Raw genomic sequence first — 57,671 nt, 5'->3', positions numbered from 1 at the left:
TTTTTAGTTCGTGGCTGATGCAGGATAAAAATTCGTCTTTGAGTCGGTTGAGGTGGATTAAATCTGCGTTTTTCGCTGCTAGTTCTTTGGCGACTAAATGTTCTTCGGTGACATCTTGTCCCATTACTAAAATTAGCTGCTCTGAGAGCGGTTGTTTGACAAATTGCCAGATCCGTTCTTGGCCTTGTTGTACGGGGCAGTCGCAAATATAGGTATCTGGTTTGCCGGCGGTGGGGCACCAAGCTGGAGCGGTTAAGGTTGAGGGAGAGGCGGCGGCGTACAAGGGCAGCGGGCAACTGGTGGCTGCTGTTGAATCACGCGCGGCGAAGCTATCCCGCAGGGAATCGCCCGAACTACGTGCTCCTACTAGGCTCCTGCATTCTTTGGTGATGGCCTCTAACTGCACGCTCTTGTATTCGCTTGTTAAATGGCTAGGTTTGCGGGGCGAGTGTTTGCCCAAATTTGCTGCTGGTTCTGGAACTGGTTCTGGGCCTGCTCCCAGCAAAATCCGCCACGCTGCGTTTTGGCTGACTATTTGTGCGGTAGGGGTTTGCAATCTCAGGGGCAGGGGCAGTTTTTCCAACAGTTGGACTAGGGAGTTGAGGTTTTCCGAAGGTTTCAATCCTGCTTCTAGAAAGCGCACTTGAGCGTCTAGGGCCGTGGCGATGGCTTCGGAAACCGACCTTAATTCTATTTCTTTGACGGCTGTTGCCTGGTCTGTGAGGCTGCCGGTCGAGCTGCTGTTGAGTGCGGCGAATTGCAGCAGGCTCAGGCTGTCTAGCATTCCTAAAAATTGACCGCTGGCATCTGTGAGGGCGATCGGGCTGTTTGATGAAATCCCGGCGGTTTCGTTGTTTGGCCGGGCTGGGGTGTTCAGTCCCTCTGTTTGCAGGTACTGCCAGAATTCGCTGACGCTCAGCGCCGCGGGTACTGCCCTGATTGCTTCGATCGCGATCGGGCTTTCTGACAAAGGTTCCTGCCCGTCGTTTGTTCGATCGGCCGCGCGGGCCCAAAGGCTGCGGAGGTAAACTAATCCCAGGGGCTGTAGCTGTTCGTTGACTATTGCGACTCGATCGCAGTTGCAGGAGCTGAAAATTGACCGCAGTGATTCTAGCGCCGCCGTCAGTCGGCAAAGCGGCACTAGCTCGATAAAATTTTTGAGACTGGGGCTGGTGGTTGACATAACAAACCTGAGAGTCTGCTATCTATAGCAGTAATATTTTTGATACCCAATGTAGCTGCGAATTTTTATATCTTATTTGTTTTATATCAGTTGGCTCAAGGGCCCGGGATCGGCAGCGAAACTTACCAGTTCGATGCCTGCACCTGATTTGAGGCGACTAGCAAGTATTCTAAGGCTTAAGCTTAATTGCAGAAATCACGCTCAGGGTGCTTGACACAAAAACCAAGAAGTACACTTTGATTATTACTGTGCTACAAGCTTATAGCCTATTTTGCGGTTAAGATTGGTTAAAATAAATGTTGAGATGATTGTGAAAATGTTAAGTTTTTTGTAAAGGAGATATCAACTCTGAGCGATCCAGCACTTTCGGGCAACTTAGGTGGTTCACCTACAGCTTTGCTTCCGCAACTTTCTATTGGTATTTTTGTCCGCTCTGATGATATCGCAGGGTCTGCGATCGAGCTTTTGAAGGGCGAACGCTATGCTTTAACGCACATTAAGTCGGCGGTGGAGTTTTTGGGATTCCTGAAGCAAAATTACCACCTTGATTGTTTGGTTTTTGAGGACAATGGGGATCTGCGATCGCTTCTGAGCAAGCTGCAAGAACGATCGCTCTTTTTGCCTGCGGTGATTTTTTCGCCCCAGGCGGGGGAGGATGGAAGGCCGATTGCACCAGGTTCAGATGGTTTTGAGGCAGCAGCCAGTACCGCCGAGAACAGAAGAGAGCAAAGCTGTGCTTTTTTTTACCACCCTGCTGAGGTGCAACTAGCAATCGCTCGATCGAGCGAAATAGCTGCGGCTATCGATCGGGCGATCGCACAATTTTTGAAACTTTCAACTCCGGTTCCTGTCGATAACCCATCGGCAATGGTCGATGCCACGACCCAATTGACTGCTCAAAGTTTGCTAAGCCGACAACAGCGCCGACTTGCGGAAAAATTACGGGAGCGATTAGGATACTTAGGTGTGTATTATAAAAGAAATTCCCAGATTTTTTTGCGAAATCTGTCAGGGCCAGAGAAGCAAAAGTTTTTGGAGCAACTGAAGTCCAGCTATCGCGAAATCGTTTTGAATTATTTTTCTCAAGATCCTGCGGTCAACAATCAAATAGATGAATTTGTGAATTTGGCTTTTTTTGCTGATGTGCCTGTGACTCAAATTGTGGAAATTCACATGGAATTGATGGACGAGTTCGCCAAACAGCTAAAATTAGAAGGGCGCAGCGAGGAAATATTGCTCGACTACCGCTTGACCCTAATTGACGCGATCGCTCATATGTGCGAGATGTACAGGCGATCGATTCCGAAAGAGGCATCTCAAGGTAAAAGGTAGAAGCGATTCTGCAGAATTTAAGAAAAAAGAAGGTAGAAGATAAAATTTAACAAAGAAGAAAGGAGAAGACATTCGGCAGCGGCATCGCGAGGCTGAAATTATTATAAAATAACAAAGAACAGCGGATTTAAGACAAATAACAACTACAACTAACATCTGACAACTAATACTCAATCTTTAAACAAGTTCATGAGTGCTCTGAAGAAAACCTACGTTCTGAAGCTGTATGTTGCGGGAAATACTCCCAACTCAGTGCGAGCTTTGAAAACCCTAAAGGACATCCTAGAACAAGAATTTCAAGGAGTCTACGCACTGAAAGTCATAGACGTTCTCAAAAATCCTCAGCTAGCAGAAGAGGACAAAATATTGGCAACCCCGACGCTGGCCAAAATCCTGCCGCCGCCGGTGCGAAAAATTATTGGCGATTTGTCCGATCGCGAGAAAGTTCTGATAGGATTAGACTTGCTCTATGAAGAACTTCGCGAAGAAGACCTAAATTCATAAGATAATCAGATGACAGTCATTAGTCAGCAGTCAGCAGTCATGAGTTATTGAGCAAGAGTCCAAACTAAAAGCTGGGTACAAAGACTCATGAGCTGCGGTTAATGAGTGACAACTAAAGAATACTGAGGGTTGACAAAAATCGACATGAATGAAATTAGTCAAACGGTGCAACCAGAAAAATTGGTAACGGCAGGAGTTCAAAAAATTCGCACGATGATTGAGGGTTTCGACGACATCAGTCACGGCGGAATGCCAATCGGCAGAACCACGCTCGTCAGCGGCACCTCAGGAACCGGAAAAACTTTATTTGCAGTACAATTTATCTATAACGGAATCACCCATTTTGACGAACCTGGAGTGCTCGTAACTTTTGAAGAATCTCCAACAGATATTATTAAAAATGCTTGCAGTTTCGGTTGGGATTTGGCACAGTTGATCGAGGAAGGCAAGCTATTTATTTTGGACGCTTCCCCCGATCCCGAAGGTCAGGACATCGTGGGAAATTTTGATTTATCTGCCTTAATCGAGCGGATTCAGTACGCAATTCGCAAGTACAAAGCCAAGCGCGTTTCTATAGATTCCGTGACGGCCGTATTTCAGCAGTACGACGCTGCATCGGTAGTACGCCGAGAAATTTTTCGCTTAGTTGCGCGCCTCAAACAAGTAGGAGCAACTACAGTTATGACTACCGAACGGCTTGAAGAATACGGCCCGGTGGCGCGGTTTGGGGTGGAAGAGTTTGTGTCGGATAATGTAGTGATTGTTCGGAACGTTTTGGAAGGGGAACGCCGCCGCCGCACCATGGAAATTTTGAAGTTGCGGGGTACAACTCACATGAAGGGCGAATATCCTTTTACTATGACTAATGAGGGAATTAATATTTTCCCCTTGGGGGCGATGCGATTAACTCAAAAGTCTTCTAACGTGCGGGTTTCTTCCGGCGATAAAACTCTCGACGAGATGTGCGGTGGCGGTTTCTTTAAAGACTCGATTATTTTGGCTACGGGTGCGACGGGAACCGGCAAAACGCTGTTGGTGAGCAAGTTCTTGCAGAATGCTTGTATGAACGGCAATCGGGCGCTGCTGTTTGCCTATGAAGAGTCGCGAGCTCAGTTGTTCCGCAATGCTTATTCTTGGGGCATTGATTTTGAGGAAATGGAACAGAAAGGAATGCTGAAGCTGCTGTGTACTTACCCGGAATCTGCGGGTTTGGAAGACCACTTGCAGACGATTAAATCAGAAATTGCTGAGTTCAAACCTTCTCGAATTGCAATAGACTCGCTGTCGGCTTTAGCTAGGGGTGTCAGCAATAATGCTTTCAGGCAATTTGTGATCGGAGTAACGGGTTTTGCGAAGCAGGAAGAAATAACCGGCTTTTTCACGAATACAAGCGACCAGTTTATGGGTTCTCATTCGATTACGGACTCGCATATTTCTACGATTACTGACACGATTATCATGCTTCAATATGTCGAGATTCGAGGCGAAATGTCGCGGGCAATTAATGTGTTTAAGATGCGCGGTTCGTGGCACGACAAAGGAATTCGGGAATACACGATTACTGAAAGAGGGCCGCAAATTAAAGATTCGTTCCGCGGTTACGAACGGATTATCAGCGGTTCTCCCACTCGGATTACGGTTAATGAGAAGAGTGAGCTATCGCGGATTCTCCAGGGGGTGCAAGGTGAAGAGGATGAAGATATTTGAGTTAGCAGTGATTCTTGATTAAAAGTAGGTTGGGTGACGCTACTCAACCCAAATTTTTGATTTTTTTGCACAAAATAACACGGAATTTTTCCCAGTTAGTGATTTTGTGACTGTTATAGCAGTTATTAAGGAAGTGAGCTGCAATCCGAGCGATGCCCAATGCCCAAGCGTATCTCATTAAACACAAAAGCTGACATCTGCCACCCCAGTACCGACAGCGACACGCAAGGGATTTTGCTGAAGCCGTTGCAGGAAATGCAAGATGCTGAGCACGAGCGGATGGCAGAGGCTTTTATTCAGCTTGAGCGGTTAAAGGAAGCTTGAAAAACTATGGGAAAACAGGAAAAGCTCAAAAGTTTGATTCCGACGAAAACCCCAGGAATGTTGAAAGCGCGGCGCAAAAAGTCCGGGGCAAACTTGGCAGACATGGAGCTGGTTTTGGAGATACTTGGAACAGATGGGAGCGAAATTTGAGCGGAAAATAGGACGCTAGGTAATAGAATTAACCTGAAACCCTTGTCGCGCAAAACAAATATAAAATGAGCACGGAGGGATTTGAACCCCCGACCCTCAGGACCGGAACCTGATGCTCTATCCACTGAGCTACGTGCCCTCAACTTTTCAGAGTATAACACGTCTTGCGGAAAATGGCGAGTGCCGATCGCAAATTTCCTGGCCTGCCTCCAAATCGCTTGGCCTACCGGGGTTGAACTCGCCCGCGCGATCGCGTTTATTAGGTAGTTCTCGAAGCCCGGGACTAAAAATTCTACCTAAATTATCAAAATAATACGACAATGGGGTAAAATAACAGCCTTTAATATAGCAAAAATTAGGTTCACATTCGATCGGGGTTGAGCATCTACCACGGCTAATACAGCCCCCCTGAATTCCCTCTAGCTAGTCGGCAGCAAATGGCGCTACTGTTAGGACTGGCTCTGCAAGGACGATTCTAGGCTGAGTTCACCAAACCTCTGAATCTTATGGTTTCTAAAATGTCAGACAAATTACCGCTGCGAACTGTTCTCATAGTTCCATTTGTACTGCAAATCGTGGGAGCCGTGGGACTCGTAGGATATCTGTCTTTTAGAAACGGACAAACAGCAGTTAATAACCTTGCCAGTCAGTTAATGAGCGAGGTGAGTTTGCGTGTCGAGCAAAACCTGCAAGTTTACCTGACCACTCCCCATCAAATCAATCAAACCAAGCTGGATGCTGTCAAGCTCGGGTTGTTAAAGATGGACAACTTATCAGCTTGGGAGAAATATCTTTGGCGGCAAGTACAATTATATCCCTATATCAATTATACCTCCGTTAGCAACGAGAAGGGAGATTATCGATCCGGTGAACAAATGTCTAACGGCTCCCGAACGATGAATGTGATAGAGAAATCTACTGGGTTAAATTTTTATTCTTACAATACAAACGAGCGAGGCGATCGTACTACAGTTGCCACCATTGTCAAAAACTTTAATAACCGACAGCATCCTGCGTACAAAAGTGCAGTAAAAGCAGGCAAACCCACTTGGAGTTCGGTTTATGTTTCCTTACTAGAACCGACATTAATTATCAGCGCTCTCCAACCCGCATACAGCGAAAAAAATCAGCTAGAAGGAGTATTATCTGCTGCCTTGCGTCTCGACCATCTTGGGAGATTTCTCAACAGTCTCAAAGTTGGTAAATCCGGTCAAACATTTATTATCGATCGCCAGGGTACTTTGTTAGCAACTTCCACCACCGAAAAACCCTTTCGCACCAAAGGTAATGAAAAACAATTGTTTAAAGTGGAAGAAAGCAGCAACCCTTTTACTCAAGCAACAGCTAAATATTTGAATGCACATTTTCACCAATTCAACCAAATTAAAAATTCTGAGTTATTGAAATTTGAAATAGATGGGAAGCGACAATTTTTAAAAGTCTTGCCGTTCCAAGACGGCAAAGGTTTAGACTGGCTGATTGTCGTAGTTGTTCCCGAAGCAGATTTCACCAAAGAAATCGATGCCAATACCCGCACAGCGGTTTTGCTTTGTTTTGCAGCTTTAGGAGTAGCTGTGGCGATCGGCATTCTGACTTCTCGGTGGGTGACAAATCCTATTTTGAGCTTAAATGCAGCAGCCAAAAATATTGCTAAAGGTGAATGGGACAAAATAGTAGAAAGCGAACGCTCGGATGAATTGGGGGAATTAGCCAAGTCATTTAACAGCATGGCTCAACAACTGCAACAATCTTTTGAAACTTTAGAACAGCGAGTGCAAGAGCGGACGGCAGAATTGGCTGTAGCTAAAGACAAAGCGGAAGTAGCGAATCAAACTAAAAGCACCTTTCTTGCTAACATGAGCCACGAATTGCGATCGCCTCTCAATGCAATTCTCGGGTTTTCCCAACTGATGACTCGCAGCCAAACTCTATCCCCAGAACATCAAGAAAATATTAGCATAATTAGCAGCAGCGGAGAACACCTCCTCACCCTGATTAATAACGTACTAGATTTATCTAAAATTGAATCGGGGCGCACCACCCTCAATCCCCATAAAATCGACCTCTATCGCCTGCTAAACGACTTGGAAGATATGTTTCTACTCAAAGCAGATGACAAGCACTTGCAGTTAGTTTTTGACCGCAGTCCAGACGTGCCACAATACGTAGAGATAGACGATTTAAAGTTGCGGCAAATTTTAATTAATCTGCTAAATAACGCTCTTAAATTTACCAGTGAGGGCGGTGTTTCGGTCAGAGTTAGTAAGCACTCAGCAGGCAGAAATCAGCAGGTAGAAGGGGACAGAGTTTATTTGTCTGAAAAATTAACAAATACAGAAGTTACTGCAAGTAATAATCGGAAAGTATCCCTATTAAGTCAATCTAAAAACGCGATTTTTGCCACCCCTAATGACGAGGCAGCTTCGGCCTATTCCTTCTTCGTGCATTTTGAAGTAGAAGATACTGGCCCCGGTATTGCTACCAATGAATTAGACTATCTTTTTGAAGCTTTCGTGCAAACCAAGACAGGCAAAGATTCGCAAGAAGGTACAGGCTTGGGATTGCCAATCAGTCGCAAATTTGTGGAATTAATGGGTGGCGAAATGAGTGTCTGTTCTACTGTTGGTAAGGGAACTAATTTTAAGTTTGACATTCAAGTTGTTGCGGTCGATGCGGCTGATATTGAAAGCCCAAAACCGAGCCGGAATGTTATTGCCCTGGTTCCCAAGCAACACACCTATCGCATTTTGATAGTAGACGATAAACCGCTCAACCGCCAACTGTTAATTAAAATCCTCCATCCTCTGGGTTTTGAACTGAAAGAAGCTACTAACGGTCAAGAAGCTATTGAGATTTGGGACAGTTGGGAACCGCATTTAATTTGGATGGACATGAGAATGCCCGTGATGGACGGGTACGAAGCGACGCAATACATTAAAAGCACTATTAAAGGTCAAGCTACTGCGATTATTGCGCTGACTGCGAGCGTTTTGGAGGAAGAACGGGCAGTTATTTTATCGGCGGGCTGCGATGCTTTTATGCGGAAACCTTTCCGGGAAGCCGATATTTTTGATGCTATGCACAAACATATCGGAGTGCGCTATATTTATGAAGATCCGGGTCAAGCTAATTTATCGGCAATCAAAGAGGGCGATCGGGCAATGACTGCGGCTGATTTCGTGAAATTGCCTGAGTCGCTGATAGCTGATTTAAGGCTGGCGATACTGAATGCAGATATGGATGTAATTGATAGATCGATCGAGCAAATTCTATTAAAGGATGCAGTAACGGCAGGTGCGATCGCGAATTGTATAGAAAATTTCGAGTACGACAAAGTTTTAAAGTTAATATCTCAAACAATATCAAATGAATAATGACCTTCTCAGCACCGATCGCGGTAATATTTTAGTAGTTGACGACACCCCAGCTAATTTGCGGCTGCTAGCCGGAATTTTGAATGGCAAGGGCTATAAAGTCCGCCCCGTACCTAGCGGGGAGTTAGCACTTTCGGCGGCAAAAGGTATGCCTCCCGATTTGATTTTGCTGGATATTATGATGCCCGAAATGAACGGGTACGAAGTTTGCGAAAAAATCAAAGCTGATGAACGCACTCGCAACATTCCGGTAATTTTTATTAGCGCGATCAATGACGTACTAGATAAGGTCAAAGCTTTTGCTGTGGGCGGGGTAGATTATATTACCAAGCCCTTTCAGGTGGAAGAGGTTCTAGTTAGGGTAGAAACTCATTTAGCAATGTGCCAGTTGCAAAAAAAGCTCCAACAAAAAAACGATGAACTGACCCTCACTTTAGAGCAACTGCAAGCTACTCAGAATCAATTAGTTCAATCGGAAAAAATGGCCGCTTTAGGGCAACTGATTGCGGGCATTGCTCACGAAATTAATACGCCGCTGGGGGCGATTCGATCGTCTATTGGAAATATTACCAGCTTTTTGGATAATAATCTCGAAAGTTTGCCAGTTTTTTTTAAAGAACTGTCAGCAGAACGCCAGCAAGATTTCTTGCGTTTGATGTACAGTTCTAGTCAACAAAATTACTCTTTATCTACCCGAGAAAAACGGGAATTTAAAAAAGGCGTCAAGCAGCAACTAGAGTCGCAAGGGATTGACAATGCTGAGAGCCTTGCTAGCATTTTAGTAAATATCGGATTGCAAGGAAATCTGCAAGAATTCTTGCCGTTGCTCAATGACCCAGACAGCCAAAATATTATAAAAACAGCCTACCAATTTGCTAGCATTCACAGAAGCGCGCGAACTATCGCTACCGCTACTGAACGCGCTGCAAAGGTCGTCTTTGCCCTGAAAAATTATGCGCGTTACGATGTAAAAGGGGAAAAAATACAGGTAAATATTACCGAGGGAATTGAAACTGTATTAACTCTTTATCAGAACCAGATCAAGCAGGGTGTGGAAGTAGTCAGAAACTATCAATCTCAATTGCCTGCGGTACTGTGTTATCCCGACGAACTAAATCAAGTTTGGACAAATTTAATTCACAATGCCTTACAAGCGATGGACAATCAAGGAACTTTAACAATTGACGCGGTACAGCAAGATACCACCATTATGGTAAAATTTACTGACAGCGGTAAGGGAATTCCACCGGAGATTTTTATGAAAATTTTTGAGCCGTTTTTTACTACGAAACCTGCGGGAGAAGGCAGCGGATTGGGATTGGATATTGTCAAAAAAATAATTGAAAAACATCAGGGTAAAGTTGATGTGGAGTCTGTGCCCGGTAAAACTGCATTTACAGTGTCTTTGCCGATTAATTTAACTGAGTAGGTAAAGCGCCGGAGACTGAAGTCTGAGTCTAAAAATTTGCAGTCTAACCGCGCAGAATGTAGAATTTGGAAAACGGTGTGCTTACCCATAGAGGTTGACCCTGCCACACTAAAGAAGGAAACTAGCGATGTCTAAACCAGCAATTTTGTGTGTTGACGATGAAGTAGCGGTGTTGGAAAGTCTGGAAATTGAACTGCAACAGGCATTTAACGGTACATATCTTTGGGAATTTGCTGAAAGTGCTGCCGAAGCCCTAGAGATTATTGAAGAGCTATGTGACGCAGAGGTTAATATTTTAGTGATTGTCTCTGATTGGTTGATGCCCGGGATGAAAGGAGATGAACTGCTGATTAAAATTCATCAAAAATATCCGCAAATTGTGACAGTGATGCTGACTGGGCAAGCAGACAAACAAGCAATCGAAAAAACAAAAATTCAAGCAAATCTTCATGCTTTAATACCAAAACCTTGGCACAATCAAGAATTAATTGAAGCCATCAAGTCTGGTCTAGCAAATTTATGAAAAAACCAGTCATTATTTGTGTCGATGATGAGCAGACTATACTCGATAGTCTGGAAATAGACCTGCTAAAAGCATTTGAAGAAAAATATTTAATTGAAACTGCCCAAAGTGGCGAAGAAGCTTTAGAGTTGCTGTTAGAACTTTTAGCTGAAGATTATGAAGTTCCTTTGGTTATTTCCGATCATATCATGCCTAATATGAAAGGAGACGAGCTATTAAGGAGCGTTCACGGTATCTCACCTAACTCTCTCAAGATTATGCTGACCGGGCAGGCAGATTTGGAGGCGGTAGCCAATGCTATTAACTATGCTAAATTGTACCGATACATACCTAAACCTTGGCAATGTGATGACTTAAAATTAACTGTTACTGAAGCAATATACAGATACTTTCAAGATAAACAATTAGCTGAAAAACAAATAGAACTTCAGCAGATGAATCAGGAGTTGGTAAAATTAAACCGCAAGCAGGCAATGCTGATTGCCCAACTCCACGAAAACGAAAGTCGGTTGACGCAATACCTGGAAGCTATGCCGTTAGGGGTGTGCGTGCTTGATGCAAACGGTCAATCTTTTTACGCAAATCAGAAGGCGCGGGAGGTATTTGGCAAAGGCACTGTGCCGCATATTAATTCTGAGCAAAAAGCAGCAATTTATCAATTTTATAAAGCGGGAACTAATCAGAGATGTCCGGTGGAAGAATTGCCAATTATGCGGGCGCTTCGGGGCGAAAATGTGCGGACTGAGGATGTAGAAATTCGTACAGCTAATAAGATTATTCCTGTAGAGAGTTGGGCTACTCCAATTTATGATTCTACAGGCGACATTTCCTATGCGATTATTGCTTTTACTGACATAACTGAACGCAAACAAGCTGAAGTGGCGCTAATTCAAGCTGAAGAGAAGTATCGCGGGATATTTGAAAATGCTCTAGAAGGTATTTTTCAGACGACGCCGGACGGACATTTTATCAGTGCGAATCCTGCTCTGGCAGAAATTTACGGCTACGATTCCGCGTCAGAATTGATAGAAAGTATTAATGATATTCAGCAGCAATTGTACGTGGAACCGAACCGCCGTCAAGAGTTTCTGGCGCTGATGAAACAGCACGGTACTCTGTGTGAGTTTGAGTCTCAGGTTTACTGTCGAGATGGCAGCATTATCTGGATTTCTGAGTATGCGCGCACAGTTTATGATGCTAACGGTGAAGTCCTTTACTATCAGGGTTTTGCTAAGGATATTAGTTTGCAAAGACAGGTGGAAGTGGAACGAATCAGGTTTACTAATGATTTAGAAAAAGCTTTGGCAGCAGAAGAAAAGTTAAATGAGGCCCTGTCAGAAAACGAAAGCCGATTAACTCAATTCCTGGAAGCAATGCCGGTAGGAATAGTTGTTGTAGATGGTCAGGGTAAGCTTTTTTACATGAATTCTTGGGGCGAAAGGATACTAGCCCAAGATTTAATTTCGGATGTGGGTACTGACAAATTTCCTGAAGCTTATCATTTTTACGACGCTGGAACTAATCAATTGTATCCGAGGGATCGGCAACCGATTGTTCGGGCGTTGGGGGGAGAATTTGTGCGTATGGACGATATAGAAATTCATGGCTCGGATCGGATTGTGCCGATCGAGGTTTGGGCGACTCCAATCTACGACGAACGGAAAAACATCGTTTACGCGATCGCCGCTTTTCAAGACATCACGGAACGTCTAGAGGTAGAAACCGAGCGCCGTCAATTCACAGACGAGTTAGAAAAAGCTTTAGCAGCGGAAGAAAAATTAACAGATGCTTACGGGCGGTTTGTGCCGCACGAATTTCTCCACTTTCTGGGATATGAAAGTATTCTGGAAGTCAAATTAGGCGATCAGGTACAGAAAGAAATGTCGGTGCTGTTTTCAGATATTCGCGATTTCACTTCTCTTTCTGAAACGATGAATCCTGAAGAAAATTTCAAATTTATTAATGGTTATTTGTCGCGGATGGAACCGGCAATTACTGACAATTTTGGTTTTATTGATAAATACATTGGCGATGCGATTATGGCACTGTTTAATGGCAGTGCGGACGATGCTGTGAAAGCGGGAATTGCTATGCTAGAACAGCTTAACGAGTATAATATTAGTCGCAATCGACCCGATCGCCCGCCGCTGCAAATTGGCATAGGAATCAATACGGGTTCTTTGATGTTAGGCACGGTTGGCGGCCAAAGTCGGATGGACAGCACGGTGATTAGCGATGCGGTAAACTTAGCCTCCCGCGTGGAAACTTTGACGAAAGAGTATGAAGTTTCGATGTTAATTACTCACAATACTTTTATACAGTTAAACGATATTTATGATTTGAGGTTGATCGATCGCGTAGCAGTTAAAGGCAAATCGCGAATGGTAACAGTTTATGAAGTATTTGCGGCCGATCCGCCAGAGTTACGACAGAAAAAGTTAGAGACAAAGACAATCTTCGAGCAAGCTTTGGTACTCTACAATAGTGACAACTCTGGCGAAGCTATAAGATTGTTTTCGGCCTGCTTGGAAATAAACCCTAATGATCGGGTAGCTCAAATTTATATGCAGCGGTGTCTCAAAGGAGCGATCGCTTCTGCATAATACCATTTTAGAGTTGAGATTTGAGAAGTGGGAATGACTTATTCCAGAAGGGTTTGGAGTTGGGAGCATTTCAATGAAAGCAGCCAAGCTAGAAATTGGAGTTTTGAGTTTTGAGGCAGGAGGCAGGAGGCAAAAGGAAAGAGGAAGAAGGAAAGACCCAGAAGAAGTTTTTTTACAAACATGAGATGCTCGCTTTGGAATTTGCCTACAGTTGCATTGTTTTTGGTCACTGGTCTAATCATTGTTTAGACAGGCAGGGAAACGCAAACTATGGTTTCTTGCTGCGGCAAACTTACTATTTTAAATTCTCCTCCGTGCAATTCTGCAAGGCGTTGAACGATGGCCAAGCCCAATCCCAAACCTGCTTGTTGGTAAAGTTTGCGATCGAACTGCCTGTAAGCTTCTAGCTGTCCAATCTGATCGGCAGTCATGCCGCGGCCTTGGTCTTTGACAGACAGAATAAAAGTCTGATTTTCCACCAAAGTGCTTAAGAAAACTGGCGTTCCTTCTAAAGAAAATTTGAAGGCATTGTCCAGCAGTTCCTCAACAATTTTTGTGAGTCTGACAGAATCAATAGCCACGGAGGCATCTTGCAAGTTTAAGTGTAAATCGTCTGTTCTATTCGCGTGTTTTGCTTGCTGCCGCGCTTTTTCAGTCAGCAAAGATTTTACGCAGCTAAATTGGCTGTTGCGCATCTCCTCGAGCAGTTGGGGATTTGTGGCTGCTATCTCCAGTTCTGCATACAGCAAAAAGTTCTGAATCAGTCGATACAAGCGATGACCGGAATCTTGAATTTGACCGATCATCTCTAAGATGTCTGATTCCTCGAAAACCTGATATTCTGACAATATTAGCTCAGAAAAACCCAGAATAGAATTCAAAGGAGTCCGCAATTCGTGGGGGAGCGACATACTAATATTAGTGCGCAATTCGTCTAGCGTTTTTTGAGATTGCCTGCTAATTGTTTTTTGTTTTTCAAGTCGAATAGCAATGGCTTTTAGCAATTCTTGCGGCGTACAAGGTTTAGTAATGTAATCGTCTGCTCCCAGTTCCATGCCCGTGCGAACGTCAATTTTGTCGGCTTTGGCTGTGAGGAAAATAAACGGAATTGTGGTAGTTAGGGGTTCTGCTCGTAAAGCTTTGAGGACGCCGTGACCGTCCACTTCCGGCATCATCATGTCGCACAAAATTAAATCTGGGATTTGTTCGATCGCCAATTTGATGCCGACTTTGCCGTTAATCGCTCCCATTCCTTCAAAATTTTCGGCTTCCAGCAAATCTAAAATATTTTCTCTAATCGATTCTTCATCTTCTATTACCAAAATCTTAGCCACGGTGATACCTCCTTGTAGTTAGTAGTTAGTTAGAAAATTTCAAGTTCATACACTTGATAATTTTGTATTTGAGAGGCTTAATTGAGCGTTAACCTGCGGATATATAGTTGATAATTCACTTGTTATTGACGGGGTTCGCAAATTAAAGGCAAGGTAATAGTGAAAGTTGTGCCTCTTCCTTCTTGACTGTCGATCGCTAGTTTGCCGCCGTGAAGCTCCACAGCCCTTTTGACAATTGCTAAACCGAGACCCGTTCCCGAAATAGTGCCGACATTTGTAGCTCGGTAAAAAGTTTCTAAGATCCGCTCTATATCGGCTTGAGGAATACCGATGCCCCGGTCTTGAACTTGGAAAACAGCTTCTTTGTTTTGACATTTGAGGTGCAAGGAAACTGTACTGGCGGCGGGAGAATATTTTAGGGCATTGGAGAGGACGTTTCCCAACATTTGCTGCAGCAGTTTTTCATCCATTTGAGCGTCGCAGTTGCCGCCTTCATGTTGAAAAGCGATCTGGTGTTGGTTGCTGTCGTTTAGCTGCTGCTCTTCTACCAGTTGACGGCAAAATTTTTCTAGGTTTAAGGAAACCGGTTGAAAATGCAAGGTATTTGCTTCGATTTTGCCAATTACGAGGATATCTTCTAGTAACTCTGTCATGCGTTTAACTGCTAATTTAATCCGCACAAAATGAGTAGATTTTTTATCTTGAGGCCACTGAGAACTGTAATCTTGCAGCAATCCAGCCGAAAATTGGATGGTTGTCAAGGGGGTGCGGAACTCGTGAGAAACCATTGTGACAAATTTAGCTCGCAGTTCTGAAAGTTCCTTTTCTCGTGCGAGGGCTTTGAGAATTTCCGCTTCTGCTCGTTTGCGATCGCTAATGTCACGGGCTTCAGCAATCAGCAGCAAAACTTGTCCTGTCTCATTTTTAACAGGTTTTAGTGAGAAATCAACTGTCACAATTTGCCCGCTTTTGCCTAACAAGTCGAGTTCGCTGCGGAAAAACTCGCCCTGACTTGCTTTGCCGATCGCGGATTGCAATTGTTCGGAAACCTCTAGCGACTGGGCCCAAACCGCCATTTCCCAAATCGGGCGGCCCACAATATCCTCCGATCGCAATCCGGCAAAATCGAGGGCTGTCTCGTTCACTTCCAGCACGATTCCTTCGGGAGTCAGCAGTTTTGTTAGCTGAAACGAAGAGTCAAAAATCGCCCGAAAGCGCCGCTCGCTTTCCCTAAGCATTTGAAATGTTTGAGATCGTTCGATCGCGTAGCGGATCGTCCGCACTAATAATTGAGTAGTAATGTGACCTTTAACAATATAGTCTTGAGCTCCCAAGCGAACTGATTCAAACGCGATCGCCTCATCATCCAAGCCTGTCATTACCACCATTGCCGTATCCGGAGCAACTTCTCGCAGGCGAGTTAGGGTTTCCAGACCGCGGCTGTCCGGCAAAGAAAGGTCGAGCAAAACTACATCAAAGGATTGTTTGCACAGTTGTGCGATCGCCTCATGCAGGAACTCAACAGACACCAATTCCCACTGGACTCCCACAGATACTTCTAACAGTTCTGCAAGCAAATCAGCATCAGCCGGATTGTCTTCTACTAACAGAATCTTAATCCACATAACTTTGACATTTTTGGCTGTAAAATTTTCACTCTACCAATCTCAGGTTAAACTTTTTTGCTTTCCATGACCATTTTTAACTTGAAAGTTATTATTGGGGAACTGTCACCACCGCCAGCCACCAATCCTCAATCCATATCACCAACTTAGCGACTTGACTAAAATCCACACGATTAGCAATGTAGCACCGGACTGACAGGGCATAAAACTTGAGCCTCTCTTCATCGGCTGCTGAGGTTGTCATAATTACCACCGGAATCATTTTTAACTTTGGTGCTGAATTAATTTAGATTAATATTTACCCACCGTTTTTTTAGACCAAATCAAGTCAAGCAGAATTAAATCGAGATGGGAACAGGAAAATACCAGCCTGCTTTCTTCTATAAATTCATTGCTGATACCCTATCTTCTACTCTTGGGCAAATTGTTAAATTTTGGCTTTTCGCCAGCTTTTATAAAGTCCATTCAGCCTCGCTGAGCAAATCATCCACCGGCAGAATTTCCATAGGTTAAAATTTTTGAGAGCGCTCATAAGCAAAGTATCTGTTCGTTTAATTTAGAGGAAGTTTGACGACTGCGAGCCAGAATTCTTCAATTAACCTGACTACTTTAGTAAATTGTACTAAGTCAACAGGCTTGGTTATGTAACAGTTGGCGTGGAGCGAGTAGGACTTAAAAATATCTTCGGGAGCTGCTGAAGTGCTGAGAATCACTACAGGAATTAATTTTAACTTCGGGTCAGTTTTAATTTCTTCTAGCACTTCAACACCGCTTTTTTTCGGCAGGTGCAAATCCAGCAAAATCAAATCGGGACGGGGTACGCTGAGATAGGGTTCTTTTCTGCGCAAAAACTTGATTGCTTCAACTCCATCCTCTACAAAATGCAAGTTATTCAATATTTTACCCTGATTGATCACTTCTATTGCTAAATCGGCATCGCTGGGAGAATCCTCAATCAGCAGAATCTCTATGGGTCTAACAGTGCTTCGATCGCTCATAACCGCCGTATCCTTTTGATTATAAAAAAAAATTGAACTTTGAGGCTTCAGGTATTAATTATAGGAATAGTGAAGTAAAAAGTCGCTCCTTTGCCCTCCTGAGATTCCACCCAGATGCGCCCTCCGTGACGTTCAACAATTCGCTTGCACATCGCCAAACCTATGCCAGTACCGGAATATTGGCGGCGGGAGTGCAGGCGCGCAAAAATGATAAAAATGCGATCGGCATACTGCGGATCGATGCCAATGCCGTTATCGCGGACGCTGAACAGCCATTCGCTCTCTTGCCTGCGGGCAGCGATATGAATCAACGGGATATCTTGGCGGCAAAATTTGATGCCGTTGCCGATCAAATTTTGGAATAATTGCACCAGTTGAGATTCATCTGCCATCACGGTTGGCATCGCCTCGCAGGTGATTGCAGCTTTTTTTTCGGCGATCGCAATTTGCAAATTGCACAAACTTTTCTCGACAGCAGCGTTGCAGTCCGCCTCCTCAAACTCGTGGCCCCTCGTTCCCAGACGCGAATACGCCAACAAATCGTTAATTAACTGTTGCATTCTGGTGGCACCATCGACAATATAATTAATATATTTATCTGCGCGATCGTCCAAATTTCCTTGATAGCGCTGGGCCAGCAATTGAGTGTAACTGGTAACGGCTCGGAGCGGTTCTTGCAAATCGTGGGAAGCCACATAAGCAAATTGTTCTAATTCCTCGTTGGAACGCTTCAAATCTTCTGTAAGTTGCAGCATTTGCTGCTCTGCTTGTTTGCGGTCTGTAATGTTGTAAACCAAGGCGCAACAAGACAGCAGATTCCCCTGGGAGTCCATGACTGGACTGGTAGACATATCAGTCCAAATATCTTTGCCGTCCTTGCTTTTGAATTTAAATTCGTGTTGTTCACCAATACCTTGCTTGCGCCGCTCGACAAGAGCGAGAGCTTGTTGTTGTTCCGCTTCGTCCATGAAATCAAAAAGCGACCGCCCGAACATTTCTAATTCGCTATAGCCGAGCATTCGTGCCATTGCGTGGTTCACGTAAGTCGTGAGGGAATTGCTGTCAATTACCCAAATACCTTCTTCTGCTAATTCAACTATTTGTCTGTACTTAAATTCGCTTTCCTGCAAAGCTCTTTCCGTTAATTTGCGCTCGGTGATATCTTTCATAAAACAGTGGTGGCCGTTAAATATTCCTTGTGCGTCCCAAGCTTTTACCATCGTTAATTGCTTGTAAAAAAACGAGCCATTTTTCCGGACGCCTCTAGCTTCAACTTCTACTTTCCCAGAAATTACCATTTCCTGATAAGCTGAGAGCATCATCTCAATATCGCCCGGATGTACGGTGAGCTGCCATTGCAGGCCGAGCATTTCTTCTGGTTCGTAACCGCATCTATGAGCGTAAGCTCGGTTAACATTCACGTAGCGTCCCTCAATATCTAGCCGCGAAATGCCTTCCATCGCATTTTGCATGGCTGCGGTGAGGTCGCGCAGCTCTTTTTCAGCTTGTTTGCGATCGCTAATATCCTGACCGATACCCAAAAAACCAGTGATATTTCCTTCAGGATCGAATAAGGCAGTCATCGACAATTGCACCGGAAACCGCGAACCGTCTTTGCGAATGTAAGTCCATTCATTTTCGTCAGCTATTCCCCGGCGTGGCAAAGCAACAAAAACTTCTATTCCCGGCTCTATTTTTACTCCCAATTCTTGAGAAAGAATTTCAGCTCTTTTACCGACCTCCACAGGATCGTGAATTATTGCTGGCGTGACTTTTCCCACGACTTCTTCGGGGGAATAGCCTAAAAGTTTCTGTGCTGCGCGATTAAATGTTTTAATTGTACCGTCGGGATCTGTAGAAATAATTGTGTAGTGAGCGCTGTTAAGAATTGCATTTTGCAGTTGCGTCAATTCCAACAAAGTTATCGCAATTCTTTGTCGGTAGGCTATTTCTTCTGGCAATGAGTGGTGAGAAATTTCGATTTGAGCAATGCGCTCAGCAACTCGATGTTCCAGAGTTTCATGGAGCAGTCGATTTTCCTCTTCTACCTGCTTGCGTTCTGTAATATCAGTAATAGTACCAACATAACTTTTAACCTCCCCATTTTCTCCGATTATACCGACAGCTTGACTGAAGACCCAACTGATTTTAGCGTGATTGATGCCTTGAAAGCGGTACTCACATTTAAACGGCAATTTCTCCTGCGCGGCGCTATACCATTGAGCAAAAACCCGCTGGCGGTCGTCTGGATGAATGGCTTGCCACCACCCTTTGCCCAAAGCTTTATCGCAGGCTATTCCCGAAATTTGACACCAGCGCTCGTTGACATACAAGCAGTCTCCTAAAGCGTCTGCATAAAATATTCCTACCGGCGAAGCTTCAGTTAAAGTTTGATAGCGAGCTTCTGTTTTTCGGCGTTCAATGATTTCTTTTTGCAGTATTCGAGCGAGCATCCCTAATTGAGTTGGAGTGACGAGAGTTAATGCTTGGGGAACTAAAGGAATTAATGAAAAAGCTGTGTAAGCAGAAATCGCGGCGGTAATAATTTTCAGACTGCCAGAAACCCAATAAACAGGATGCCACAGCGTCCAAACTTCCATTATATGAGTAGTGCCACAGGAGATAATAAAGGCTGCGAACAGCCAAAAGATGTTGCGAAAGGGCAAGTCTTTTCCCTGAGTGATAATATAAATTAGCGATAGCGGTATTGAATAGTAAGCCAGGGCAATTATAGAGTCTGACACTATGTGGAGCGTGACTAGCTCTCGCTGCCAAAGGTAACAGTGGCCTTGAGGAATATAATGCCCGGTGAATAACAGCTTATTTAAAAAGTTCCAAATCATAAATAGAATTGGGAATGGGGAAGGGGTAATGGGAAATTTAACCCAATAACTTAGGAATGAGAATTAAATAACTTACAATGCGTGATGTTCTTGTGGGATGGGCCCATCCCGCCCGTCCAGAAAGGGCGGGCGTCCCGCCCACCCCACTTTCAAGAGTGTAAATTATTTAATTCGCGATCCTTATAACTTATCTCAAATTTCTGAAATATACAGTGCTGGACGCACGGGGGGCTACAAACCTGGTTTCTTCGTAGATGCCTCGTTGGCAAAACCGGGTTTCCTCAGAAAGCGTGCGTCTATGACTAATAACATTTTAGATTTTAAGTTTTAGATTAAATAATTGGAATAACTGATTATGTATGGATTTGGAGCTTGTCTACAGTTGCGTTCTTGTTTAAACTTGTTTAATAGTATAAAAAATGGGGCGAGCCCGAAGCCCGCCCCACCAAAAATTATGCTGCTGCTATTAGCCCAACAGCGCCTGAGCCTTAGCTACCACATTATCAACGGTGTAGCCAAACTTTTCTAAAGCAACTGGGCCTGGTGCAGAAGCGCCGAATCTGTCAATACTGACGCTATCGCCTTCAGCACCCAAATAACGTCCCCAGCCGAAGCTAGAAGCTGCTTCAACTGCCAACCGTTTAGTAACAGCTTTCGGCAGTACCGATTCGCGGTAAGCCGCATCTTGTAAGTCGAACAATTCCCAGCAAGGCATCGAAACTACCCGCACTTTATTACCGGCAGCGCGCAATTTTTCAGCGGCATCAACGCAGAGGTATGTTTCGCCGCCGGTGCCGATTAAAATGATGTCGGGAGTGCCGCCGTCGTCGGACAAAATGTAAGCGCCTTTAGCCGTTCCTTCGATCGAACTTCCAGCCAAATTGGGCAGGTTTTGGCGAGACAAAGCCATTAAAGTTGGGCGGGTGCGGCTTTCAACTGCCACCTTGTAAGCGCCGGATGTTTCATTACCATCCGCAGGGCGCATTACCAACAAATCGGGAATTGCGCGCAGAGAAGCGAGAGTTTCAACTGGTTGGTGAGTCGGGCCATCTTCGCCCAAGGCTACGGAGTCGTGAGTCATTACGTAAATAACTCCAGCTTCCGAGAGTGCAGAGAGGCGAATTGCGCCCCGCATATAGTCAGCAAATACCAAGAAAGTGGCGCAGTAAGGAATTAAACCGCCGTGCAACAGCATACCGTTGGCGATCGCGCCCATGCCGTGTTCCCGCACGCCAAACCGCAGGTTACGACCTTCGTACTGACCTTTTTGGAAGTCTTTTTCACCCTTGAGCAAAGTCATGTTAGAAGATGCCAAGTCAGCGGAACCGCCGATCAGTTCAGGTAACACACTTGCCAAAGCATTCAAACATTTTCCAGAATGATTCCGAGTCGAATCGGCCTTATCTTCTGCCTTGTATGTCGGCAAAACTTTATCCCAACCTTCAGGAAGTTTGCCGGCAACCCTGCGCTCGTATTCTGCTGCTTCTGCAGGATATGCTGCTTTATAAGCCTCAAAAGCTTTGTGCCATTCTTGCTCAGATTGAGCGCCACGTTCGACTGCTTTGCGGAAGTGTGACAAAGCATCATCAGGAATCTCAAACGGTGCGTGTTCCCACTTCAAGAAATCGCGAGTTGCTTGCACTTCATCGCTACCCAAAGCAGCGCCGTGAGCACTGTAAGAATTGCGCTTGTTTGGAGAACCGTAACCAATGATGGTACGGACTTTAATCATGGACGGTTTGTCCGTGACTTTTTTGGCTTCTTCAATAGCTTTGTGAACTGCTTCTAGGTTAGTATCTTCGTCTAGAGCGGTATTGTCTACTGTAATAACGTGCCAGTTGTAAGCTTCAAAACGCTTGCCCACATCTTCAGTAAAGGCCAAGCTGGTGTCGCCTTCAATAGAAATGTGATTGTCATCGTACAAGGCAATTAATTTGCCGAGTCCGAGGTGTCCGGCCAAAGAACAAGCTTCGCCAGAAACGCCTTCCATGTGGCAGCCGTCACCCATGATGACATAGGTGTAGTGGTCAACAATTTTGTGGTCGGGCTTGTTAAACTTAGCCGCGAGGTGAGCTTCTGCCATTGCCAAACCGACGGCATTAGCAATTCCTTGTCCGAGGGGGCCGGTGGTAACTTCTACGCCTTCGGTGACGAAGTTTTCGGGGTGTCCGGGGGTTTTGGATTCCCACTGACGAAATTGTTTGATGTCGTCGAGGGTGACGCTATCGTAGCCGGTCAAGTACATGAGGGCGTACTGTAGCATACAGCCGTGGCCGGCTGAGAGGACGAAGCGATCGCGATTAAACCACTTGGGGTTTTTGGGGTTGAACCGCATGAACCGATCCCACAGCACAAAGGCCATAGGGGCAGCGCCCATCGGCAGTCCCGGGTGTCCTGATTTTGCTTTTTCTACCGCATCGATGGCCAAAAAGCGGATAGAGTTGATGCAGAGTTCTTCGAGTGATTGGGTTGCAACAGCCATAATTCTGGTTTTTATACGTTAAGAGAGAGTGTGTGTGGTCGATTCTGACAGAGGTGCGATGAGCCGAGTTCGATCGCTCGCATTTCTGCTGTTCAGTTTCTATGGAACTGCCGTGAGGCTGCACTACATATCATCTCACCTGTTGCGATCGACAGACAACTTATATCATTTTAGATTTTAGATTTTAGATTTTAGATTGGGCATGGTTTACTGGATATGGGTTTGGGGCACGGGCCTACAGTTGCATTTTTTTTGAAACTGGCATGAATTTTTTAATGTTTCGACCGCTTTGTGCAGTCGATCGTAAATTGTTATCGGAGATATTTCTGGGGCGAGTGCGGCTCTGTGCGATCGGGGTACGAGAGGGTGTAACTTATTATTTGGCAAATTGGCTCTCAAAGCCACCCAGTTATGATAGAGTTTGGTGTTTCTGACATCTTGCAGCTTTGTCGCGAACAGGCAAGATGCCTGTTCCACAAAGAGTGAATTTTCTTGTGGGGAGTAGGGTTGAGCTCTTCTAGCCCACCCGATCGCACGATCGCCAGAATAGTGCAAGATGTCAGATATTTGTAATTTTAATCAGGCAATAACTAATGACTCTCAGTGAAGCCGAAGTCCGCAGTCAAAAAGTAGACGAACTGCGATCGCAAGGCATAGAACCGTATCCCAGTCAATCCTACGCGCGATCGCACACAGCCCAACAAGTTCGCGAAATATTTAGTCAGCCGGGAAAAGAACTCGCAAACGGAGAAAGTGACCCCGAAGAAATTTCCCTGCGATTAGCCGGCCGCATCACTTCCAAGCGAGACAGCGGCAAAATTGGTTTCATCGATTTAAAAGACGCCACAGACAAAATTCAACTCAAAATCGAGAAAGCAATCGTCACCGGCGAAGTTGGTTTGAGCTTTGAACAAATTAAAAAATTGCTCGATGTCGGCGATTTTGTCGGCGTCGAAGGTATCGGCTGCCGCACCCCCAGGGGAGAACTTTCTATTTTAGTGAGGGAATTAAAGCTTTTATCAAAAGCTACCATTCAATTTCCCGATTCTTATTATGGAATTAACGACCCTGAAGTTTGCCGCCGTCACCGCGAAATGGATTTGGCAAGCAACCAAGATGCGCTCAACCGTTTTATGCTGCGCAGCCGCATCGTCCAAAGCATCCGTTCCTATCTGTGGCAAGCAAATTTTTACGAAATAGAAACGCCGACACTGCAAGCTATTTACGGCGGTGCTGCTGCTAAGCCCTTCATCACTCACCATAATGCTTTGGAAGTGGATTTGTATTTGCGAGTGGCTCCAGAATTATTCTTAAAAAGAGCAATTTGCGGCGGTTTCGAGCGAGTATTTGAACTAGGGAAAGCATTTAGAAATGAGGGAATTGACAGCACCCACAATCCAGAGTTTACCTCTTTAGAAGTTTACCAAGCTTATGCTGATGTTTTCGACATTTTAGGAGTTGTCGAAGACGTGATATGTTTCGCAGCGGCGGCGGTATTTGGGGATGTCAAGGAAATTGAAAATCAGGGAGAAACTATTAGTTTAGAACGCAAGTTCGACTACAGCGAAAAATATCCCGGTTTCAGCGGCAAACACTGGCAAGTGAAAACGATGGTAGAAGCTGTCAGAGACGAGTTTGGGCTGGATTTTGACAGTTTGGACTTGGAAAGTGCGATCGAATCTGCAAGCAAACTCGAACTGCACCTGTCTAAGTTAGAACAACAGAGTCTAGGCTATGTGCTGTACGCAGTTTTTGACAAATTAGTTGTTCCCAAACTAATTCAACCTACATTTATCATCGACTACCCTGTTGAAGTCAGTCCCTTAGCAAAAGGACATCGCAGCAAGCCGGGATTTGTAGAACGTTTCGAGCTATTTATCAACGGTACCGAATACTCGAACGGATTTTCAGAATTGAACGATCCGAAAGAGCAAAGAAAGCGGTTTGAGGAACAGTTGGCGCAGAAAAATGCCGGCGATGACGAAGCGCATCCAATGGATGAAGACTTTATTCAAGCGCTATCTTTGGGAATGCCTAACTGTGCGGGAATGGGCATCGGCGTAGACAGATTGGTGATGCTTTTAACTAATACTCAAAGCATCCGCGATGCGGTGATGTTCCCGACAATGCGGCCAGTTAAAGATTCGTAAAATCTTGTAGGGGCGGGTTCACCAATAACATTTAATTCCCACAAACCACCTATATAAACCCGCCCCCACCCACAAATAACCTACATCAACCTAGAGTTCGATCGAATACGAAAAATGTTCATTGCGATTTACCGTTGGGCGGGGGCGGGTTTATTTAAATCATCAATTATTGGCTAATATTGTTGTTGAACCCGCCCCTACAATTATGCAAAAAATGTGCATTGCAATTGTTTGTTGGGTGGGGGCGGGTTTATTTAGTTTGTCAATTATTGGCAAATATTGTTGTGAACCCGCCCCTACAAGCCTCACTCAATTTAACGAATTTGATCTCACCGCATAAACGAACCGACAACACCGTTCAAATCTTCAGCCAAAGGATTTCCCAAAGCCTTAAATTTCCACTCGCCGCCTTCTCGATAGACTTCTCCCATCAACATATTTAATTTTCCTTCATAAGAAGGGTCATTTGACAAGCGATAGCGAGCGATTTCTTTCCCGGCGGCATCTACAGCCCTCACAAAAGCATTTTCTACCAAGCCAAAATGCTGTTTTCTCTCTTTCCCATTGTAAATATTAACTCCCAAAATTATTTTGTGATATTGTGCTGACAAAGAGCTCAGTTTCACCAATATTTGTTCGTCATCTCCTTCTCCCTCCCCCGTGAGATTGTCGCCGGAGTGAACAACTGTTTTGTCTTGTGACTCCAAATGAGAGTAATAAATTACATCTTCTTTGTAGTTCTTTAGTTTGCCATTTTCCCCCAGCAGCAAAGCGTAGGAATCTAAGTCAAAATTGGCACCGCTGCTTCTGCCGAAAAGACCTTTTTTAGCTTGTGCAACATCCCAGCCCAAACCCATTGTCAATCTGGACAAGTCGTATTCGCTTTTGCTGAGAACGATCGATTGTCCTTTTGTCAAGTTGATAGCCATAGTTTTGTGACTCCCTAAAGTGTATTAGAACTTAAGTAAATTGGAAGATAGCAGTTGTTCAACCAGTTGTTTTATTTAACTGGATGAACTCTACTCGACTGGCACCCCTACTTAGTCTCGGAATACCAATTAAATCCAAATCCGTAGTAGCGATCGGCTTCTTCATGTCCGCCAAAGTATCTTTCCTCTTTGAGAATTACAATCTGGGAACCTGTATTCTGAATCATTGCCGCCGCACAAAAATTTCTATTGCTATCTGGATTATCGAGTTCGAGATATACTTCTTCACCGTTGCTGATTTTGAAGAACATTCGTCCCCGCACAGTTTTAAAGTCGCGAACCCCTGCGTAGATGAAACCAAAAAACATCACCCGTTTAATCAAATCAGGTCTAAAAATATACATATTTTCTCCCTCAGTCGCGCCAGTGCGGTCATCTTTATCGAGAAATATGTAGGGTGAAGACGTTTTTGATCCGAAGCATTTTCCCAAGGGTTGAATCACTCCCTTTTCGCCGTTAGCCATCTCGTACATACAACCAAGATCCAGATCGGGAGTCCCCTTTACTCCCAGGAATTTTTCCGAAAATATGCCCCGATTTTGCACTTCTTCCCAGTCGAGATTTGCGTGAACTGCAAGCAACTCAGAACTACCTGATTTACTGAGGTTTATTTTGTGCGAGTCGCCTGTTTTTTCAAGTTTTATTGCCATAGCTTGCTTAATTTTACGGCTAGCTTCATGCCTCTCTAATTTAGGCAGTTCTACTTTGTTGACTTTAGGCGGTTCTAGTGTCTTTTCTTCCAGTTTAATCTCTGAATGATACTTGTCAACAAAACTCTGCAACCCTGCTTTATATCCTTGCCCTACTGCCTGAAATCTCCAAGCTGCATCTTTTTTATACAACCGTCCGAACTCGACTGCTGTTTCTTCAGAAAAACCTTCTGTTAAATCATACCGCGCTAGTTCGCTGCCTGTTTGGCGATCGTACAATCGGATAAAAGCATTTCTGATTTGGCTAAAATTTTGATGTTTAGCTTGTGCGTCGTGAATTGTGACCACAAAAACCATTTCCTCAACAGCCGGCGTTACTTTTTCTAAGTCTACATAAATTGTCTCGTCATCCCCTTGAGTTTGACCGGTTTGATTGTCTCCCGAATGGGCGATCGCTCCGTCCGGCGACTGCGAGTTATTGTAAAATACAAAGTATCTTTCATCGGGGATTTTTCCGTCCGAACCTAATGCAAAAACCGAGGCATCGATATCACAGCTTTGCGGGTTTGAGTCGGATAAATTGAGTTGAGTTGCTATTTCCCAACCCAGGGCGATCGCAACTTTTGTTAAACTTGGAGATGTTTTAGAAAGATTAAATCTTTCACCTTTCTTTAATTGAATGCCCATCTGGTTTATCACCTCATGAGTCTGGCTGAAAATCGAGGGAAACATTCCTGCTTCCGAATTTCCCCTCGATTTATTTAGATAGGAGCGATCGACCTTTTATCAGGCATACTTATCTACAAAGCTTTGCAAGCCGGAATTGTAGCCTTGTCCTACAGCTTGGAACCTCCACTCGCCGTCTTTCTTGTAAAGTCTGCCAAACTCTACCGCTGTCTCCCTAGAAAAATCCTCGTCCAAATCGTACTTCGTGACCTCTGTGTTAGTAGTAGTGTCGTAAATCCTAATAAAAGCATTCCGCACTTGACCGAAGTTTTGCCTTCTCGATTCTGCTTCGTGGATAGTTACCACAAACACAATTTCTTGCACCGCCGGATCGACTTTGGTTAAATCGACTGTAACGGTTTCATCATCGCCAAATCCTTCTCCGGTTCTGCTATCTCCCAGATGTATTACAGAACTGTCCGGCGATTGGTTGTTGTTGTAGAAAACAAAGTATTTTTCGCCTGGGATTTTGCCAGTAGCCCCCAACATAAACACGGAAGCATCTAAGTCAAACGCTGCGCCGGTGTCTGTAGCGTTGATATCCCATCCCAAACCAATCCCGGCATTCTTCAGTCCGGGTGCTTCTTTAGAGAGATTGATTCTCCCGCCTTTTTCCAAATTAATAGACATTCGCCCTCCTATTCACAACATCACTGGCGTTACTACTAGCAATTATATCAACTGTTATAGTCAGTTGACAATTTGCTTTTGGTACTCATCTATCGATTTTCGATTTTCGATTTTGGATTTGAGATTGGATAATTGAAGAATTGACACGGAGGATGAATCCGGGGCGTGTACGCTGGATGCTTTTGGTTAAAGTAGCTTGACAAATTGCTGCTGGTACTCATCTATCGATTTTAGATTTTCGATTTTGGATTTGAGATTGGATAATTGAAGAATTGAGCCCGCGAATAAATCCGGGGGCTTTGTACCCTGAATGCTTGCGGCTACAGCAGGTTGACAATTTGCTTTTGGTACTCATCTATCGATTTTCGATTTTGGATTTTGGATTTGAGATTGTAGAATTGTAGAATTGATCCCACGGATAAATCCGGGGGCTTATATGCTGGATGCTTTTGGTTAAAGTAGCTTGACAAATTGCTGCTGATACTCATCCTCGGTCATTAGTTCTTGGGTGCTTTCCACCCTGTCTAAAAACACGATTCCATCTAAATGGTCGTGTTCGTGTTGAAAAATTCGGGCCACAAAGTCTGTCAATTCTTGTCGGTGGAGTTTGCCGTCTCTACTGGTGTATTCTATCTCGATCGCCCTACTTCTCGGCACCAATCCCCGAATCCCGGGAATGCTCAAACAGCCTTCCCAGTCTTTGACTGTCTCTGTTGACGCAGCCACAATCCGGGGATTAATCATCGCTGTGGGTTCCATGTGGGGTGCTTGGGGATACCGCAGGTTGGGGCGGGATGCGACGATGAACAGACGATCGGACTTAGCCGCTTGAGGGGCGGCAATCCCCACTCCGTTTGCCTGCTGTACTGTAAATATTAAGCTGTCAATCAACTGTTGAATGCGATCGTCCTTAATATTCTCGACAACTTGCGACGGGCGGCGCAGCACGGGATTTCCTAATTGTGAGATTTGTAATAGTTCTGCCATAGTTATTGGTTAGTCGTTATTTGTTAGTCGTTATTTGTTAGTCGTTAACTACTGACAAATAACCATTTTCTTCTTGCTTCTTGCTTCTTGCTTCTTGCTTCTTCCTTCTTCTTCCGACGGACATCGGACTGACATCCGTTACATCCGTTACACAATCCGTTGCCGAACCTTCTTCCTTCTTATCCAACTTTTTGAACCGGCAAACTTCCCGTTTTAACAGTCAAATTAACTATTTGCCCGTTGCGGTTGATTTCCATTTGCAACAGACCGCCAACCTTAGCATTTTGCACGAAATCCTGAACAGCTTCCGACTGAATAATCGGCTGATTGTTAATTTTTTGAATCACATCTCCAGCCCGCAAACCTGCCGCTGCAGCGGGAGAATTAGGAACAACGCTAACAATAGCCACACCCCGATCGACTGTAACTCGCAGGCTGCTGTTAGCGTTGCTGTTAATTTGCTCCTTAACATCCGGAGTCAGCGTCGCCATTTCAATTCCCAAATAAGCGTGTTCGACTTTCCCCGTTGAAATCAGTTCCTTCGCCACCTGTTGGGCCGCCTGAATGGGAATCGCAAACCCCAATCCTTGAGCACCTTGAATAATCGCCGTATTCATGCCAATAACTTGGCCCGAAGCATTCAGCAGCGGCCCCCCGGAATTCCCGGGATTAATTGCAGCGTCTGTTTGAATAAAACCGACCCGCTTGTCGGGTACGCCCACATCAGAGCTCGATCGCCCCGTAGCGCTAATAATCCCCGCAGTTACGGAATTGTCCAAACCCAAAGGATTGCCGATCGCGATCGCCCATTCCCCAGACAACAGCTTATCCGAATTGCCGATCGCCACCACAGGCAGAGCGTTCGCCTCAATCTTCACCACAGCCACATCCGTCACCTTATCCGCCCCCAACACCCGTCCCTGAAAGCTGCGGCCGTCCTTGAGAGTTACATTTACCGTATCGGCTCCCTCTACAACGTGAGCGTTAGTGAGAATCACGCCGTCGGCACCGATGACAAAACCCGAACCAGTGCCCCGTTCGATCCCGCCCCGGCCGCCCGAATTCGGTTCTATGCCAAAAAAATCTTCCGGCGACAGCCCTCTATTTCCCGGTTTCACCCGCCGCGAAGCATCGATCCGAACCACTGCCGGGCCAACTTTTGCCACCGCAGCCACAATAAAATTCACATTAGTCCCGTCGCCCGACAAGGAAGCAGGCGGCAACACTTTGCTAACTCGATCCTTTGTATTAGGAGGCAGTTGCAATTTCGGTTCCAGCGCCCTTTGTCCCGAATCCCCAGAATTTGCACGAAATTGAGAAACCGTCAGACGATCGCCCAACATGGCGGCCCCGGCTCCCGTTACCAGCAGCAATATGTAAATTGCCGGTTGCTTCCAAAATTTGCCAGTAGAACTCTTCATGGCCATGTTTTTAGGCTTTCCTGCCAAATCTAAATATTTCCTGAGCAGCTCCCCGATACCTGGTTTGGACTGCTGAGCCGCCAAATTTTTGGGCGATGGCGTCCCGCCCCGCAAGCTACGGCAGACTCCCTTAAACTTTAGCATCTGAGGACTAAACTCTCTAGACTGTAGAATTAATATCTTGAATGCCGATCGGCAGAGGTGAGCAGTGGACATTCCCCTCGAAAGTCTGTGGAATCAGATACTTGAACGTCTCCAGGTACAACTGAGCAGACCTAGCTTTGAGACGTGGATCAAAACTGCCAGGGCCGAACAACTCGAAAATAATTGTTTGATCGTCAGCGCCCCCAACCCCTTTGCTCGCAATTGGTTGCAAAAATATTACAGAGAAATCCTTGCCGATGCAGTCGCAGAAATTCTCGGCTATCCCGTAGACATTTACTTGACAATTGCCGGGGGAAACGAAACAGCCGGCAGCAGCGACTCCGCCATGATTTGGCCCTCCCCCATCGCCGATATCCCGGAAAGCCACTCGCTTCACCCCCCCAAACCCGCCAATTTAAACCCGAAATACGTATTTTCCCGCTTTGTCGTCGGTTCCAACAACCGCATGGCCCACGCAGCTTCCCTCGCGGTAGCCGAGTCTCCGGGCCGAGAATTCAATCCCCTATTTTTGTGCGGTGGCGTCGGTTTGGGCAAAACTCATTTGATGCAGGCGATCGGTCATTATCGCTTGGAAATTGACCCCAACGCCAAGATTTTTTACGTTTCTACTGAGAAATTTACTAACGATTTAATCGCCGCAATTCGCAAAGACAGTATGCAAACTTTCCGCGACCATTATCGCGCCGCAGATGTTTTATTAATAGATGACATTCAATTTATTGAAGGCAAAGAATACACTCAAGAAGAATTTTTTCACACTTTTAATACTCTGCACGAATCCGGAAACCAAGTAGTTTTAGCTTCCGATCGCCCGCCGCAGCAAATCCCCCGCCTGCAAGAGCGTTTGTGTTCCCGATTTTCCATGGGATTAATTGCCGACATTCAATTGCCAGACTTGGAAACTCGGATGGCAATTTTGCAGAAAAAAGCTGAGTATGAAAATATGCGGCTCCCGCGAGATGTGATTGAATACATTGCTTCTAGTTACACTTCCAACGTTCGGGAATTGGAAGGAGCTTTGATTCGGGCGGTAGCATATCTTTCAATTACCGGTTTGCCGATGACCGTGGAGAATATCACCCCGGTTTTGAATCCGCAAACTGAAAGCGTAGAGGCGACGCCAGATGCAGTAATTGCAGTTGTGGCCGAGGCTTTTGATGTTTCTGTTGAAGATTTGAAAGGCATTTCCCGCAGGCGAGAAATTAGTCTCGCCCGTCAAATAGGAATGTATTTAATTCGCCAGCATACTGGTTTGAGTTTGCCGAAAGTTGGCGAAGTGTTCGGCGGCAAAGACCACACGACTGTGCTTTACAGTTGCGACAAAATTGCTCAGTTGCGGAACACTGACCCGAATTTGGCCCAAACTTTGCGTCAGTTGAGCGATCGAATTAATGTTGTCAGCCGCAAAACTTGAGCGCCCGCCCTTCTGTCTTGGAGGCATGGGAAGCTATAAACCCGGTTTCTTCCTGAATTCCTCGCGACCAAATATCAGATTTCTTGCGAGAAACCGGGTTTATGACTTTGGCACTCCCACCCTTGATATTGCCTGTGGAAAAACCTGTGGAAAATTTGCCCTCCGTTTGTGGAAAACTTTACTCGATCGCCCGAAACAGTTTTTGCACAAAAATGGGCGATCGACCGCAACAGCTTTTCCACAAGTTTTCCACAGGTATTTATTACCTACAAGTGATTCCCAGCAAGCAGTTAGCTTCTTTTTCCACAGTTTCCACAGGGCGATCGACACAAAAATAATTCAATAAATTAAAAAATACTAAGTAGAACGGCGTAAATATTTGTAGTTGGAATGAGGCAGAAGGCAGAAGGCAGGAGGGAAGAGGGTTTCAGCCTCATTTATTTTTCTTAACACAGTTGTGTTTTTTCCCACAGACTTACTTAGCGATCCCTACACACCCAACACAGATAATTCGCGACGCGCGCTGACTTCAGAAACCCGGTTTCTACGAAGATTTCTCGTTTTTACAGGCAAAATTTTGCCTAGAAACCGGGTTTCTAGCCCCATGCTTCAGCCCTACACGCAGAAAAACCGACCCGCCGGCTTTCTGTGATACGATTTGTTTCTGTTTCAAATCCGGTTAATTAACCTTCCTACCATGAAATTGGTTTGCACCCAAAGTGACCTCAACGCCAACCTCTCGTTGGTGAGTCGGGCCGTTCCCTCCCGCCCGACACATCCGGTACTCGCCAACGTGCTCTTAGTAGCGGATGAGGAAAATCAGCGGGTTAGCTTGACAGCTTTCGATCTCAGTTTGGGCATTCGTACCAGCTTCGCAGCAGAAGTTACTGGCGGCGGCAGTTTTACCATACCCGCTAAATTGCTTAACGATATTGTTTCGAGACTCCCAGATGGAGAGATTACTTTAGAAGACGAAGCGGGGGACACCGTAGCCTATCTCACTTGCACTTCTGGCAGCTACCAAGTTAGAGGTATGGGCCCGGAAGAATTCCCAGAATTGCCCGCAATCGAAGCCGGAACAATCCTCAAATTGCCACCGGAAGCCTTGATAGAAGGACTCAAAGGAACTTTATTTGCTACTAGCCCCGACGAGGCAAAACAGGTACTTGCAGGCGTGCATTTAAAGGTATTGCAAGATTGCCTGGAATTTGCAGCTACAGACGGCCACAGATTGGCAGTAGTTCAAACTGTCAATGAAAAATCTGAAGGCGAAGAAACCGAAGAAGAATTTGAGGTGACAGTCCCCGCTAAAGCATTGCGCGAAGTAGAAAGAATGCTGGTGATGCGACAGTGGACTGAACCTGTCACCCTGCATTTTGAACACGGTCAAGTAGTGTTTGAATGGGCCGACCAGCGGCTGACAACCCGCACTTTGGAAGGGCAATATCCCGCATACCGGCAGTTGATTCCGCCCTCCTTTGAGCGCCAAATTACCTTAGAAAGGCGATCGTTCTTAGCAGCAGTAGAAAGAATTGCTGTGTTTGCAGACCAAAAAAACAATATTCTCAAATGCAGCATCGACGAGGAGAATCAGGAAATTACTTTGTCTGTAGATGCTAAAGATGTCGGCTGCGGCAAAGAGTCAATGCCCGCACAGATTTCGGGAGATAGCATAGATATTGCTTTCAACGTGAAATACTTAATTGACATTTTGAAAACTGCTCAATCCCCAGAAATTCAACTGCAATTAAACGGTGCTCTTGCTCCTGTAATTTTCCAGCCATTGGGGGGAGTCAATGCTACATTCTTGGTGATGCCAGTTCAGCTAAGAGCGTAACAGTAGGGTGCTCTTCGGCGCACGGCCGTGCGCCGAAGAGCACCCTACATACAGCGTATTCCAGGTTTGTGAAGTGTAGGGACACGGCACTGCCGTGTCCCTACGCGGAGTTGAGGATAGGCGGGCGTACTTCATAAATGTGGAATCTGCTGTAATTAGTTTCTATTTCTTCCCTCTTCCTTCTTCCTTCTTCCTTCTTCCTTCTTCCTTCAAATCAATGGCAACAAAATTTCAAATTCAGTACCTGTACCGGGAGTAGAATGCAAATTTAACTTGCCTTTATGCTTTTCCGTAACAATTTGATGGGTAATTGCCAACCCCAAACCGGTACCTTTCCCGGCGGGTTTAGTGGTGAAAAATGTCTCAAAAATCCGCCGCTGAATTTCTGGAGGAATTCCCGGCCCGTTATCAGCTATTCGGATGGCTATCCAAGCGTTATTTTGATTTTTTTCCGCTGGTTCTCGGCAGAAGTCGCCGTTTTGGCTGGCGGATGATAGCTGTTTTGCATTTTGTCGTAGCTTGCGGGGCGGGACGCCATCGCCCATAACATAATTTTGAATTAATTCCGAATTCACGCAGTCTCCGTCAGAACTGTCTATTACCTCGGTTTCAATAGTAATCGCAGGCATAAAATCTTTTTCTGCTTTTACCTCTTCCAAAGCATCGATCGCATTGCTCATGATATTCATAAATACCTGGCTCAACTGACCAGAGTAACACTTGACCAAAGGCAAATCCCCATAGTTTTTAACTACTTTAAACCCGTACTTGAGACGGTTTTTCATAATTAGCAGCGTACTGTCAATACATTCGTGGATGTTAGCTTGCTTCAAGTGGGTTTCGTCCATGTGAGAAAAGGTGTGCAAGCTGGTGACGAGTTCGGTCAGCCTTTGCGATGAAACTTTCATACTTTTGATAATTTCCACCCAATCTTGTTGCAAAAAATCAAATTCTATGTGTTTTTTTAGTTGGTCAATTTTTTCGCTGTCACCGACAATGTGTTCGTAAGCCGACAGCAACTCCATGAGGTCTTTCGAGTAGTTGGACAAAAAGCCGAGATTTCCGCTGATGCAGGTGACTGGATTTCTAATTTCGTGGGCGACTCCAGCTACCATCTGTCCCAAACTCGCTAGTTTTTCGGTTTGAATTAGTTGAGATTGAGTTTGCTGCCTCAGCAATTTTGTTGCTAGTTCGTGAATGTTGGATTGGGCTACTAACAGTTCGTGCACGTCTAGCAAACTATAAGTTTGAGGCGACACTTGAACTACAATAGGTTCGTAAAGCAGTTCTTTCGATCGCAACAGCGACTTCCTGGCTGCATCCACAATTAAAGTATTGCTGGGAAAAATTAAACTCTCAGTTTCGGCAAAGCGGTACAAAGCCCTCACTGGTCGCTTTAAAAATAATTCTCGGCCAAAAGGACGGCTGATAAATTCTAAAAATCTCCGCCGGGAAATCATACCGGCAAATTCACCTTGATGGGTCACAATGACTCCCGGTAACAGCGGATTAGCTTCTAGCATCTGAGAAATTCGCATTCCCCAATCCGTAGCTTCTACCTGAAAATCGTAAAGCGACAATTCTTGGAGAGTAGAGTCTAAACAAAGTTCTCCTAGGTCAGCCTCGGAGATGGGTGGGACTGGTCTTTCTACGCAGGAGGTATTCAACATAAATTCATCAGCACGCTTTTTTGGGGTTCTATTTGCCAGCAGACATTCAGCTACCAAAGGTCAGCAGGTGAGTTGCTGAGTGCTTTGACTGGCATCCCCCTGGCAAACTTCATTTTTAATTACACAAAAAACTGACTGTAGTAAATGAAATTTTACCACTTAAAGTATTAGGCAAGACTGAGTATCACGGAGATCAATGCGCCCTGGGAATTATACCTGACTTTATTTTATACTGACTTGAGCGGTATTAACGCTTGGTTCGACTATTTAACTATTCATTAACCTTAAGTTATCGTCTTAACCTGGTGTTAATAAATTATTGTCCTGATAAATATAATTGATTGACAATAGAAGAAAATCGCAATTGCCCGATCGCCCGCGCGGTGCACCCGTCAGCAGACAAGTTAAAAGCAGAAATTCCCGGGGTCGCTTCCCTGAGTTTTAGCTCGCTAAGCGCGATGGCTGGGAGTCCTCGCCCGTGCTAAGGCATTTGAGGCGATTTCATCCCATCTCCCCGATCCGGTACTCGCAACCCCCCGTAACGATCGGCCAGCGACACACCGCCCAGTGCGTTCCTTATAGGTTTGTAGTGAAGACTTTAGTCATCGCTACAAACCTATTTTATAGCGATCGTTATATAAAACAGTAAACCTCGCCCGCCATCTGCAAAATCTGCCTTAGCAGTTGTTCTACAATCAACCATTGTTAACCGAAATATCCATCAAATCTGCGACGGTTGGCAGAGTCAATCGATTTTAGATTTTAGATTTTAGATTTTAGATTTTAGATTTTAGATTTTAGATTTGAAGCATTGACCCCACGGATAAATTCGGGGGGCAAGTTTCATCGGATACAGGTTTTTTATTTCTGGACGGATGAATGCGGGGGCTTGTATCCTGGATACTTTCGGTCAATTATTGATTGGCTGTACGAGGCGGATATGAATAATAATTAAATCAAATTCAAACAAGTTTAACCAGTCCAAATCATTGAAGGCATCAGCCTTGATTAAATTAGAATGTCTACAAATTCCCGCAAAAAAAAGCAAAAAAAAATTAACTGGATCTTAACTTAGTGCTATGCTTTGGTATGATCTACAAGGAGTTCTACCAAAGACGTATAACTAAATAGCAATCAACCAGTAGGTGATCGATGCAACCCGGCCTAACGAATCAGTTAAACAATGCTTTTACCCTTTTTCTCAGCTTGTTAGTAGAGGCAATACCTTTTCTGCTGCTCGGAGTTTTATTTTCAGGTTTGCTGCTGGGATTTGTAGACGAACGCAAACTCGTATCGCGCATCCCGCGAAACCCGCTGCTGGGGGCTTTGATGGGCAGTTCGATCGGCTTTTTGTTTCCCGTGTGCGAGTGCGGTAACGTGCCCGTAGCCCGCAGGTTACTGATGCAGGGAGTACCCGCACCAGCCGCGATCGGCTTTTTGCTTGCGGCCCCCACTATCAACCCCGTGGTAATTTGGGCGACTTGGACGGCATTTCGCGATCAGCCAGAAATTGTAATTTTGCGGGTGGTATTTTCCCTAGTCACAGCCACAATTATCGGCTGGGTGTTCAGCGCCCAACCAGACTTGCGGCCTCTGCTGCAACCCTCTGTAGCCCGCGCGATTCCCCTGCCAAAACCAGAGTTTTCCGAAAAAGAACTCGTCCAAGCTAACACTCCGCTGCTGTTGCAGTCGGGAACATTTATGCTCGGTCAGCCGGGGGGGGCGGTGCCGATCGAATCTTTGCTACAAGACGACTGGAAGCCATTAAAAACAAGCAAAACAGAAAAAACCTCGAAACGTTCCTCAATGTTTCACCGCGTTTCTAAAGAGCGCCTGCGCCTGCTTTTAGATACTATGGTACAGGAGTTGCGCGAATTGGGAGGAGTGTTGGTAATCGGAAGTGCGATCGCAGCCATCATTCAAGTTGGCGCACCCCGCGAACTAATTCTCAACCTCGGCCAAGGCCCCGTTTCCTCAATTCTCGCCATGCTGCTATTAGCCGCTGTCGTATCGATTTGTTCTACAGTAGATGCCTTTTTTGCCCTGTCTTTTGCTTCCACATTTACCAGCGGTTCGCTGTTAGCCTTTCTCGTTTTCGGCCCGATGATTGACCTCAAAGGTATCGGTTTAATGCTGTCAATTTTTAAAAGTCGAGCCGTAGTTTACATAATTGTCTTGGCAGCTCAGTTAACCTTTTTAATGACCCTCGCTGTCAACTTGCATTTAGGTTAAGAACTTAGCTGGGACAGACAACTAATACCATTTGCAGTTTTCAATTACCTTGATTCACGACACGGAAGTCACCGATATACGGATAGCTTTTTTTCCTCTTCCCTCTTCCTTCTTCCCTCTTCCTTCTTCCTTCTTCCTTCTTCCTTCCCAATGACTCTTACAAAATGAATCTTAAAAAAATTAGCCCCTGGCTGGACGCCCTAGCTATCTTAGCGTGGGGAATACTGCTCCTCAAATATTGGATCGCGGGCAAATTAAGCATTCTCATTCACCCCAATTACTTTGGCTTGACTGTAGCCGGAGGAATCGGCTTAATGGTTATTGGCGGGTTAAAAACTTGGGAACTCGTAAAACTCGATCGCACCACAAAGAAATCGCGGACATCAGCAGCAAATAACTCTCTCAGAATCACAGAGGTTGAACACGTTACTTTGTTTCCCCCCAGTATCGGCAGCACCTTAATGTTGAGCGTCGCATTAATCGGTTTACTAACAACGCCACGCACATTTACCAGCCAGACAGCTTTAGAACGAGGTCTCACCGAATCCCTGCCAATCACCAGACTGCAACCACAAGAATTTCGCAATACTACAAAACCAGAAAAGCGATCGCTCGTTGAATGGGTGCGGCTGTTAAATTTTAATCCCGAACCCGATATATACAGAGGTCAAAAAATCAAAGTTCAAGGATTTGTAATTCACCCCCCCAACATCACAGAACAATATCTGTGGATCGGGCGTTTTATCATTACCTGCTGCGCGGCCGACGCCTATCCAATCGGGTTGCCAGTAAAATTACCGATCGGTCAAAGCCGCACTGCCTTTGCCCCAGACAGTTGGCTAGAAATAGAAGGAGAAACGATCGTAGAAGAACTGCAAGGCAAGCGCAAATTAATCATTCAAGCATCCTCCCTCCAACCAATTCCCGAACCAAAAAACCCTTATGATTATTAGATGTGGAGTAAGTATGAGATTAAATTTTTCCTTGATTGCGAGATCGAGACTCCAGACCCGTCCTCCGCATACAAATTAAGATACTGTACAGTCAGCTATAAAAGTTGCAGCAGTATCCTGTAGGAGTTGCCAATAGCAAATTCAGCCACTACACTCGTAATTAGGAAATAAATTCTAACTATATGTCATCAGAAAAAAAATTAGCTATCAAAGGTGCTATCTGGACGATAGCCAGCTATGGAAGCAGTCAAATTATCCGATTCGGTAGCAACCTAATCCTGACGCGCCTGCTTTTGCCCGAACTATTTGGTCTAGTAGGTCTAACCTACGTTTTTATAACAGGGATCAACTTATTTACAGACATAGGTTTGGCCCCAAGTATCATCCAGAACAAACGGGGGGAAGATCCTCAATTTCTCAACACCGCTTGGACACTGCAAGTTATTCGCAGCTTTTTCATTTGGATTTTTTTGATTGTAATTACCCAGCCAGTTGCTAGTTTTTATGGAGAGCCCCGTCTCCTGTGGTTGATTCCAGTAATAGGTATAAATTCCCTAATAGGAGGGTTTAAATCCACAGCCACATCCAGCCTAGAACGCAAAATGGCAGTGAAGGAAGTAGTAATTTTTGAGTTGGGCATACAGATTGTTTCTACTATAGTAATGATTGTCTGGGCCTGGTTCGATCGCAGCATCTCGGCCATCATCGCCGGCGGCTTGACTGGAGCTGTAATGGAGTTAGTATGGAGCCATTTTTTGATTCCCGGCAAGTCAAACCGCTTTGCTTGGGATAAAGAAGCAGCTAAAGAAATATTTTCTTATGGCAAATGGATATTTTTGTCTACGGCTTTGTTTTTCTTGTGTTCTCAAACCGACAGACTCATCCTCGGGAAAATATTTACTTTAGCACTGTTGGGCATTTACGGAATTGCTTTTACTCTCGGCGATATGCCGCGCCAAGTCATCATCGCCATTAGCGGCAGGGTGATTTTTCCCTCGATTTCTATGCTGGCAGAGTTGCCGCGACAGGAGTTGCGCGCGAAGATACTCAAGAACCGCAAGCTAATTCTAATACCGTTAGCCGTAGGTTTAGCAATTTTTGTTGCCTTTGGAGACCAGTTAATTTTAATACTGTACAGGGAAGAGTATTGGGCTGCATCTTGGATGATGCCAATCTTGGCTTTAGGTATCTGGCACACCACTCTCCACAATATGATGGCTTCTTGTCTGTTAGGCGTAGGAAAGTCTCAGTACGCAGCTATGGGCAATCTGCTGACTTTTGTGAATCTATGTATAAGTATTCCGCTGGGATACCACTTAAAAGGTAATTTAGGTGCTGTGATTGCTGTAGCTCTCGGCGACCTTCCTACCTATGCAGTAACTAACTACGGTTTGTGGAAAGAAGGACTAACTTGTTTTTGGCAGGATATTCAATTAACCGGGCTATTTTTAGGGGTGCTGGCAATTCTACTTTGGTGTAGAGTTGCTTTGAATTTTGGTCTGCCAATCGATAAAATATCACCCATGGATTTAATTCCAATCAATACACTGTTTCAGTAAACAAAAAGGAGATTGTCTATATGTGAAGCGAAAAAAATACCAGAAGAAAAGTAATGCACTTTATCTTTTTACAAATGGCTCTGTTACAAGAAATATCGCGAGTGACCGCGAGGTATACTAAACTGATGTTTTTTTATCAAGAAAATCGCCTTATAGATTTCTTCGTCAAGGATTAGTGGAAGGTATCTCAGCTAAGCAGTCGTCATGATTATTGGTAGGATGAGTAGAGCGCGAGTGTTACCCGTCAACCTGTTAAAGAATTGGCGACTTGAAATTTGAGATAAGATTAAAAATCTTAAATCTCAAACATTCCTGGATGCAACTGGCAAAATGGTACGGTGCTGTACGATCGTCAAAACCTCTCTCGATCGAGCAACTTTTACCTCTGAGGCACCCTACAAGCTAAAATTTTAAATTTCACATCTAAAATCGGTGGAGGCTGTTGAAAGTGCCGCAGACTCCACCGATTTAAACTTGTGAGTTTAATTCAGTCCTGGAGGAACCAAAACTTTTAGAAACCGAGTTTTTGACCAACATACTTCGTTGCAGTCCTTTTCGCTGGGAAAAAAAATAGCTTTCTGAGGGTCGGGAGGTCGGGAGTGCCTCCAGGACTGTAAAATTTAATAGGGAAAATTTGGTAGTTAATTTTCAGCAGAAGTAGGAGAGAAAGATTTGTGAGTATTTTTAACAAAAAAATTAATCCTTCACCCTTAGCTATTCTGCCATTCAAACAGCCGATCGACCGCACGGCGATTTTCCTCATGCTACTGCTGAGCCTCTTAATGGGACTGCTGCTGCTGAGCGGCGATGGCACAGCACCCCGAGTGCGAGAATTTACCTGGGAAAATAAACAAATCGGCGCCCAAGATACCGGCTTTATCCTCACCTTCTTTCGACCGATGAACCAGTCCACCGTCGAGGAAAACTTAAAGCTAGAACCTCCCCTCCCCGGTAAATTTAGTTGGGCTGGAAGGCGCATGGCTTACACCCTCAAAGATCCAGCACCCTACGGCGTTACCTACACAGTAAAACTCGCCGGAGCAACCGACAAGTATTTCGGAGAAAACAACCAATATAAAGGAACGCCAATGCAACCGTTTAGCAGTTCCTTTCGCAGCCGCGATCGAGCTTTTGCTTACATCGGCGTCCAAGGCGAAACAGAAAGCAGATTAATGCTAGTCAATCTCACCAGCAGCGACTCAAAACCGATACCGCTGACTCCCAAAGATTTAGTCGTCACCGATTTTAAACCGTATCCCGACAGCGATCGCATTTTATTCTCAGCTACAGATCGATCGATCGCCCGCAGTGGCGGCACCTTAAATCAAGAACTATTTACCGTCACAACCGGTCTCAACCCTCAATCTCCAGGAGTAAAATCCCAGCCGCCCCAGCCAGCAGGTAGGCTGGACAAACTATTAGATGCCAAAGATTACCAAAATCTCAAATTCGACCTCTCAGCCGACGGAAAAATCATAGTTATCCAGCGCGTCAACCGCCGCAATCCCGGCGATTTCAGTCCTTGGATTTTGGAAGAAAAATTGCCTCCCCGACCCTTGGAAAATCAACAAGGCGGAGATTTTCTGATTCGCCCCGACAGCAAATCGATGGTAATATCTCAAAAACAAGGATTAGCGATCGTCCCCCTCAAACCAGAAGCAGACCCAGTAGAATTTTTGCCAAAATACGAACAAGTATTGGGCATGGCCCGCGACAACTCCGCCGCCGCATATGTTAAATACAACAGCGACTTTACTCGATCGCTTTTCATCTTAGACAACCAAGGTGCAGAACAAGAAATATTACGAATTCCCGGCAGCATTATCGGCGTTTATTTCGACCCCCGCAAAGACAAAGACAACCAAGTTCAGCGTCTCTACTGTTTGTTAACCCAACGCCTCACCACAGAAACCTACAAAGAACAACCTTTCATCGCTACCATCGACCTCAAAAAAGAGGGTACTCGTTTGGTAGGAACAATCAAACCGCTGCTGGTTTTGCCCAACCAATTAGATACCCAAATCAGTTTATCTCCCGACGGGCTGGCATTAATTTTCGACCAATCAGTCACAGCAGCAAAGCCCTCAGCAGCAGATAGTCCCCGCAACTCGGGCGGACAGTCGATCGCCACCAGCCGCCTCTGGCTGCTACCCTTAGTAGAAATACCCGCAGACGGTTCTCCCGCAAAACTGCAGCCAGAAGAACTTCCCTTTGCCGGCTATCACCCCCGCTGGCTACCATAAATCAATTTGAGATTTGAGATAGCACTGCTGACTAATGACTGGTGACTAATCTAAAATCTAAAATCTAAAATCTAAAATCATCATGACTCCAGAAGAAATTAGCAATACCCTTAAAGACTTATTTGGTGACAGTGTTGAGATGCCTGCTGCGACTTCTTGGCAAGTAGAAACCCCCAAATTTCGCCTGTTAGTCCTCCTTTCAGAAGACGGCACTTGGCTGCGGATTTTGCTGCCGATCGCCGATGCCCAAGAAGCTCAACCATTTTTTGATAAACTGCTAGAAGCTAACTTTGACACCACCCTCGAAACTCGCTACGCCATACATCAAAACGTTTTGTGGGGAGTATTTCAGCACAGTTGCGCCACACTTGCCACTGCAGATTTCTCGGCCGCCATCGCCAGACTGCTGGCTTTGCAACAGCGAGGTTTGTCCGACTTTTTCGGCGGTTTGATAGAAAGCCGCATCCGTCAAATCATCAAAGCTGCGAAGATGCAGGGACAGTCTGTCGAAACTACCCTTCAGACTTTAGACCGTTTCTACGCAGAGGGATTGATGGGCGAAATGGAACTCGGGCGAGAGTCTCGCGAACAGACTCTCGCCGCTTGGCGGTATCAGCTAGAACGTCTCTGGCCGGAGGTGGAACCCTAAGACGATTTGAGATTTGAGATTGCAGATTGCAGATTGCAGATTGCAAAAAACTGACGACCATCGAGGTTGGGAAGTTGCCTAAAGCTGCATTTCTTTTGAGTCGTATAGCAAGCGCGCCCGAAGGTTACGACGTTTTTAATGACTCAAACCCTTGCCGAAAATTGCTTCTTCCTTCTCTCGCGACGATAACTAAAGCCTTCCATCCGTTACATCTGGCGTTGCGAATCCGTTGCCGAACTTCCTTCTGCTGTACAATCTGCAGATTTTTGCCTCCGCGCCAGTCTTGACAAGCGAATTTCAAAGGTGGTACCCGCCACGTGATTTATCTCGCGCAAGTCAATCCAAAATCTCAAATCTAAAATCCTCAAGCCCCCGAATTTATCTCGCGCAAGTCAATCCAAAATCTCAAATCTCAAATCTAAAATCGAATGACCGTTCGGGCCTCAAGTCACTTCCACCATCGCCAATCCGGGCCGTCGAACCCTCGAACCAGGCCCGTATATTCACTGAAACCCGCGAGGTCTTCTCCAATTCCCTTCTAATACCAGAAAAATGGTATAATAGATTACAAAAATCCCCGATCAATGTTAAAAATTTTCCCCAAACAGGCGATCGCAGGGTATATCATGGTAAAAAGTTTACAGCGCGTGCTCCGTAAGTTCCACAAAAGCTTCGATCGTTTAACATTGATTTAGAAACAAAATTTTTAGGAGACAATGCTAGTGCGATCGGGTTTTCCCATCGGGTGCTGTTGTAATTTAACAAATTAGCAACTACCCGTTACCAATTACCCGTTACCAATTAATAGCAACTTAAGTTATCGATCGATACAACATTTAACAGGGGTTTCATCTATGTTTGCTGTGCGTGAGACTAGCTCGGAGTTATCAGTGTTGCATATACCTGAAATTTGTACTTGGAATATCTCCTTAGAATCAACTCTCCTAGACCTGCCGCTCTACACCTGCCAAATTGAATTAACTCAACAGGCAAAAGAAGTAGCCCAGGCTTTTGAAGGAAATTCCATGCTTCCCGGCGTCATTTTGACCGATCGGGGTAATTTTGTCGGCATAATATCCAGGCGTCAATTTTTTGAAAAAATTAACCGTCGCTACGGATTAGAAATGTTTTTCAAGCGACCGATAGAGGTATTGTACAGGTTTTCCAAACAAGATCTGCTGGTGGTTCCAGGCAGTAAATTAATAGTAGAAGCGGCTCAGGAATCTCTTTACAGGTCAGCAGAATTAGTTTACGAACCCGTAGTAGTGGAAATAGCACCCCAGATATACAAACTGTTAGACGTACACCAATTAATGGTCGCTCAATCAAGAATTCACCAATTAACAAATAAGTTGCTCCACAAACAAACCCAAGCCAAACTCATCCAAACAGAAAAAATGGCTAGTTTGGGGAGGATTGTAGCCGAAGTAGCCCACGAAATTAGAAATCCGCTGAACTGTATTTGGGGAAATTTGACTTTTCTGCTTTCCTATTTTGAAAACTTGCTTCAGCTAATGTCGGTTTATGAAGAAGAATATTCGGAACCTTGTCCCCGAATAGATGCCTTCAAAGAAGAAATTGAATTTGATTTTTTACAAGAAGATTTGCCTGTCACCTTAGAAGGGATGGAGTTGGGAGCATCGCAACTGCTAAAAATAGTTAACGGGCTGCACCACTTCTCTCACATGGACGAGACAAAGGCAGTGGAGACAGACATTCACGAATGCGTGGAGATGACGCTGTTAATTCTGAAAAACCGCTTTAAAAATAACATAGAAGTGGTAAAGAATTACGGCGAACTGCCGCTAGTTAGCGGCTACTCCGGTCAGTTGAGTCAGGTGTTTTTGAATTTGTTAGTTAACGCTCTAGACGCCCTGACAGAGTACGCAGCCGATCGAGAAATACAGACCGAGTGCCGGGACAACTGGCAGCCCCAAATCGAAATTACCACTAAAGTCGTAGAAACCGAAGACGGCACGCGGGCTGCAATTTGGATTGCCGATAACGGGCCCGGCATTCCCCCAGAAAATCACCAGCACATATTTGACACCTTTTTTACCACTAAACCAGCAGGTAAAGGCAGCGGTATGGGGCTGGCTATCTCCCATCAAATCGTCACAGAAAAGCACGGCGGCAAACTTTCACTGCGATCGCAACCCGGTAAAAACACCGAATTTGAAATTCTCCTACCAATAGTTGGCAAAACGTGATTAACTCAAAAATATTCTCGGCTGTTGGCTCCTGCGGTGAAATCATAGGCTAGCTTAGTAGTACGCGATCGTTTCACTTTCCCAGCGTTTCGGCAACTAAAAGTTCCAGTGGCAAATAAATTCAGTTCCAAACTCCTTGGCCCTTCACTCTCCGAAGGCAGCCATCAAGACCTTTCCCTAGAGTCTACCCTCTGGGATTTGCCCCTGTATGACTTTCAGGTTAAATCTAGCTGCTTGGCGATCGCAGTTGCCGAAATTTTTGAACAGCATCCCCTAGTGCCGGGAGTCGTCTTGATGGAAGCAGGAGAGTTGGCTGGCATGATATCCCGCAGGCAACTGCTGGAATATTTGCTCAAACCCCAAGGCCCAGAGCTATTTTTGCACCTCCCGCTGAAAGTTTTCTACAGTTATGCTCGCGTCGAAATATTATTAGTTCCAGAAAGCACAACCATTTTGGCAGCAGCTCCACAAGCTCTGCGCCGATCGCCCGAATTGCAGTCCGAACCAATCGTCGTCCAAATAGACTCCCAATCTTACCGCCTCTTAGACCCTCACGCGCTAAACATCGCCTACTGGCAAATTCGCGGCATCGAAACTCAAGTCCGCTACGAAAGAGCCCAAACTCAAATGATTCAAAGCGAAAAAATGGCTAGTTTAGGGCGTTTAGTCAACGGAGTAGCCCACGAAATTTTAGATCCGGTAGGCTTTATTTGGGGCAATTTAACCTACGTCAGCGACTACAGCAAAAACTTGATGGAGTTGCTGTCAGTTTACGACGCATACTGTACCGAACCCCCGCCGGAAATAGCACGGCTCAAGGAAGAGATCGACTATGACTTTTTGCAAAACGATTTCCTCCGAACTGTTGCCAGCATCAAATCGGGAGCCGAACGTTTGAGCAAGTTGGCAACCAGTTTGCAAAACTTCTGCCACATCGACGATATTTATCCCAAACCGACCGACTTGCACGCAAATATAGACAGCATACTTTTGCTGCTCAAAAGTCGTTTGACCAGGGAAATCAAAGTAGTGAAAAACTACGGCTACCTACCACCAGTGCCGTGCTATGCAGGCCAGCTAAACCAAGTATTTATGAATATCTTGACCAATGCTATTCATACATTAATTAACGAAGCAGTCGGTCAAGAATTGGCGAAAGAGTTTAAAGGTGGAGGAATCAGAGACTTCGACCGCCAGCCTCAAATTGAAATCACAACTCAAGTCTGCTGTCCCGAACCTGCGAGCGATTTAGACAAACTTCATGTTCGCTGGGTTTCGATTTGCATATCAGATAACGGGCCAGGAATGTCACCTAGCAAGTACAAAAAAATTATAGAATCATTCTCTACCGAAAAACGCGCCCTCAAAGAAACCAGTTTAGCAGTTAGCTATCAAATCGTGACTGGCAAACACGGCGGTGCATTCAGAATGCGATCGGAATTAGGCAGCGGTACTGAATTTGAAATTTTGTTACCCTTAGCTTAAAGAAGGAAAGCACTACACGGATTTTGACACGGATACACGGATGAATTATCTAGGGTGAGGCAGTAGTCAACAGTCAACAGTCAACAGTCAAGCATTATCTAATTGACTGCCGCACATTTTACAAAATCTAGCATTAGCATCGTGTACAGACCAACCGCAACCTTTACAAACAGCTTCTCCGTGATTAGCACTTTTAACTAAGTGTTTAATCAAGTCCCCCAATTGCCAAGGAATCAGAGCAATTCCCGTCAAAATCATCAAAATAGTCAGAAAACGACCGGATTCCGAAATCGGAGTAACATCGCCAAATCCCACGGTGGTCATGGTGACAACCGAGAAATAAACAGCATCCAAAAAAGTTCCAAAACTTTCGGGATTTGTCGGATGTTCCACTTGATAAATCAAACCAGAATAAACAAAAATTATTGCCAGCAAAGTAAACAAAATCCGAGCAAAAATCACCCCATCTTCGCTGCTGATGCGGAAAATAGAAATTTTCAATTCCAGAAAACGGATGAGTCGGAGAATTCTAAACCAGCGAAAAATTCGGATAAAACTGACGTTGACAAATCCCAATAAAAATGGTAATATTGCCAGCAAATCAATAATTGAAAAAAAACTAAAAATAAATTTAACTCGATTTTCTGCACACCACAGCCGCAATAAATACTCAACTACAAAAACGATTAAAAGAACAGTATCGAGAGTTTGCAAATTAATTCTAACAGGCCCCGAAAGCGGGTAAGTTTCGGCGATGAAGCTGGCGGAAGATAATAGAATGAGTCCGGTAAGAGTTAAATTGACGGTTCTGCCAATGGGGGTTTCGATATCTTCGAGATAAAATCCAATTTGCGATCGGGTTAACATAGATGAGATAATTAATACCATTTATGAGGTAAGGGAATTATCGCATATGAGTATCGAATTAACTAAGGGTGAAAGGTTCAATCTTTCTAAAGAAACTCCTAATTTCAGTAAAATAGCGATCGCCCTGGGGTGGCAAGTCAGCCAGAAAGCACAAAACTGCGACATTGACGCATCAGTTTTTATGTTAGCGGCGGACGGTCGCATTCCTGATGAAAAGTATTTTGTATTTTACAACAATCTGACATCGCCCGACGGTTCGGTGCGACATTCAGGAGACAGCAGGAATGGACAAATTGAGGGAGATGATGAGACGGTTTATCTAGATTTGAGTAAAATCAATTCGGCGATTCAGGAAATAGTGTTTGTGGTGACTATTCACGACGGACAGGAAAAAAATCAAAGTTTTAGTCAAGTTGAAAATGCTTTTATCCGGCTTTACAATTCAGACACTCTTAGCGAATTGGTTCGGTACAATTTAAATCAGATATTTTCGCAAGAAACGGCTTTAGAATTTGGACGGTTGTATAAGAAGAATGGCGAATGGAGGTTTCAGGCGGTTGGACAGGGATATAATGCTGGGTTGCAAAGTTTTGTAGACAAGTATTATGTTGAGAATGCGGTTGAAAAAAGCTCGAATGCTGCTGAGAAGGTTGATGATGCTGAGGTTTTGAGGCGGTTTAGCGATCGGGTCGATCGGTTATTGCGCGAAGAGGCGATCGAGGAGACACCGATTCCAGCATCTAGCGAAGCGGTAGAACAGCCGCCTGCTACTCCTGTGAATGCGGATAGTGTGCAATCTGAGGAAGAGGAAAAAATTGATGATTCTGCACTAAAAAGTCTGGAGGCAGCTATTAGTGCTGAGGAATTTTTGAAACGGTATAATCAGGGAGAACGAGATTTTACAGGGATTAACTTATCGGGAGTGGATCTGAGCGGAAAAACCCTGCATTCTGTCAATCTGAGTAACGCTAATCTAAGCCGTGCAGAACTTTCTGAAGCAGACTTATCTTATGCTAACCTGGCTGAGGCAAATTTATGTCATACAAACCTTCACACAGCTAATCTAACCTCAGCCAACTTAGGAAAAACAAAATTCATAGATGCAAATTTAAGTGAAGTAAATCTGCGAGGTTCAAACCTAAGTGAAGCTAATCTGAGTGGGGTAAATCTCAGTAGTGTTCATTTGTTCTCGAAGACAAACTTCAGCAGGGCCAACCTCAGTAAAGCGAACTTAACTGGGTTGAATTTGAGGGAATCACAATTAATGAAGGCTGATTTGAGTAATGCAAACCTAAGTAATACTAACCTATTAATGGCCAACCTTGAAGGAGCCAACCTTGAAGGATCAAAACTTCAACAAGCACTTTACAACGCACAGACTCTCTTCCCCAGAGGCTTTGATCCTGTTAAAGCAGGTGCTTACTTAATTGCTCCTAATGTTTCACTGAAAGAAGCAAACCTAGCTGGTCGTAACTTGAGCAGAGTTAACCTGAGTGAAGCTAACTTGAGCGGTACAAATCTAACTAATGCAAATTTGGAGAGTTCACTACTCCTGCAAGCTAATTTGAGTAAAACCAACTTAAGCGGAGCAAATCTGAGTAGTGCCAAGTTAACGGCGGCAAACCTCATAGGAGCAAACCTGATGCAGGCCAATTTATGGGCTGCTAATCTAACTGCGGCAGACTTGAGTGGAGCGAATCTGAAAAATGCAGACACACGTCATGCAAATTTTAGTGGTGCTAATCTGACCAAAGTTAATCTGGTTAGTGGAACTCTTCAATGTAATGTCAGCGGAGCAACATTAATTGAAGGAAATCTCTGTGGGGCTGACCTTAAAAATGGAAATTTTAGTGGAGCAAACCTAACTTCGGCAGACTTGCGTGGGGCAGATTTGCACAATACAAACCTAGAAAAAGCCAACCTAAAGGGAGCAAACCTAAGTGGGGTGGTAAATCTGGAAAAGGCAAAACTCGCAGGTGCAATTATGCCAGATGGCACAATTCACGAATAAATTCGATGCCAATATTAAAGAGCAAGGTGGGCAATTTATTGGTGTAAATTTAACGCTCTTTCCCGAAGTCCGCCAGGGGTTTAAACCTCTGCCGGACTTTCGGTTTAAGTTGACAACCAATGGCTAGCATTGCCCACCCAAAAAATAAAGTATGATGAGTGTGAAATATCCAATACATAGATTTTCGATGAATGAATCTGACACGGAAATTATAGAATCTACCCTCAGATGGATGACGGAGTTTGTCGAGTTACCGCATCCTGTTTTCAGCGATTTACCGATTTGTCCCTTCACTAAAAAAGCACGCTTGGCTAATCAAATTCTATTAAAAATCGAGCCGTTTTCAGCGCTGACTGAGTTCGATCGCGATTCTGCCATAATGAAATCGATTTATGAATTTTACAATTCTGAATTTGAAATAATGGTAGTAATTAATCCCGAAAAAACTGCAATTAGTGCGCCCGAAACTAAAGAATTGATAGACAAACTGAACGATCGGATTTCAGAGTTGGGCTTGCTGGCTTTTCACGTCCATCCCGAAGAAGATTTTAATATTGACGGGCTTCATACTAGGAGGATGCCGTATCCGGGCTTCACCGTTCAAGTAAATTCTAAGCTGAAGCCCGCTTCCGATGCTTTAGAGAAAACTGAATATTACAAAAATTGGACTGGCGAACAACTAAAATATTTCGGGATTCCGAGAAATTGACGATCGCCCGCCCTCCCCGCGCATCTCTCAGCCATTACAATTAATTCAGCAAAAAATCTTTACACATAAGAACTCATGCAGCTCAAGTCAACAACCCGCCATATTCGCATATACACCGCTATCCTCGAAGACAACGAACTCGTACCCAGCAATGACCTTTTGACGCTCGACATTGACCCAGATAACGAACTTAACTGGAACGAGGAGTCAGTCAAAGAGGTATATGCCAAATTCGACCAACTCGTAGACGCATACGAGGGCGAAGATTTGACCGAGTACAACCTCCGCCGCATCGGTTCGGAGTTGGAACACTTAGTACGATCGCTCCTCCAAAAAGGCCAAATCAGCTACAATCTCAACAGCCGCGCTGTCAACTACAGCATGGGATTGCCTCAAGTGGATGCCAAAATTCACCTGTAAGGGCGATCGGGCGATCGGCATTTGTGTCAACTTAAGATTGAAACCCATCATCAATGTCGCTTGTAGCTGAGTTTCGATCCCCCCTAGCCCCCCTTAATTAAGGGGGGGCAAGAGTATTCTATTTCGTCTCCCGTCTTCCGGGGAATTGAGGGGGTTCTAGACTTCGATACCAAGGAAAGGCTCAGATGGGGAGAATCGGGAGAATCGAGAAAATCGGGTTTTATTCTTCTTCCTGCTTCTTTCTGACTCCTGACTCCTGACTCCCTGACTCCTGACTCGTGGCTTCTTCGTTCTTTTTACCCTGAGCGACTTGTGATGAGCTTAGCCGATCGCCCTGACGGTAGCCGAAGGGAAAGGAGTCCAAAGGCCTTCCTCCTTCTTGCTCCTCCCCCGCATCCCCCGCATCCCCTTTATCAACTGCCGCAAAATTAGTAGGATGGCGATCGCGCTCCAAAAACTGTTTAACTGCTATTTGGCGGTTAGTCATAAACTGACCCCAAGCGCCGGGAAACAGCCCATCCAAGGTTTCCACGAGCGCCCAAACCTCAAGATTCATCATTTTGTAGTAATGACCGTGAGAATGCTTAATCCTAGTCAGCATTTCGTCTACCTCAACTCCAGGCAGCAGCTTCGGATCGGACAAATTCTTAGGAAAGGCGCTGGACTCATGTGGGGGCATGGTTAAAAACTCAACAGCTTGCAGAGGCCGGTCAGTCGATTTTAGATTTTAGATTTTAGATTTTAGATTTTAGATTGACTCCACAGATGAATCTGCAGGCTGGCACTAATATCTAATTTTTTTTGCTCTCCACGACTCGTGTCGGGGGCTGACATCCGTCAGTAGATGTTAGAGGTTAGATTGTAAATTGTAGATTGACTCCACAGATGAACCTGGGGGCTTGTATCCGTCTTTGGGTAAGGTTAAATTTAACTTCTACTGCGAAACTAGGGCACGAGGCACGGATCGCCTTTCGCGAGAAAACCGAGAATTGATATTTATTTATACCTACTGGGTGAGGTGATTTCTACGTACCTGCATCCTACCATTATAGTTAGTCTAAAATCTCTATTCGCTCTCAAGCGGCGATTTCTTCGGAAATGGCCACTATCAGGAATATGCTGAAAACAACCTGCTTTCAAGCCGAGGACTTCGGCGTCGCGCGATCGTCTAACCCTGAAAGCTCATCGCAAGATTCATCCGGCCGTCAACAAAATGGTAAACTGTTCGTGTCAGTACAAGACATTAAAACCTACCCCTGGACTGGGGGAAAGTCACGCCTAAAACATTGTCAGGAGATATCACTCCGCACACAAGAGTGCAAACGTTGTGAGCCTAGGAACCTGAAAAATCAGGATATTAGGACGGCGAAGTCTTAAGAATCCCCGTCTGTTAAGAAAGCGGGGGTGTCAAATAATCGCCACGTATCAACCCGTCGAGGTTCAAGCGCTAAAATAGTTCAGATCAGCACGCTTGCCCAAAGGCGTCAGGAACCCTTATGCAAAACTCTGTGGCAAAACACTACTTATGGGCTTTAGGTGAAGGGATCAAAGGGTGTAGGCCAGGCGATCTGATCGCTGGTCGCTACTTGGTCAAGCGCGATCGACTTCTTGTCGATACTCAACCCGAACAGTTGCCGGAACTGCCCGAAGAGATTCCGAGTGTTGTCACTCCTTATCTGAGACTGTTTGCCTATCAATTACACGTACCTCAAGTATACGGGCTGGTATCCTCGCACACGAGCAAGCTCTCGGGAGATATCTGGCTGCTGGAAAACGGGCCGATTTTGAAGGTGACGGAATCTTTAATGCCGGAATTGGCAGACTCCTGGAAAGGAGCCGCAGCGATGCGCCAGCTCAATTGGCTGTGGCAAATTGCGCAGTTGTGGCAGCCGTGTATCGCTCAGGGCGTGGCTTCGACGCTGCTGACTCCAGAACTGCTGCGGGTGGAAGGGCAATTGGTGCGGTTTCTGGAATTGCAGCCCGATCGCAAACCGCCTAATTTGTCGCAGTTGGGCAAATTGTGGCAGCAGTGGCTCGAAGATGCTCACCCGGCGATCGCCAATTTTTTGAGGCAACTTTGCCAGCAAATGGTTGCCGGTCAAGTGCGCCACGGCGAACAACTGATGGGCCAGTTGGATAAAGCTTTGGCAAAGTGCGGCAGATCTTACGACCGTCACGTTGAGATTGCCACCGGCACCGATGTGGGCAGATCCCGGGCTCACAACGAAGATGCTTGCTATCCGCCCAGCGGTACGGTGTGGGGAGGAAATCCCGGATCGGAAGCTTGCGCGATCGTCTGCGACGGTATCGGCGGACAAGACGGCGGCGAAGTCGCTTCCGAAGAAGCGATTGCTGTGCTGCGCGATAAGTTGCAGCAAATGCCCCTGCATCAAGCTAATTGGGACCCGCTGAGCCTGACTTCCAAGCTGGAACGGGCCGCTTGTGCTGCTAACGACAAGATAGCCGGTCGCAACGACAGCGAACACCGCCAAGGCCGCCAGCGGATGGGAACTACGCTAGTTATGGCTTTAGCCCACATACACGAACTATACGTCGCCCACGTCGGAGACAGTCGGGCTTACTGGATTACCCGCACAGGCTGCTATCAAGTTACTCTCGACGACGATGTAGCTTGCCGCGAGGTGCGTTTGGGCTACTCCCTCTACCGGGATGCTTTGGAACAAGTGGCCGCCGGAGCTCTGATTCAAGCTTTGGGCATTACTTCCTCCAACAGTCTGCACCCGACTGTGCAGCGTTTTCCGGTGGATGATGATTGCGTTTTGCTGCTGTGTTCCGACGGTTTGAGCGATAAAGACCGGGTTGAGGAATGTTGGGAAGCAGAGATTTTGCCAATTCTCGACGGTACTGTTGATGTGGCGAAGGCGCGCGATCGGCTGATCGAGATTGCTAATACTAGAAACGGTCACGATAACGTCACAGTTGCTTTAATTCACTGTCAGGCACATTTGAGGGAAAACGGTAATAATTTTACAGAATTGTCTGTCGCACCTTTAGATACGCCTCCGGAACCAATTATCGACACCGACGATGTGCCAACGGATTTGACTGTGCCCCCAGCCATTGGCGATCCTGATTCTCCAGGGCAAACGCAGTTTGTACAGCCACCGGACAAAGGCAAAAGCCCATTTTCGCTGCTGCTGAAAATTTTATTTTTATTAGGCTTGGGGGGTGTATTTGCTTATTTTTTCATCCCTCCGGTGGGTCGGGCGATCGATACTGCCGGGGAGTCGATTTTCGGGAAACGCGGTTTAATTAATCCTGTCAGCAGGCCGGAGAAAACAGTTGAATCTGTACCTTCTCCGGTAAAATCTTTAGAAACAGGCTCGTTTATAGAGATTAAAAGCTCTGCGCCTGGGGAATTGGGAAAAGAGGGCGATCGCTTGGATTTGCGAGTCGCAATTGGTGAGTTGACTGTCAAAGGAACAGTCCCTGCAGGCAGCGTTTTGCAGGTAACAAACAAACAGCTTACGCCTCAAGGCAATTGGCTGGAATTGAAAGTTTGCTCGATTCCTGAAATAGTGCGGTCGAACTCTCCCAAACCCCAGTCAAATAAAGATTTTTCTACTGTTTCAAAACCCCCGATCAATCCATCTCCGGCTGTGGGAACTCCCTCGCCTTCCCCGGCAGTTAAGCCAACTGTTGATGCAGTAGCAATCGCCAAGCTGCAAGCGGGGGAAATTGGATGGATTCAAGAACGAGATGCCGTTTCTAAGGTAGCGTCGAACCCGACTCCCAACCCAAATCAACAGGGGAAATGCGTTGTTAATTCTGACTCAAATCCCAATGCTAATTAAACTGTTAATGCTTGAGTATGTTGAGAAAGTTGGCTCTAATTTAGTAGAAATAAAAATGCAGATTTCTAAACAAAACTAAGATTAACTGGTACTATCGCCGGTCAAGTAGCTGACATAATTTTAGATTTGATATTGGGAATTTAATACTTGCCAATATCAAATCTAAAAAGCTTTCAAAATTTCTAAGGAATGAGAATTAAATAACTTACAATGCGTGATGTTCTTGTGGGATGGGCGTCCCGCCCGTCCAGAAAGGGCGGGATTTCAGGCCCACCCCACTTTCAAGAGTGTAAATTATTTAATTCGCGATCCTAACCTAATTTCTTAGATACTTCTGCAAGTTTAGTCACCATTTGAGATACGGCTTTGTCAACGGCCGCGCTTAAAAGTGAGTCTTCATTGCTACTGCTGGAATTACCACCAATACCCCTCACGGAAATATTAGAATCGCTTTGATCCGCTTCTCCTACTGCTTTGGCAGTGGCAAGAATATCTCCGGAAGCTGTACCGATTAACCGCACGTCTATTTGAACGGTAGCTTTGGTTTTTTGCGAACCGGCGCCGATTCCCATGAAACTGCCGCCGCCGGATTGTTTGTCGATATTAAACTTGGTAATGGTGCCGATGAGTACGGCGTCAACTCCTAACTGCTTGCCAATTTCTGCTGCTGTGCCGGCATCCATCGCACCGCTGCGATTTTGCTGTTTGAGCACTTGTTCGAGTTTGCTGCGATCGACTACTGTATAAGTGCCGTTGTTGACGAGTTCGTTGATTAGCAGTTCGCTGATGCCTTTGGCTGCGCCGACTCCCCTGTAGGAAGTGTAATAGCTGTTGGTGGGGCCGTAGTCGAAGTCCATGACGACGAGGCGTTTTTTGGCAGTTGCTTGGGCTAGTTGGGTTGCGGGTTCGGTGGTGGCTGGTGTGGCGATCGCGTTGACTGAAAAGCCTGCTAGCATTAGGGTAGCGAGGGAAATGCCGGTTAAGCGAGATATGGTGGTTGTTTTCATAAAGCTTACCTCACAGTTGTTTTGTGCCGACTCTAGGATACTTTACGGAACAGCCCGATGTCAGGGTTGGGGGTGAGGAGGTTGGAATGGTCGGATTTTAGTGTTTTTTGACTTTCAACAGGCGGAATTTTTGTTAATGAACCGCAGAGGACGCAGAGGACGCAGAGTTAAAGAAAGGAAGAGTTTAATCAAGGTTCCAATCCTTCAATAGGGATTTAGGGGTTTTCCTGCCAAAAAATCTCATATCTCTGTACTGTAACGGTGGCAACAACCGCACAGCCATCGACAATTCCTCTTACGCCCCAGATTTCATAAAACCCATCAACCAATTAGCCATCGTCGCCCTGCGAGTCTGTCTAGGCCCGAATTCCCCAATTTTATAGCCTTTAAAGCCCAATTTTTCCTTCAGCAACTGCTTGTTTTCTGGAGGAGTCGATCGAGTCAATTTCACCGTCGCCGGTCTAGAATCGATAAAATCCGGCGGTTCCGGGTACTCTTGGCGCCACTCGGCTGCCACACCTGCACTGTTCCACTCGCCAGTCTCGGCATCGCAGCGGTAGCCCAGATACTGCCAAACTAATCGGTTGACAGCAGCATCGTCGATTTCTTCGTTGAGGATAGCCCAAATAGTTTCGTTATTCAGCGGTGGTAATTCAGACATGAGCGCGATTCGATCGGAAACAACAAAAGTTTAACTCACATCAGATAACATTATCGGGAACGGGCAAGATGCCCGTTCCACAAAAACACAGAAATTTATATCAAGTCTGGGTGAAATATTTCCCTGGTTTCTTAGTTCGCCTCGGCGGACTTTGTATGTGTAGTAGCGGTTTCAAGCAGCGATCGAGGGGATGACTGTATTACTTGCCCAAAATTCCGTCTTTCTCGGCCATCGACAGCATTAAGTCAATCACGCGGTTAGAATAACCCCACTCGTTGTCGTACCAAGAAACGACTTTGAAAAACTTAGAATTCAGTTCAATTCCGGCACCTGCATCGAAAATGCTCGATCGTGCGTCGCCCTGAAAATCCGTCGAAACTACCGCATCTTCAGTATATCCGAGAATGCCTTTGAGTTCGCCCTCAGAGGCTTTTTTCATAGCTTCACAAATTTCTTTGTAGCTAGTTTCCTTCGCCGTTTTGAAAGTAAGGTCAACTACAGACACGTCTGGAGTTGGCACGCGCAAAGCCATTCCCGTCAATTTCCCTTTCAATTCTGGCAACACCAAAGTAACAGCTTTCGCCGCACCGGTCGAAGATGGAATAATATTTTGAGCGGCACCGCGTCCTCCCCGCCAATCTTTTTGGCTGGGCCCGTCTACAGTTGGTTGAGTAGCTGTCATCGCATGAACTGTAGTCATTAAACCTTCTTCTAAACCGAAGTTATCGTTAATTACTTTGGCAATTGGTGCTAAACAATTCGTCGTACAGCTAGCATTAGAAACAACAGTATCTTTGGCAGTGTCAAATTTGTGGTGGTTGACCCCTACTAGAAAAGTTGGAACTTTTTCCGGGTCTTTTGTTGGTGCTGAAAGTATTACTCGTTTTGCTCCCGCCGTCAAGTGTTTTGATGCGCCTGCCAAATCTGTAAACAATCCGGTAGATTCTACAACATAATCTGCACTCGTTTTACCCCAAGGCAATTCTGCCGGATTTCTAATCGAGGTGCAGGGTATAAAATGTCCGTCAATGACAATGCCGTCTGGTTTGCTTTCCACTTCGCCGTCGTAAATGCCGTGGGTGGAGTCGTATTTGAAAAGATAAGCCAGGTTGTCTGGCGAAACTAAGTCGTTAATGCCGACAAATTCGATGTTGGGGTTTTTGATGCCGGCACGCATGACTAGCCGTCCGATGCGACCAAATCCGTTGATGCCGACTTTTAATGCAGCCATGTTTAAACTCCTATTGAAAATATCCCTACTCGATCGGGCGTAAGCGTTGCCCTCGAAGAGGATCGCCTGTTGTGGCTTAGAATTTACCACGCTAACAGATTTTTTTAACTGATTCTTTTCTATCTCTTAAGAATTCTGAATTCGGGGGTGGCGAAGGGTAATTAATCCTGAAATGACCGCTGGCTAATGGTTGATGGCTGATGATTGTAAACTTGTAAAAGTGCTACAATAGACAGAAATTATTTTCAAAATAGCCTTTTTTAAATCATGCTAAAGTAATAACAAAAAACTTATACAAAAACCAAAATGGATTGGTATTCTCACCAGTGGTGGCTGAGGATCGTCTCATATTTGTCAAAATACTTCTTCTGGCTGCTTCCTTGTTGCTCTTTCCTTCTGCCTCGCAGCAATAGATCCTCAAAACTCCAATTTCTAGCTGGGATGCAAAAGTGAAATCCTCGCGGTGGCTGTCGCGGCACAAACCCTAGGATTCAGGGTAAGCTCATCTAATTTGGTATAAATTGTACTTGACAAAAAGACAACTATAGAAAACGTGGCATTCACGTATG

At 45.2% G+C, this 57,671-nt stretch carries 44 protein-coding genes and 1 tRNA gene (1 of these 45 running past the window's edge); 25 read left to right on the top strand and 20 right to left on the bottom strand.

Annotated elements, in window-relative coordinates; genetic code table 11:
- On the bottom strand, positions 1 to 1,183 hold the 5' portion of the coding sequence (locus tag QUA99_RS06020; protein ID WP_333236712.1) for an ATP-binding protein. The gene continues 2,072 nt to the left of window position 1, outside the view; only the first 1,183 of its 3,255 coding nucleotides appear in the window; the start codon lies at positions 1,181 to 1,183; its stop codon lies off the left edge, out of view.
- Positions 1,184 to 1,579: 396 nt separating this feature from the next.
- On the opposite strand from QUA99_RS06020, the gene QUA99_RS06015 reads away from it, so the two are divergent.
- From QUA99_RS06015 to QUA99_RS05995, 5 genes are all read left to right on the top strand, one after another.
- Complete coding sequence (locus QUA99_RS06015) at positions 1,580 to 2,515, top strand: circadian clock protein KaiA (RefSeq protein ID WP_333236709.1); 936 nt, start codon at positions 1,580 to 1,582, stop codon at positions 2,513 to 2,515.
- Positions 2,516 to 2,704: 189 nt separating this feature from the next.
- The gene (kaiB, locus tag QUA99_RS06010; protein ID WP_333236707.1) at positions 2,705 to 3,019 is read left to right on the top strand and encodes a circadian clock protein KaiB; all 315 of its coding nucleotides are present in this window, start codon (positions 2,705 to 2,707) and stop codon (positions 3,017 to 3,019) included.
- 144 nt (positions 3,020 to 3,163) lie between these two features.
- A complete protein-coding gene (gene kaiC / locus QUA99_RS06005; protein WP_333236704.1) occupies positions 3,164 to 4,726 on the top strand; it encodes a circadian clock protein KaiC in 1,563 nt (520 codons plus the stop codon).
- 159 nt (positions 4,727 to 4,885) lie between these two features.
- A complete protein-coding gene (locus QUA99_RS06000) occupies positions 4,886 to 5,050 on the top strand; it encodes a hypothetical protein (RefSeq protein ID WP_333236702.1) in 165 nt (54 codons plus the stop codon).
- 6 nt (positions 5,051 to 5,056) lie between these two features.
- On the top strand, positions 5,057 to 5,200 hold the full coding sequence (locus tag QUA99_RS05995) for a hypothetical protein (protein WP_333236700.1): 144 nt from the start codon (positions 5,057 to 5,059) through the stop codon (positions 5,198 to 5,200).
- A gap of 66 nt (positions 5,201 to 5,266) precedes the next feature.
- Here the strand turns inward: QUA99_RS05995 and QUA99_RS05990 are convergent.
- Positions 5,267 to 5,339, bottom strand: a tRNA-Arg gene (locus tag QUA99_RS05990).
- A gap of 367 nt (positions 5,340 to 5,706) precedes the next feature.
- Here QUA99_RS05990 and QUA99_RS05985 point away from each other — a divergent pair.
- From QUA99_RS05985 to QUA99_RS05970, 4 genes are all read left to right on the top strand, one after another.
- Entirely contained in the window at positions 5,707 to 8,574 is a 2,868-nt protein-coding gene (locus QUA99_RS05985) for an ATP-binding protein (RefSeq protein ID WP_333236697.1), read from the top strand.
- Entirely contained in the window at positions 8,567 to 10,003 is a 1,437-nt protein-coding gene (locus QUA99_RS05980; protein WP_333236695.1) for a response regulator, read from the top strand. Before QUA99_RS05985 ends, QUA99_RS05980 begins: the two co-directional genes overlap by 8 nt.
- 127 nt (positions 10,004 to 10,130) lie before the next feature.
- Positions 10,131 to 10,526 carry a response regulator gene (locus tag QUA99_RS05975; protein WP_333236693.1) on the top strand — a complete coding sequence of 132 codons (396 nt, stop codon included), beginning with the start codon at positions 10,131 to 10,133 and terminating at the stop codon, positions 10,524 to 10,526.
- Positions 10,523 to 13,129: a PAS domain S-box protein gene (locus QUA99_RS05970; RefSeq protein WP_333236691.1), complete on the top strand. Its 2,607-nt coding sequence runs from the start codon at positions 10,523 to 10,525 to the stop codon at positions 13,127 to 13,129. Before QUA99_RS05975 ends, QUA99_RS05970 begins: the two co-directional genes overlap by 4 nt.
- Before the next feature lie 245 nt (positions 13,130 to 13,374).
- Here QUA99_RS05970 and QUA99_RS05965 read toward each other — a convergent pair whose 3' ends face one another.
- The 6 genes from QUA99_RS05965 to tkt form a co-directional block, all read right to left on the bottom strand.
- Positions 13,375 to 14,463, bottom strand: a complete 1,089-nt coding sequence (locus QUA99_RS05965) for a response regulator (protein ID WP_333236689.1) — start codon at positions 14,461 to 14,463, stop codon at positions 13,375 to 13,377.
- A gap of 122 nt (positions 14,464 to 14,585) precedes the next feature.
- Positions 14,586 to 16,088 (bottom strand): ATP-binding protein, encoded by a 1,503-nt coding sequence (locus QUA99_RS05960; RefSeq protein WP_333236687.1) that lies wholly within the window; start codon positions 16,086 to 16,088, stop codon positions 14,586 to 14,588.
- A gap of 91 nt (positions 16,089 to 16,179) precedes the next feature.
- Positions 16,180 to 16,332 (bottom strand): hypothetical protein, encoded by a 153-nt coding sequence (locus tag QUA99_RS05955; protein ID WP_333236685.1) that lies wholly within the window; start codon positions 16,330 to 16,332, stop codon positions 16,180 to 16,182.
- Positions 16,333 to 16,639: 307 nt separating this feature from the next.
- Entirely contained in the window at positions 16,640 to 17,086 is a 447-nt protein-coding gene (locus tag QUA99_RS05950; protein WP_333236682.1) for a response regulator, read from the bottom strand.
- Positions 17,087 to 17,133: 47 nt separating this feature from the next.
- Positions 17,134 to 19,929, bottom strand: coding sequence for a PAS domain S-box protein (locus QUA99_RS05945; RefSeq protein WP_333236680.1), 2,796 nt, complete (start codon positions 19,927 to 19,929; stop codon positions 17,134 to 17,136).
- A gap of 466 nt (positions 19,930 to 20,395) precedes the next feature.
- Positions 20,396 to 22,411 (bottom strand): transketolase, encoded by a 2,016-nt coding sequence (gene tkt / locus QUA99_RS05940; RefSeq protein ID WP_333236678.1) that lies wholly within the window; start codon positions 22,409 to 22,411, stop codon positions 20,396 to 20,398.
- A 34-nt stretch (positions 22,412 to 22,445) separates the two neighbouring features.
- Between tkt and QUA99_RS05935 the strand changes: the two genes are divergently transcribed.
- Both QUA99_RS05935 and lysS read left to right on the top strand, forming a co-directional pair.
- The gene (locus tag QUA99_RS05935) at positions 22,446 to 22,592 is read left to right on the top strand and encodes a hypothetical protein (protein WP_333236676.1); all 147 of its coding nucleotides are present in this window, start codon (positions 22,446 to 22,448) and stop codon (positions 22,590 to 22,592) included.
- Between the two features lie 412 nt (positions 22,593 to 23,004).
- Positions 23,005 to 24,561, top strand: a complete 1,557-nt coding sequence (lysS, locus tag QUA99_RS05930; protein ID WP_333236674.1) for a lysine--tRNA ligase — start codon at positions 23,005 to 23,007, stop codon at positions 24,559 to 24,561.
- Between the two features lie 329 nt (positions 24,562 to 24,890).
- Here the strand turns inward: lysS and QUA99_RS05925 are convergent, their stop codons facing one another.
- The 6 genes from QUA99_RS05925 to QUA99_RS05900 form a co-directional block, all read right to left on the bottom strand.
- Positions 24,891 to 25,490 (bottom strand): TerD family protein, encoded by a 600-nt coding sequence (locus tag QUA99_RS05925; protein ID WP_333236672.1) that lies wholly within the window; start codon positions 25,488 to 25,490, stop codon positions 24,891 to 24,893.
- 107 nt (positions 25,491 to 25,597) lie between these two features.
- Complete coding sequence (locus tag QUA99_RS05920; protein ID WP_333236671.1) at positions 25,598 to 26,932, bottom strand: TerD family protein; 1,335 nt, start codon at positions 26,930 to 26,932, stop codon at positions 25,598 to 25,600.
- 54 nt (positions 26,933 to 26,986) lie between these two features.
- A complete protein-coding gene (locus QUA99_RS05915; protein ID WP_333236669.1) occupies positions 26,987 to 27,556 on the bottom strand; it encodes a TerD family protein in 570 nt (189 codons plus the stop codon).
- Positions 27,557 to 28,009: 453 nt separating this feature from the next.
- Entirely contained in the window at positions 28,010 to 28,543 is a 534-nt protein-coding gene (gene def, locus QUA99_RS05910) for a peptide deformylase (RefSeq protein ID WP_333236667.1), read from the bottom strand.
- Between the two features lie 37 nt (positions 28,544 to 28,580).
- Positions 28,581 to 28,730 (bottom strand): hypothetical protein, encoded by a 150-nt coding sequence (locus QUA99_RS05905; RefSeq protein WP_333236666.1) that lies wholly within the window; start codon positions 28,728 to 28,730, stop codon positions 28,581 to 28,583.
- The gene (locus tag QUA99_RS05900; protein WP_333236744.1) at positions 28,723 to 29,964 is read right to left on the bottom strand and encodes an HhoA/HhoB/HtrA family serine endopeptidase; all 1,242 of its coding nucleotides are present in this window, start codon (positions 29,962 to 29,964) and stop codon (positions 28,723 to 28,725) included. Before QUA99_RS05900 ends, QUA99_RS05905 begins: the two co-directional genes overlap by 8 nt.
- A gap of 208 nt (positions 29,965 to 30,172) precedes the next feature.
- On the opposite strand from QUA99_RS05900, the gene dnaA reads away from it, so the two are divergent.
- The 3 genes from dnaA to dnaN all read left to right on the top strand — a co-directional run bounded on the left by dnaA (position 30,173) and on the right by dnaN (position 33,380).
- Positions 30,173 to 31,543 (top strand): chromosomal replication initiator protein DnaA, encoded by a 1,371-nt coding sequence (gene dnaA / locus QUA99_RS05895; RefSeq protein ID WP_333236664.1) that lies wholly within the window; start codon positions 30,173 to 30,175, stop codon positions 31,541 to 31,543.
- 101 nt (positions 31,544 to 31,644) lie between these two features.
- Positions 31,645 to 31,881, top strand: coding sequence for a hypothetical protein (locus tag QUA99_RS05890; RefSeq protein ID WP_333236662.1), 237 nt, complete (start codon positions 31,645 to 31,647; stop codon positions 31,879 to 31,881).
- A gap of 359 nt (positions 31,882 to 32,240) precedes the next feature.
- On the top strand, positions 32,241 to 33,380 hold the full coding sequence (gene dnaN / locus QUA99_RS05885) for a DNA polymerase III subunit beta (protein ID WP_333236660.1): 1,140 nt from the start codon (positions 32,241 to 32,243) through the stop codon (positions 33,378 to 33,380).
- A gap of 209 nt (positions 33,381 to 33,589) precedes the next feature.
- Here the strand turns inward: dnaN and QUA99_RS05880 are convergent, their stop codons facing one another.
- Positions 33,590 to 35,050, bottom strand: a complete 1,461-nt coding sequence (locus QUA99_RS05880) for a HAMP domain-containing sensor histidine kinase (protein ID WP_333236658.1) — start codon at positions 35,048 to 35,050, stop codon at positions 33,590 to 33,592.
- A gap of 1,152 nt (positions 35,051 to 36,202) precedes the next feature.
- Here QUA99_RS05880 and QUA99_RS05875 point away from each other — a divergent pair.
- The 7 genes from QUA99_RS05875 to QUA99_RS05845 all read left to right on the top strand — a co-directional run bounded on the left by QUA99_RS05875 (position 36,203) and on the right by QUA99_RS05845 (position 46,381).
- Entirely contained in the window at positions 36,203 to 37,282 is a 1,080-nt protein-coding gene (locus QUA99_RS05875) for a permease (RefSeq protein WP_333236656.1), read from the top strand.
- Positions 37,283 to 37,446: 164 nt separating this feature from the next.
- Positions 37,447 to 38,235 carry a TIGR03943 family putative permease subunit gene (locus QUA99_RS05870; protein WP_333236654.1) on the top strand — a complete coding sequence of 263 codons (789 nt, stop codon included), beginning with the start codon at positions 37,447 to 37,449 and terminating at the stop codon, positions 38,233 to 38,235.
- Positions 38,236 to 38,417: 182 nt separating this feature from the next.
- Positions 38,418 to 39,794 carry an oligosaccharide flippase family protein gene (locus QUA99_RS05865; protein WP_333236652.1) on the top strand — a complete coding sequence of 459 codons (1,377 nt, stop codon included), beginning with the start codon at positions 38,418 to 38,420 and terminating at the stop codon, positions 39,792 to 39,794.
- A 674-nt stretch (positions 39,795 to 40,468) separates the two neighbouring features.
- The gene (locus tag QUA99_RS05860; protein ID WP_333236650.1) at positions 40,469 to 42,037 is read left to right on the top strand and encodes a hypothetical protein; all 1,569 of its coding nucleotides are present in this window, start codon (positions 40,469 to 40,471) and stop codon (positions 42,035 to 42,037) included.
- Positions 42,038 to 42,119: 82 nt separating this feature from the next.
- Positions 42,120 to 42,686, top strand: a complete 567-nt coding sequence (locus QUA99_RS05855; protein WP_333236648.1) for a hypothetical protein — start codon at positions 42,120 to 42,122, stop codon at positions 42,684 to 42,686.
- Positions 42,687 to 43,540: 854 nt separating this feature from the next.
- Entirely contained in the window at positions 43,541 to 44,896 is a 1,356-nt protein-coding gene (locus QUA99_RS05850; RefSeq protein WP_333236646.1) for an ATP-binding protein, read from the top strand.
- 108 nt (positions 44,897 to 45,004) lie between these two features.
- Entirely contained in the window at positions 45,005 to 46,381 is a 1,377-nt protein-coding gene (locus QUA99_RS05845) for a HAMP domain-containing sensor histidine kinase (protein WP_333236644.1), read from the top strand.
- Positions 46,382 to 46,468: 87 nt separating this feature from the next.
- On the opposite strand, the gene QUA99_RS05840 is transcribed toward QUA99_RS05845, so the two are convergent.
- Positions 46,469 to 47,269: an ion transporter gene (locus tag QUA99_RS05840; protein WP_333236642.1), complete on the bottom strand. Its 801-nt coding sequence runs from the start codon at positions 47,267 to 47,269 to the stop codon at positions 46,469 to 46,471.
- A 25-nt stretch (positions 47,270 to 47,294) separates the two neighbouring features.
- On the opposite strand from QUA99_RS05840, the gene QUA99_RS05835 reads away from it, so the two are divergent.
- From QUA99_RS05835 to QUA99_RS05825, 3 genes are all read left to right on the top strand, one after another.
- Entirely contained in the window at positions 47,295 to 49,259 is a 1,965-nt protein-coding gene (locus QUA99_RS05835; protein ID WP_333236640.1) for a pentapeptide repeat-containing protein, read from the top strand.
- 187 nt (positions 49,260 to 49,446) lie between these two features.
- A complete protein-coding gene (locus QUA99_RS05830; RefSeq protein ID WP_333236638.1) occupies positions 49,447 to 49,968 on the top strand; it encodes a hypothetical protein in 522 nt (173 codons plus the stop codon).
- Between the two features lie 75 nt (positions 49,969 to 50,043).
- Positions 50,044 to 50,388, top strand: a complete 345-nt coding sequence (locus tag QUA99_RS05825; RefSeq protein WP_333236635.1) for an NAD(P)H-quinone oxidoreductase subunit M — start codon at positions 50,044 to 50,046, stop codon at positions 50,386 to 50,388.
- Positions 50,389 to 50,608: 220 nt separating this feature from the next.
- On the opposite strand, the gene QUA99_RS05820 is transcribed toward QUA99_RS05825, so the two are convergent.
- Entirely contained in the window at positions 50,609 to 51,067 is a 459-nt protein-coding gene (locus QUA99_RS05820; RefSeq protein ID WP_333236633.1) for a hypothetical protein, read from the bottom strand.
- Between the two features lie 817 nt (positions 51,068 to 51,884).
- Between QUA99_RS05820 and QUA99_RS05815 the strand changes: the two genes are divergently transcribed.
- The gene (locus QUA99_RS05815; RefSeq protein ID WP_333236630.1) at positions 51,885 to 54,203 is read left to right on the top strand and encodes a protein phosphatase 2C domain-containing protein; all 2,319 of its coding nucleotides are present in this window, start codon (positions 51,885 to 51,887) and stop codon (positions 54,201 to 54,203) included.
- 311 nt (positions 54,204 to 54,514) lie between these two features.
- Here the strand turns inward: QUA99_RS05815 and QUA99_RS05810 are convergent, their stop codons facing one another.
- The 3 genes from QUA99_RS05810 to gap form a co-directional block, all read right to left on the bottom strand.
- Positions 54,515 to 55,210: a CsgG/HfaB family protein gene (locus tag QUA99_RS05810; RefSeq protein ID WP_333236628.1), complete on the bottom strand. Its 696-nt coding sequence runs from the start codon at positions 55,208 to 55,210 to the stop codon at positions 54,515 to 54,517.
- Positions 55,211 to 55,505: 295 nt separating this feature from the next.
- The gene (locus QUA99_RS05805; RefSeq protein WP_333236626.1) at positions 55,506 to 55,871 is read right to left on the bottom strand and encodes a DUF1823 family protein; all 366 of its coding nucleotides are present in this window, start codon (positions 55,869 to 55,871) and stop codon (positions 55,506 to 55,508) included.
- A 199-nt stretch (positions 55,872 to 56,070) separates the two neighbouring features.
- Positions 56,071 to 57,102: a type I glyceraldehyde-3-phosphate dehydrogenase gene (gap, locus tag QUA99_RS05800; RefSeq protein ID WP_333236742.1), complete on the bottom strand. Its 1,032-nt coding sequence runs from the start codon at positions 57,100 to 57,102 to the stop codon at positions 56,071 to 56,073.
- Between the last annotated feature and the right edge of the window lie 569 nt (positions 57,103 to 57,671).

This window comes from Microcoleus sp. F10-B2 (assembly GCF_036704965.1).
Classification (GTDB): Bacteria; Cyanobacteriota; Cyanobacteriia; order Cyanobacteriales; family Microcoleaceae; genus Microcoleus.
Note: the sequence above shows the minus strand (reverse complement) of the source record. Positions and strands in the feature narration are given on the sequence as shown.

What these genes read in the sequence shown, in the direction of transcription:
- kaiB (WP_333236707.1), top strand. Translation starts at nt 2,705, where the DNA reads ATGAGTGCTCTGAAGAAAACCTACGTTCTGAAGCTGTATGTTGCGGGA.
- kaiC (WP_333236704.1), top strand. Translation starts at nt 3,164, where the DNA reads ATGAATGAAATTAGTCAAACGGTGCAACCAGAAAAATTGGTAACGGCA.
- QUA99_RS06000 (WP_333236702.1), top strand. Translation starts at nt 4,886, where the DNA reads ATGCCCAAGCGTATCTCATTAAACACAAAAGCTGACATCTGCCACCCC.
- QUA99_RS05995 (WP_333236700.1), top strand. Translation starts at nt 5,057, where the DNA reads ATGGGAAAACAGGAAAAGCTCAAAAGTTTGATTCCGACGAAAACCCCA.
- QUA99_RS05985 (WP_333236697.1), top strand. Translation starts at nt 5,707, where the DNA reads ATGGTTTCTAAAATGTCAGACAAATTACCGCTGCGAACTGTTCTCATA.
- QUA99_RS05980 (WP_333236695.1), top strand. Translation starts at nt 8,567, where the DNA reads ATGAATAATGACCTTCTCAGCACCGATCGCGGTAATATTTTAGTAGTT.
- QUA99_RS05975 (WP_333236693.1), top strand. Translation starts at nt 10,131, where the DNA reads ATGTCTAAACCAGCAATTTTGTGTGTTGACGATGAAGTAGCGGTGTTG.
- QUA99_RS05970 (WP_333236691.1), top strand. Translation starts at nt 10,523, where the DNA reads ATGAAAAAACCAGTCATTATTTGTGTCGATGATGAGCAGACTATACTC.
- QUA99_RS05960 (WP_333236687.1), bottom strand. Translation starts at nt 16,088, where the DNA reads ATGTGGATTAAGATTCTGTTAGTAGAAGACAATCCGGCTGATGCTGAT.
- QUA99_RS05955 (WP_333236685.1), bottom strand. Translation starts at nt 16,332, where the DNA reads ATGACAACCTCAGCAGCCGATGAAGAGAGGCTCAAGTTTTATGCCCTG.
- QUA99_RS05950 (WP_333236682.1), bottom strand. Translation starts at nt 17,086, where the DNA reads ATGAGCGATCGAAGCACTGTTAGACCCATAGAGATTCTGCTGATTGAG.
- QUA99_RS05945 (WP_333236680.1), bottom strand. Translation starts at nt 19,929, where the DNA reads ATGATTTGGAACTTTTTAAATAAGCTGTTATTCACCGGGCATTATATT.
- tkt (WP_333236678.1), bottom strand. Translation starts at nt 22,411, where the DNA reads ATGGCTGTTGCAACCCAATCACTCGAAGAACTCTGCATCAACTCTATC.
- lysS (WP_333236674.1), top strand. Translation starts at nt 23,005, where the DNA reads ATGACTCTCAGTGAAGCCGAAGTCCGCAGTCAAAAAGTAGACGAACTG.
- QUA99_RS05925 (WP_333236672.1), bottom strand. Translation starts at nt 25,490, where the DNA reads ATGGCTATCAACTTGACAAAAGGACAATCGATCGTTCTCAGCAAAAGC.
- QUA99_RS05920 (WP_333236671.1), bottom strand. Translation starts at nt 26,932, where the DNA reads ATGTTTCCCTCGATTTTCAGCCAGACTCATGAGGTGATAAACCAGATG.
- QUA99_RS05915 (WP_333236669.1), bottom strand. Translation starts at nt 27,556, where the DNA reads ATGTCTATTAATTTGGAAAAAGGCGGGAGAATCAATCTCTCTAAAGAA.
- def (WP_333236667.1), bottom strand. Translation starts at nt 28,543, where the DNA reads ATGGCAGAACTATTACAAATCTCACAATTAGGAAATCCCGTGCTGCGC.
- QUA99_RS05900 (WP_333236744.1), bottom strand. Translation starts at nt 29,964, where the DNA reads ATGAAGAGTTCTACTGGCAAATTTTGGAAGCAACCGGCAATTTACATA.
- QUA99_RS05890 (WP_333236662.1), top strand. Translation starts at nt 31,645, where the DNA reads ATGACTTTGGCACTCCCACCCTTGATATTGCCTGTGGAAAAACCTGTG.
- dnaN (WP_333236660.1), top strand. Translation starts at nt 32,241, where the DNA reads ATGAAATTGGTTTGCACCCAAAGTGACCTCAACGCCAACCTCTCGTTG.
- QUA99_RS05880 (WP_333236658.1), bottom strand. Translation starts at nt 35,050, where the DNA reads ATGTTGAATACCTCCTGCGTAGAAAGACCAGTCCCACCCATCTCCGAG.
- QUA99_RS05875 (WP_333236656.1), top strand. Translation starts at nt 36,203, where the DNA reads ATGCAACCCGGCCTAACGAATCAGTTAAACAATGCTTTTACCCTTTTT.
- QUA99_RS05870 (WP_333236654.1), top strand. Translation starts at nt 37,447, where the DNA reads ATGAATCTTAAAAAAATTAGCCCCTGGCTGGACGCCCTAGCTATCTTA.
- QUA99_RS05865 (WP_333236652.1), top strand. Translation starts at nt 38,418, where the DNA reads ATGTCATCAGAAAAAAAATTAGCTATCAAAGGTGCTATCTGGACGATA.
- QUA99_RS05855 (WP_333236648.1), top strand. Translation starts at nt 42,120, where the DNA reads ATGACTCCAGAAGAAATTAGCAATACCCTTAAAGACTTATTTGGTGAC.
- QUA99_RS05850 (WP_333236646.1), top strand. Translation starts at nt 43,541, where the DNA reads ATGTTTGCTGTGCGTGAGACTAGCTCGGAGTTATCAGTGTTGCATATA.
- QUA99_RS05840 (WP_333236642.1), bottom strand. Translation starts at nt 47,269, where the DNA reads ATGGTATTAATTATCTCATCTATGTTAACCCGATCGCAAATTGGATTT.
- QUA99_RS05835 (WP_333236640.1), top strand. Translation starts at nt 47,295, where the DNA reads ATGAGTATCGAATTAACTAAGGGTGAAAGGTTCAATCTTTCTAAAGAA.
- QUA99_RS05830 (WP_333236638.1), top strand. Translation starts at nt 49,447, where the DNA reads ATGAATGAATCTGACACGGAAATTATAGAATCTACCCTCAGATGGATG.
- QUA99_RS05825 (WP_333236635.1), top strand. Translation starts at nt 50,044, where the DNA reads ATGCAGCTCAAGTCAACAACCCGCCATATTCGCATATACACCGCTATC.
- QUA99_RS05820 (WP_333236633.1), bottom strand. Translation starts at nt 51,067, where the DNA reads ATGCCCCCACATGAGTCCAGCGCCTTTCCTAAGAATTTGTCCGATCCG.
- QUA99_RS05815 (WP_333236630.1), top strand. Translation starts at nt 51,885, where the DNA reads ATGCAAAACTCTGTGGCAAAACACTACTTATGGGCTTTAGGTGAAGGG.
- QUA99_RS05810 (WP_333236628.1), bottom strand. Translation starts at nt 55,210, where the DNA reads ATGAAAACAACCACCATATCTCGCTTAACCGGCATTTCCCTCGCTACC.
- QUA99_RS05805 (WP_333236626.1), bottom strand. Translation starts at nt 55,871, where the DNA reads ATGTCTGAATTACCACCGCTGAATAACGAAACTATTTGGGCTATCCTC.
- gap (WP_333236742.1), bottom strand. Translation starts at nt 57,102, where the DNA reads ATGGCTGCATTAAAAGTCGGCATCAACGGATTTGGTCGCATCGGACGG.